53 protein-coding genes and 3 pseudogenes (2 of these 56 running past the window's edge) are annotated in these 55284 nt (G+C 71.3%); 23 read left to right on the top strand and 33 right to left on the bottom strand.

Annotated features, from left to right (window positions below):
• The 4 genes from OG562_RS11160 to OG562_RS11145 form a co-directional block, all read left to right on the top strand.
• On the top strand, positions 1-307 hold the end of the coding sequence (locus tag OG562_RS11160; RefSeq protein ID WP_266396281.1) for a transposase. 884 nt of this gene lie to the left of the window's left edge; the window shows 307 of its 1191 coding nt (coding positions 885-1191); the start codon falls outside the window, past its left edge; its stop codon occupies positions 305-307.
• A 177-nt stretch (positions 308-484) separates the two neighbouring features.
• On the top strand, positions 485-1324 hold the full coding sequence (locus OG562_RS11155) for a response regulator transcription factor (protein WP_266396279.1): 840 nt from the start codon (positions 485-487) through the stop codon (positions 1322-1324).
• 228 nt (positions 1325-1552) lie between these two features.
• Positions 1553-2260 (top strand): sigma-70 family RNA polymerase sigma factor, encoded by a 708-nt coding sequence (locus OG562_RS11150; protein WP_266396277.1) that lies wholly within the window; start codon positions 1553-1555, stop codon positions 2258-2260.
• Complete coding sequence (locus OG562_RS11145; protein WP_266396275.1) at positions 2257-3465, top strand: MFS transporter; 1209 nt, start codon at positions 2257-2259, stop codon at positions 3463-3465. Before OG562_RS11150 ends, OG562_RS11145 begins: the two co-directional genes overlap by 4 nt.
• 229 nt (positions 3466-3694) lie before the next feature.
• Here the strand turns inward: OG562_RS11145 and OG562_RS11140 are convergent, their stop codons facing one another.
• From OG562_RS11140 to OG562_RS11130, 3 genes are all read right to left on the bottom strand, one after another.
• Complete coding sequence (locus tag OG562_RS11140; RefSeq protein ID WP_266396273.1) at positions 3695-4465, bottom strand: SDR family NAD(P)-dependent oxidoreductase; 771 nt, start codon at positions 4463-4465, stop codon at positions 3695-3697.
• Between the two features lie 166 nt (positions 4466-4631).
• A complete protein-coding gene (locus OG562_RS11135; RefSeq protein WP_266396272.1) occupies positions 4632-5417 on the bottom strand; it encodes an SDR family oxidoreductase in 786 nt (261 codons plus the stop codon).
• A 239-nt stretch (positions 5418-5656) separates the two neighbouring features.
• Complete coding sequence (locus OG562_RS11130) at positions 5657-6286, bottom strand: ScbR family autoregulator-binding transcription factor (protein ID WP_266396271.1); 630 nt, start codon at positions 6284-6286, stop codon at positions 5657-5659.
• A 159-nt stretch (positions 6287-6445) separates the two neighbouring features.
• On the opposite strand from OG562_RS11130, the gene OG562_RS11125 reads away from it, so the two are divergent.
• The gene (locus tag OG562_RS11125) at positions 6446-7372 is read left to right on the top strand and encodes a ScbA/BarX family gamma-butyrolactone biosynthesis protein (RefSeq protein WP_266396269.1); all 927 of its coding nucleotides are present in this window, start codon (positions 6446-6448) and stop codon (positions 7370-7372) included.
• Positions 7373-7549: 177 nt separating this feature from the next.
• Here the strand turns inward: OG562_RS11125 and OG562_RS11120 are convergent, their stop codons facing one another.
• Both OG562_RS11120 and OG562_RS11115 read right to left on the bottom strand, forming a co-directional pair.
• Positions 7550-7918, bottom strand: a complete 369-nt coding sequence (locus tag OG562_RS11120; protein ID WP_266396267.1) for a MazG-like family protein — start codon at positions 7916-7918, stop codon at positions 7550-7552.
• 50 nt (positions 7919-7968) lie between these two features.
• Positions 7969-8514 carry a DoxX family protein gene (locus tag OG562_RS11115; protein ID WP_266396265.1) on the bottom strand — a complete coding sequence of 182 codons (546 nt, stop codon included), beginning with the start codon at positions 8512-8514 and terminating at the stop codon, positions 7969-7971.
• A 134-nt stretch (positions 8515-8648) separates the two neighbouring features.
• Between OG562_RS11115 and OG562_RS11110 the strand changes: the two genes are divergently transcribed.
• On the top strand, positions 8649-8975 hold the full coding sequence (locus OG562_RS11110; protein WP_266396262.1) for a nuclear transport factor 2 family protein: 327 nt from the start codon (positions 8649-8651) through the stop codon (positions 8973-8975).
• Positions 8976-9057: 82 nt separating this feature from the next.
• Here OG562_RS11110 and OG562_RS11105 read toward each other — a convergent pair whose 3' ends face one another.
• Together OG562_RS11105 and OG562_RS11100 are read right to left on the bottom strand one after the other, a co-directional pair.
• A complete protein-coding gene (locus OG562_RS11105; RefSeq protein WP_266396260.1) occupies positions 9058-9753 on the bottom strand; it encodes an ABC transporter ATP-binding protein in 696 nt (231 codons plus the stop codon).
• A 65-nt stretch (positions 9754-9818) separates the two neighbouring features.
• Positions 9819-11291: an ABC transporter permease gene (locus tag OG562_RS11100; protein WP_266396258.1), complete on the bottom strand. Its 1473-nt coding sequence runs from the start codon at positions 11289-11291 to the stop codon at positions 9819-9821.
• Positions 11292-11515: 224 nt separating this feature from the next.
• Between OG562_RS11100 and OG562_RS11095 the strand changes: the two genes are divergently transcribed.
• Complete coding sequence (locus OG562_RS11095; RefSeq protein WP_266396256.1) at positions 11516-12778, top strand: D-alanyl-D-alanine carboxypeptidase family protein; 1263 nt, start codon at positions 11516-11518, stop codon at positions 12776-12778.
• A gap of 251 nt (positions 12779-13029) precedes the next feature.
• On the opposite strand, the gene OG562_RS11090 is transcribed toward OG562_RS11095, so the two are convergent.
• The 4 genes from OG562_RS11090 to OG562_RS11075 form a co-directional block, all read right to left on the bottom strand.
• Complete coding sequence (locus OG562_RS11090; protein WP_266396255.1) at positions 13030-13836, bottom strand: SDR family oxidoreductase; 807 nt, start codon at positions 13834-13836, stop codon at positions 13030-13032.
• 59 nt (positions 13837-13895) lie between these two features.
• Complete coding sequence (locus OG562_RS11085; protein WP_266396253.1) at positions 13896-14918, bottom strand: small ribosomal subunit Rsm22 family protein; 1023 nt, start codon at positions 14916-14918, stop codon at positions 13896-13898.
• A 118-nt stretch (positions 14919-15036) separates the two neighbouring features.
• Entirely contained in the window at positions 15037-16203 is a 1167-nt protein-coding gene (locus OG562_RS11080; RefSeq protein WP_266396252.1) for a serine hydrolase, read from the bottom strand.
• Complete coding sequence (locus OG562_RS11075; RefSeq protein ID WP_266409180.1) at positions 16158-17414, bottom strand: multidrug effflux MFS transporter; 1257 nt, start codon at positions 17412-17414, stop codon at positions 16158-16160. Before OG562_RS11075 ends, OG562_RS11080 begins: the two co-directional genes overlap by 46 nt.
• 157 nt (positions 17415-17571) lie before the next feature.
• On the opposite strand from OG562_RS11075, the gene OG562_RS11070 reads away from it, so the two are divergent.
• From OG562_RS11070 to OG562_RS11060, 3 genes are all read left to right on the top strand, one after another.
• Positions 17572-18573, top strand: a complete 1002-nt coding sequence (locus OG562_RS11070; RefSeq protein WP_266396251.1) for a Gfo/Idh/MocA family protein — start codon at positions 17572-17574, stop codon at positions 18571-18573.
• Positions 18574-18671: 98 nt separating this feature from the next.
• Entirely contained in the window at positions 18672-19304 is a 633-nt protein-coding gene (locus OG562_RS11065; RefSeq protein WP_266396250.1) for a TetR/AcrR family transcriptional regulator, read from the top strand.
• Between the two features lie 113 nt (positions 19305-19417).
• Complete coding sequence (locus OG562_RS11060) at positions 19418-20158, top strand: bifunctional DNA primase/polymerase (RefSeq protein ID WP_266396249.1); 741 nt, start codon at positions 19418-19420, stop codon at positions 20156-20158.
• Positions 20159-20178: 20 nt separating this feature from the next.
• Here OG562_RS11060 and OG562_RS11055 read toward each other — a convergent pair whose 3' ends face one another.
• From OG562_RS11055 to OG562_RS11035, 5 genes and pseudogenes are all read right to left on the bottom strand, one after another.
• Positions 20179-21201, bottom strand: a complete 1023-nt coding sequence (locus tag OG562_RS11055) for a hypothetical protein (protein WP_266396248.1) — start codon at positions 21199-21201, stop codon at positions 20179-20181.
• Positions 21140-22033 carry an iron uptake transporter permease EfeU gene (efeU, locus tag OG562_RS11050; protein ID WP_266396246.1) on the bottom strand — a complete coding sequence of 298 codons (894 nt, stop codon included), beginning with the start codon at positions 22031-22033 and terminating at the stop codon, positions 21140-21142. Before efeU ends, OG562_RS11055 begins: the two co-directional genes overlap by 62 nt.
• 3 nt (positions 22034-22036) lie before the next feature.
• Positions 22037-23293 (bottom strand): iron uptake transporter deferrochelatase/peroxidase subunit, encoded by a 1257-nt coding sequence (gene efeB / locus OG562_RS11045; protein WP_266396244.1) that lies wholly within the window; start codon positions 23291-23293, stop codon positions 22037-22039.
• A gap of 40 nt (positions 23294-23333) precedes the next feature.
• Complete coding sequence (gene efeO / locus OG562_RS11040) at positions 23334-24473, bottom strand: iron uptake system protein EfeO (RefSeq protein WP_266396242.1); 1140 nt, start codon at positions 24471-24473, stop codon at positions 23334-23336.
• A 190-nt stretch (positions 24474-24663) separates the two neighbouring features.
• A pseudogene (locus tag OG562_RS11035) lies at positions 24664-25289 on the bottom strand (ATP-binding cassette domain-containing protein); the annotation flags it as partial.
• A gap of 34 nt (positions 25290-25323) precedes the next feature.
• On the opposite strand from OG562_RS11035, the gene OG562_RS11030 reads away from it, so the two are divergent.
• Both OG562_RS11030 and OG562_RS11025 read left to right on the top strand, forming a co-directional pair.
• Positions 25324-25968 carry a PhzF family phenazine biosynthesis protein gene (locus OG562_RS11030; protein WP_266396240.1) on the top strand — a complete coding sequence of 215 codons (645 nt, stop codon included), beginning with the start codon at positions 25324-25326 and terminating at the stop codon, positions 25966-25968.
• A 99-nt stretch (positions 25969-26067) separates the two neighbouring features.
• Positions 26068-26268 carry a hypothetical protein gene (locus OG562_RS11025; RefSeq protein ID WP_266396239.1) on the top strand — a complete coding sequence of 67 codons (201 nt, stop codon included), beginning with the start codon at positions 26068-26070 and terminating at the stop codon, positions 26266-26268.
• A 54-nt stretch (positions 26269-26322) separates the two neighbouring features.
• Here OG562_RS11025 and OG562_RS11020 read toward each other — a convergent pair whose 3' ends face one another.
• Positions 26323-26970: a heme oxygenase (biliverdin-producing) gene (locus OG562_RS11020; protein WP_266396237.1), complete on the bottom strand. Its 648-nt coding sequence runs from the start codon at positions 26968-26970 to the stop codon at positions 26323-26325.
• A 114-nt stretch (positions 26971-27084) separates the two neighbouring features.
• Positions 27085-27942, bottom strand: coding sequence for a type I methionyl aminopeptidase (gene map, locus OG562_RS11015; RefSeq protein ID WP_266396235.1), 858 nt, complete (start codon positions 27940-27942; stop codon positions 27085-27087).
• Between the two features lie 58 nt (positions 27943-28000).
• Here map and OG562_RS11010 point away from each other — a divergent pair, with 58 nt between their 5' ends.
• On the top strand, positions 28001-28234 hold the full coding sequence (locus OG562_RS11010; protein WP_266396234.1) for a hypothetical protein: 234 nt from the start codon (positions 28001-28003) through the stop codon (positions 28232-28234).
• A gap of 20 nt (positions 28235-28254) precedes the next feature.
• On the opposite strand, the gene OG562_RS11005 is transcribed toward OG562_RS11010, so the two are convergent.
• Both OG562_RS11005 and OG562_RS11000 read right to left on the bottom strand, forming a co-directional pair.
• Positions 28255-29586 carry an MFS transporter gene (locus tag OG562_RS11005; protein ID WP_266396232.1) on the bottom strand — a complete coding sequence of 444 codons (1332 nt, stop codon included), beginning with the start codon at positions 29584-29586 and terminating at the stop codon, positions 28255-28257.
• Between the two features lie 125 nt (positions 29587-29711).
• Positions 29712-30311 carry a hypothetical protein gene (locus OG562_RS11000; RefSeq protein ID WP_266396231.1) on the bottom strand — a complete coding sequence of 200 codons (600 nt, stop codon included), beginning with the start codon at positions 30309-30311 and terminating at the stop codon, positions 29712-29714.
• A gap of 103 nt (positions 30312-30414) precedes the next feature.
• Here OG562_RS11000 and npdG point away from each other — a divergent pair, with 103 nt between their 5' ends.
• Both npdG and OG562_RS10990 read left to right on the top strand, forming a co-directional pair.
• Positions 30415-31143, top strand: a complete 729-nt coding sequence (gene npdG / locus OG562_RS10995) for an NADPH-dependent F420 reductase (RefSeq protein ID WP_266396229.1) — start codon at positions 30415-30417, stop codon at positions 31141-31143.
• Between the two features lie 133 nt (positions 31144-31276).
• Positions 31277-31465, top strand: a complete 189-nt coding sequence (locus OG562_RS10990; protein WP_266396228.1) for a hypothetical protein — start codon at positions 31277-31279, stop codon at positions 31463-31465.
• Here OG562_RS10990 and OG562_RS10985 read toward each other — a convergent pair.
• Positions 31455-32255 (bottom strand): site-2 protease family protein, encoded by an 801-nt coding sequence (locus tag OG562_RS10985; RefSeq protein WP_266396226.1) that lies wholly within the window; start codon positions 32253-32255, stop codon positions 31455-31457. The genes OG562_RS10990 and OG562_RS10985 overlap by 11 nt on opposite strands.
• A gap of 136 nt (positions 32256-32391) precedes the next feature.
• Between OG562_RS10985 and OG562_RS10980 the strand changes: the two genes are divergently transcribed.
• Positions 32392-35826, top strand: a complete 3435-nt coding sequence (locus OG562_RS10980; protein WP_266396224.1) for a BTAD domain-containing putative transcriptional regulator — start codon at positions 32392-32394, stop codon at positions 35824-35826.
• 67 nt (positions 35827-35893) lie between these two features.
• Here OG562_RS10980 and OG562_RS10975 read toward each other — a convergent pair whose 3' ends face one another.
• The 3 genes from OG562_RS10975 to panB all read right to left on the bottom strand — a co-directional run bounded on the left by OG562_RS10975 (position 35894) and on the right by panB (position 38862).
• Positions 35894-36727, bottom strand: a complete 834-nt coding sequence (locus tag OG562_RS10975) for an ABC transporter permease (RefSeq protein ID WP_266396222.1) — start codon at positions 36725-36727, stop codon at positions 35894-35896.
• Positions 36724-37749, bottom strand: coding sequence for an ATP-binding cassette domain-containing protein (locus OG562_RS10970; RefSeq protein ID WP_266396220.1), 1026 nt, complete (start codon positions 37747-37749; stop codon positions 36724-36726). Before OG562_RS10970 ends, OG562_RS10975 begins: the two co-directional genes overlap by 4 nt.
• A gap of 246 nt (positions 37750-37995) precedes the next feature.
• Positions 37996-38862 carry a 3-methyl-2-oxobutanoate hydroxymethyltransferase gene (gene panB / locus OG562_RS10965; protein WP_266396218.1) on the bottom strand — a complete coding sequence of 289 codons (867 nt, stop codon included), beginning with the start codon at positions 38860-38862 and terminating at the stop codon, positions 37996-37998.
• A gap of 178 nt (positions 38863-39040) precedes the next feature.
• On the opposite strand from panB, the gene OG562_RS10960 reads away from it, so the two are divergent.
• From OG562_RS10960 to OG562_RS10945, 4 genes are all read left to right on the top strand, one after another.
• Positions 39041-40633, top strand: a complete 1593-nt coding sequence (locus OG562_RS10960; protein ID WP_266396217.1) for an MFS transporter — start codon at positions 39041-39043, stop codon at positions 40631-40633.
• Positions 40634-40775: 142 nt separating this feature from the next.
• Entirely contained in the window at positions 40776-41417 is a 642-nt protein-coding gene (locus OG562_RS10955; RefSeq protein ID WP_266396215.1) for a TetR/AcrR family transcriptional regulator, read from the top strand.
• Positions 41418-41618: 201 nt separating this feature from the next.
• Positions 41619-42680, top strand: coding sequence for an endonuclease/exonuclease/phosphatase family protein (locus OG562_RS10950; protein WP_266396214.1), 1062 nt, complete (start codon positions 41619-41621; stop codon positions 42678-42680).
• A 129-nt stretch (positions 42681-42809) separates the two neighbouring features.
• Positions 42810-44063, top strand: a complete 1254-nt coding sequence (locus OG562_RS10945; RefSeq protein ID WP_266396213.1) for an MFS transporter — start codon at positions 42810-42812, stop codon at positions 44061-44063.
• A gap of 381 nt (positions 44064-44444) precedes the next feature.
• Here OG562_RS10945 and OG562_RS10940 read toward each other — a convergent pair.
• Positions 44445-44708: pseudogene (locus tag OG562_RS10940) on the bottom strand (methyltransferase domain-containing protein); the annotation flags it as partial.
• Between the two features lie 132 nt (positions 44709-44840).
• On the opposite strand from OG562_RS10940, the pseudogene OG562_RS10935 reads away from it, so the two are divergent.
• Positions 44841-44945, top strand: a pseudogene (locus OG562_RS10935) (GntR family transcriptional regulator); the annotation flags it as partial.
• 25 nt (positions 44946-44970) lie between these two features.
• Complete coding sequence (locus OG562_RS10930) at positions 44971-45486, top strand: GNAT family N-acetyltransferase (RefSeq protein ID WP_266396212.1); 516 nt, start codon at positions 44971-44973, stop codon at positions 45484-45486.
• A 148-nt stretch (positions 45487-45634) separates the two neighbouring features.
• Here OG562_RS10930 and OG562_RS10925 read toward each other — a convergent pair whose 3' ends face one another.
• From OG562_RS10925 to OG562_RS10895, 7 genes are all read right to left on the bottom strand, one after another.
• Positions 45635-46273 carry a hypothetical protein gene (locus OG562_RS10925; protein ID WP_266396210.1) on the bottom strand — a complete coding sequence of 213 codons (639 nt, stop codon included), beginning with the start codon at positions 46271-46273 and terminating at the stop codon, positions 45635-45637.
• Positions 46266-46673, bottom strand: coding sequence for a hypothetical protein (locus OG562_RS10920; protein WP_266396208.1), 408 nt, complete (start codon positions 46671-46673; stop codon positions 46266-46268). The genes OG562_RS10925 and OG562_RS10920 overlap by 8 nt, the downstream gene beginning before the upstream one ends.
• A gap of 552 nt (positions 46674-47225) precedes the next feature.
• Positions 47226-48980 (bottom strand): NAD+ synthase, encoded by a 1755-nt coding sequence (locus OG562_RS10915; protein ID WP_266396207.1) that lies wholly within the window; start codon positions 48978-48980, stop codon positions 47226-47228.
• A 165-nt stretch (positions 48981-49145) separates the two neighbouring features.
• Positions 49146-51095 (bottom strand): protease pro-enzyme activation domain-containing protein, encoded by a 1950-nt coding sequence (locus tag OG562_RS10910; RefSeq protein ID WP_266396205.1) that lies wholly within the window; start codon positions 51093-51095, stop codon positions 49146-49148.
• Between the two features lie 141 nt (positions 51096-51236).
• On the bottom strand, positions 51237-52199 hold the full coding sequence (locus OG562_RS10905; RefSeq protein ID WP_266396204.1) for a hypothetical protein: 963 nt from the start codon (positions 52197-52199) through the stop codon (positions 51237-51239).
• 220 nt (positions 52200-52419) lie between these two features.
• A complete protein-coding gene (locus tag OG562_RS10900; RefSeq protein ID WP_266396203.1) occupies positions 52420-53040 on the bottom strand; it encodes a DUF305 domain-containing protein in 621 nt (206 codons plus the stop codon).
• Positions 53037-53702, bottom strand: coding sequence for a DUF3105 domain-containing protein (locus OG562_RS10895; RefSeq protein WP_266396201.1), 666 nt, complete (start codon positions 53700-53702; stop codon positions 53037-53039). The genes OG562_RS10900 and OG562_RS10895 overlap by 4 nt, the downstream gene beginning before the upstream one ends.
• Positions 53703-53869: 167 nt before the next feature.
• On the opposite strand from OG562_RS10895, the gene OG562_RS10890 reads away from it, so the two are divergent.
• Positions 53870-54304 carry an Rrf2 family transcriptional regulator gene (locus tag OG562_RS10890; protein ID WP_266396200.1) on the top strand — a complete coding sequence of 145 codons (435 nt, stop codon included), beginning with the start codon at positions 53870-53872 and terminating at the stop codon, positions 54302-54304.
• A gap of 70 nt (positions 54305-54374) precedes the next feature.
• Here the strand turns inward: OG562_RS10890 and OG562_RS10885 are convergent, their stop codons facing one another.
• On the bottom strand, positions 54375-55284 hold the 3' portion of the coding sequence (locus tag OG562_RS10885; RefSeq protein WP_266396198.1) for a globin domain-containing protein. Its footprint extends 311 nt past the window's final position; 910 of the gene's 1221 nt are visible here — the last part of the coding sequence; its start codon lies off the right edge, out of view — the gene reads right to left on this strand; the stop codon is at positions 54375-54377.

Raw genomic sequence — 55284 nt, 5'->3', positions numbered from 1 at the left:
CCCGGCCGAGGGGCAGTCCCCACGGGTGTGGATCAGCAACCTCGTCGACCGGCCCACGGACCAGCTGATCGACCTGGCCCGCCGCAGCCACGGCACCCGACTCGCGCTGGACCGGCTGGAGCGGGACTACGGAATGCTCGACTTCGAAGGCCGTTCCTACCCCGGCTGGCACCACCACATGACCCTGGTCTCCGCCGCCCACGCCTACGGCCTGCTGGCCGGGTCCCACGAGCGGGTGCGGGAGCGAGAGGCGCCCCGGGCACGGGAGCGGGAGCGGGTACGGGTGCCGATCCGCGAAAGCGCCTGACCGAAGCGGCCCAGGCCCCGCCCACACCCGCCGGAACTCACCCAGAGCCCACCGAAGGCCCCGCACAAGCCACACCCAAGGGTTCCGCCCCCGCCCACCCCGTCCGCGCACCCCTGCCCGGACCTCCCGTCCGGGCCCTGTTCCGTTCCGGCCCATCCGAGGGAGTCAGTGAGTCGTATGGTCCACGTCCTCGTCGTCAACGAGCACGCCGCCACAGCCGAGTCCACCGTGCACGACCTGCGCCGGCAGGGATACGACGCGCACAGCGTCGACACGGGAACCGCGGCCCTGAAGCTGCACCTGGCCGCCGATCTGGTGCTGCTGCACCTCGAACTGCCCGACATAGACGGTCTGGAGGTCTGCCGGGGCATCCGGTCGGTCAGCGACACCCCGATCATCTCCGTCACCGGCCGGGACACGGAACTGGACCGGGTCCTGGCCCTCCAGGCCGGTTCCGACGACTGCGTGGCCCGCTCCTGCGGCTCCCGCGAGATCATGGCCCGCATCCAGGCCGTGATGCGCCGAGCCCGTCCGCGTTCGGCCGGCGCGCGGACCCTGACGGTCGACGGGCTGCGGATCGACGGAGGCTCGCGCCAGGTCCGGGTGCACGGCCATCCGGTCGACGTGACGGCCAAGGAGTTCGACCTCCTCTATCTGCTGGCGTCCTGCCCGGCCACCGTGGTGTCCCGCAGAGAGATCATGACCAAGATCTGGGAGAGCGACCGGGTGGCCTCCAGCCGCACCCTGGACACCCATGTCAGCAGCCTGCGGGCGAAACTCGGCGGCGACTGGATCGTCACGGTGCGCGGCGTCGGCTACCGCATCGGCCGCGGCCGTACGACGTCCGGGACGCCGGAGCCCCCGACGTGGACGTCCGGCGGACCGCCGGCGGAGTCCATACCCGGCGGCCCGGCGTCGGACGGCGCCGGGCCGGAGCGGTCGCGCCTACTTCACCAAGTTCCCGAGGTCGCCGCGGAACCGCAGCAACCCCTGAGTAACCGAACAGTAGCTATGTAATCTCGCTGATCAGATCGCCCGATCGACGGGGGCCGACGTCCCGCGCCCGCAGGCGCACGCACGTTCTGCGCAGCCCCCACCCCGCCCTCCTTCCGCGCGCCGTCCCGCGCCCCCCGGTCGTGTCGTACGCGTACGGCGGCCGCCGCAGGCCCACCGTGCCGCGGCGCCCGGCCGTCGCCCGCCCCGCGCCCGGCGGCCGCGCAGGACGTACCGATCGCAAGGACTCTGATGACGGACATGACCACGGCGCCTGCGGCCGAGACGGACGCGCAGCGCTCCGCCCGCTTCGAGCGGGACGCCCTCGTCCTGCGAACCCCGCTGTACGCCCAGGCCATGCGGCTGACCCGGAACCCCGCGGACGCGGAGGACCTGGTGCAGGAGACGTACGCCCGGGCCTACCGCGGCTTCCACCGGTTCCACCCCGGCACCAACCTCAGGGCCTGGCTGTTCCGGATCCTCATGAACGCCTACCTCACCTCCTACCGCAAGAAGCAGACGGAACCGCGCTGCACCCCGACCTCCGACATCGAGGACTGGCAGCTGGTCAACGTCGCCTCGCACACCTCCCGCGGACTGCCGTCGGCCGAGGCGCAGTTCATGGACCTCGTCCCGGACCCGGAGGTCAGCCGGGCGCTGATGTCCATCCCGGACGGCTTCCGCGTCGTCGTCTACCTCGCCGACGTCGAGGGCCTGCCGTACGAGGAGATCGCCACCCTCGTCGGCATCCCGGCCGGCACGGTCAACTCCCGCCTGCACCGCGGCCGCAGACGCCTGCGCACCCTCCTGGAGGGCCACCGCAACCTGACCGCCCGAGCCCCGACGACGACCACGACGACCACGACGATCGCCGCCACCGCCACCGCCACCGCCACCGCCACCGCCACCGCCACCGCTTCGATCTCGACCTCGACCTCCGAAGGTGTGACAAGCCCATGACGACCCAGACGCCCACCGGTTCTCCGCCGGCCGCCGAGCCGGCCGGACGGCTTCCCCTGTCGCCGTTGCTCGCGCTGGCCACCGCCGTCTTCATCACCAGCCTGACCGAGACGTTGCCGGCCGGACTGCTGCCGTCGATGAGCACCGGTCTCGGGGTGAGCGAGTCGGCGGCGGGACAGACCGTGACCGTGTACGCCGTGGGAACCGCTCTCACCGCGATCCCGCTGACCGCGGCCACGGCCGGCTGGCGGCGCAAACGGCTGCTGCTCACTGCCGTCGTGGGGTTCGCGGTGGCCAACACCGTCACGGCGCTGTCCACCGACTACGCGCTGACCATGGTCGCGCGGTTCGTCGCAGGCGTCGCCGCCGGGCTGGCCTGGGCGCTGCTCGCCGGCTACGCCCGCCGGCTCGCCCCGCCGCACCTCCAGGGCCGGGCGATCGCGGTCGCCATGGCGGGCATCCCCCTCGCGCTCTCCCTGGGCGTGCCCGCGGGAACGTTTCTCGGCACCGCGCTGGGCTGGCGCACGGCGTTTCTGGCCATGACCGCCCTCACCGTCGTCCTGGTCGCCTGGATCGGGGCCGCCGTCCCCGACCACCCGGGCCAGAGCGGCGCCCGGATCCCGATGCTGCGCTCCCTCACCGTGCCCGGGGTGGTCCCGGTCCTCGCCGTCACCCTGGTCCTCGTCCTGGCCCACACCATCCTGTACGCCTACATCGCGAGCCTGCTGGACGACCTGGGCCAGGGCGGATCCACGGACCTGGTGCTGCTGGTGTTCGGCGCGGCCTGCCTGGTGAGCATCTGGGCGGTGGGCGCGCACATCCACCGCCGGCTGCGGAGCCTGACCGTGGCGTCCGTCCTGCTCATCGCCGCGGGCGGCGCGCTGCTCGCCGTACCGGCCGACGACCCCGCCCTCGTCTGCGCGGCGGCCGCGCTGTGGGGGCTGGGCTGGGGCGGCGTCCCCACGCTGCTGCAGACCGCCGTGGGCAACGCGGGCGGCGACCAGGCGGACGGCGCGCAGGCGATGCTCGTGACCCTGTGGAACGTGGCGATGGCCGGCGGGGGAGTGGCGGGCGGCGTCCTGCTGGACACGCTCGGCGCGGTGGCGCTGCCGCGCAGCCTGTTCGTGCTGCTGGTGCCCGTCCTGGCGACGGTCGTGGCCGCCCGCGCCCACGGCTTCCCCGTAGCCCGCGCCACGGACGCCTGAACCAGTCGTACGTCATCCCCCTGACGCCCGTCCGCCGTGACGCCCGTCCACCGCACCGGACCCCGCGGTGCCGGACCCCGCGGCGCCGGACCCCGCGGCGCCGGACTCCACAGCCCCGAGACGAGGCCGCGGAGTCCGGCGCCGTACCACCGGAATGCCAGACCGTCAGACCGTCAGGTCCTCAACCGGCCTTGACTGTCGTGCCGTTGAACCTTGGGCCGCAAGGATCTCACCGCCCGGTCCACCCCCCGTCCACCGCCATCGCCGTGCCGGTGACGAACGAGGACCGGTCGCTGCACAGCCAGACGGCCGCCTCGGCGACCTCCTTCGGCGCGGCCATCCGCCGCTGCATGGAACGGGCGACGAAGGGCTCCTCCAACTCGGGGTGTCTGTCGAGGACTTCGCTCATCAGCTCGGTCCGGGTGCTGCCGACGATCAGCGAGTTGACCCGCACCCCGCGCTGCCCGTACTCGTCCGCGGCGGCCCGGGTCAGGCCCACCACCGCGTGCTTGGCCGCGATGTAGGGGGAGGCGGTGCCGGTGGCGACGACCCCCGCGACGCTCGCGGTGTTCACGATGGAGCCGCCGCCGCTCGACTCGAGCATGGCCGGCACCTCGTACTTCAGGCAGTTCCAGACCCCCCGCAGATTGGTGTCGATGATCTGGTCGAACACGGAGTCGGCCGTCTCGTGCAGGGGCGTCCCCGCCGTGGCCCACCCCGCGTTGTTGAACGCCGAGTCCAGGTGCCCGTACGTGTCGACCGCGGTCTCGACCGCTCGCCGCACGTCCTCGGGCCGGATGACGTCCCCCGGTACGGCGGTCGCCCGCCCGCCCGCGGAGTTGATCTCCTTGGCCAGTACCTCCAGCATGTCGGCGCGGCGGGCCAGCAGCACCACCGCGGCTCCCTCGGCCGCGAACAGCCGGGCGGCGTCCGCCCCTATGCCGCTCGACGCGCCGGTGACCATGACGACCTTTCCGATCAGCATTCCTCGTGCGTTCATTCCCCGTCCTTAGGCCGCACCGCGAGTTCCCTGAGCCCCTCGCGGTGGTGAGAGAAGTGCAGGATCGTTTCTTGCTGTTTCTCGGTGCACCCGGGCAGGCAGGGCCGTTCTTCGCGCGTCGCCCCCCGGGAACTCTGTGCCGTGCCAGGGCTGTGCCGCAGCCGCGTCAGGCCAGCGACTGGCCGCCGTCCACGGTCACCACGGACCCCGTCACATAGGGATTGGCCATCACGAACACCGCGGCGGCCGCCGCCTCCTCCGCCGTCCCGAAGCGCCCCAGCGGCAGATGGCGGCCCGCGGCGGCGACGACGGCGTCCGCCTGTGCGTCGGACGCCTGCGCCGCCGCACCCAGCCGGCGGCGCAGCGGCGGGGTGTCGACGATGCCGGCCCGCACGGCGTTGACCCGGACCCGGCGGGGCGCCAACTCCACCGCCAGCGCCCGTGCGAGCCCCTCGCACGCCGCGCCCGAGGCGATCGCCGCGGCCGCCCCCGCGACGGGGCGCACGGTGTAGACGCCGGACATGAAGGTGATCGAGCCGCCCGCCGGCAGCCGCTCGGCCGCCGCCCGGGCCGTCGCGTAACCGCCCCAGAAACGTACGTCGAAGTCGCCCTGCACCCGGGAGCGGTCCGCTTCCGCCAGCGGGGCGCGGGCCGCCGCGCCGGCCGTCAGCAGGACGTGGTCCAGCGGCCCGGCCCGTTCGAAGGCCTGGGCGAGCGCGCTCTCGTCGGTCACGTCGGCCGCCAGGGTGCGCACCGGGGTCGCGTCGGCCAGCGAGTCGGCGGCCTCCTTCAGACGCGTCTCGTCCCGGGCGACGAGGAGGAGTCCGGCTCCGGCCGCGCCGAGCAGTCGGGCGGCCGCCAGGCCGATGCCCGAACTGCCGCCGACGATCAGGACGTTCTGCCCGGCGAGTGCCGTGGGCAGGGGCGAGCGGATGGGAACAGGCGTACTCACGCAGACCTCCGGGTCGTAACGACGCACTTGTCTGGACGAGCTGTTCTTCGGCGCTTGCGGCGGGTGCTGCGGGTACGGCGGGTGCTGCAGTTGTGGCGGGTGCTGCGGGTATGACGGGTATGACGGGTGCTGCGGGTGTGGCGGTTTCGGGACGGCCTGGCGCGCGGGGCCCTCCCTCGGGCCCTGTGGCACCCTTCCTCGGGTTCGGCGGGCGCCTTTCTCGGGCTCAGGCCCCGGCCTCAGCCGGCCAGAGCCGAGGCGCGCCGGACGCTCACCTTGATCTGCCCGGCGATGTCTGGCCCGGCGACGCCGGGGAGCAGCAGCTCCCACATGTTCACCGTGCGCTGCGTCAGGTCGGCCCGCCGGTAGAGCAGATCGGAGTAGAGCTGTACGCCGGTACACGCGCCGACGAGAAAACCGGCCATGTCCCTGGGCGAGACGTGCCCGAGGAGCTCGCCCCGCTCACGCGCCAACAGCAGGCACTCCTCGAAGATCTTCTCCCATGCCGTGTACGAGGAGGTGTCGCGCCAGTCGAGACCGGACTGCTCGACGGCGAGCCGGACGCCCGCGCGCAGCGTCGGGTCGGACTGCAGCTGGCGCGACCAGACGAGGGTGATGTCCACGACCTGTTGCAGGCCCTGGGAGGTCAGTCGGGGCAGGATGGTGTCCGGCTGGCTGTTCATCACCTCGCGGGCGATGGCTTCCTTGTTCGGGAAGTGGAAGTAGACCGCGCCGAGCGTGACTCCGGCCCGCTTCATGATCTCCCGCATGCTGGCCCCGTTGTATCCGCGCTCGTCGAACACCTCTGCCGCCGCACGGATGATCTCCTCTCGCGTCCTGATGGCGCGATCCTGCTTGGGCTCCGGCATCGAACTTCCGGCCTCTCTCGACAAACAAAAAGAACGCACGTTATGTTACTGTCCTCGGGCCTGCCCCGCCAGCTTCCGAGGCACTCGACGTGGCTGAAGTCACCGTTTCTGGAGAGCCTGATGACACAATCTGTCCAGCCGAGCTCTGCCTTGTCCGCCTTGTCCACTCTGTCCACCGCGGTGCACATCGTCGCGCAGGAGGACGTCCACAAGCGAGACCGAGCCGAAGTACTCCTGGTCTGCTGGGAGCGCACCGGATCGGACACCTTCACCGTCAACGCCTTATGGCCGTCGCAGCACAGCTTCTACCAGACCGCCGACGGACTCTACGACCCCCTGCTGTTCGTGGAGACCGTGCGCCAGAACGTTCCGCTGATCTCGCACATCGGCTACGACGTCCCGATCGACCACCACCTGATCTGGCAGGACTTCACCTGCGAGGTCAACCCGTCGGCCCTGCAGATCGCCGACGCCCCCGCGGTGATCGAACTGCGCGTCTCCTGCTCCCGGGTGATCCGGCGCGGCTCCCGCATGGCCGCCCTGACCATGGACGTGGTCGCCCTGCGCGACGGCGTCCTCCTGGGCACCGCCCGCGCCCGCTTCACCAGCAACCCGCCCGCGCTCTACCGCAGGCTGCGCGGCTCCTACGGCGACCTGGACCGGGCCCTCGCCGCGGCGCTGCCGCCCGCCCCGCCCGTGGACGCCGAACTGGTCGCCCGCGCCCGGGAGTCGGACGTCGTCCTGTCCGCCAGCGACTTCCCCCACCGCTGGCTGCTGCGCAGCGACACCGCCCACCCCATCCTCTTCGACCACCCCGTCGACCACGCCCCCGGCATGCTGCTGCTCGAAGCGGCCCGCCAGGCGGCGCAGGCGCTGTCCTCCTCGACCGGCCTCGCGTCCGTGCGCCTCGACGCCAAGTTCTCCCGCTACGTCGAGCTGGACACCCCCTGCTGGATCCTCGCCGAGGCCGAGCTGCCCGACCTCACGGGCCGCCCCCGAGCCGCGATCACCGCGCTCCAGGCGGGCGAGACCGCCTTCTCCTGCTCGGTGGCCTGCCAGGCGCCGGCCCTCTCCCGGGTGGCCTGAAGCGCCGCTCCCCCCACCTGCCTGGCTCTACGGTCCAGGGGTTCGACGGTCGAGGCTCCCTGCGAAATCCGACATCCGGAACCCGGAACCCGGAACCGGTGAGCCCGACCGTCGCTCCGTCCCATCGGCTCCGTTCCGTTGACTCCGTCCCGTGGGCTCCGTTCCGTCAGACGGTCTTCAGACGGCCCTCGCCGCCCCGCCCGGCCCCAGCGACCGCTCCGCCACCCGCGCCAGATGCCCCGCGAACACCGCCTGCGCATCCGGCGACAGCGTGCGCAGCGCCACCAGCGCCGTGATGACGACGTCGCACAGTTCGGCCTGGACGTCGTCCCAGGTGTGGCTGGCGCCCTTGCGCGGGTTCTGGCCGGTCGCGCCGATCACCGCCTGGGCGACCTCGCCGACCTCCTCCGACAGCTTCAGCACACGCAGCAGCAGGCCTTCGCGGCCGCCGTGCGTCTGGTTCTCGTCGAGCCAGGTCCACAGGGCGTCGACGGTGTCCCAGAGGTGGTCGGGGGCGGGCTGCGGGTGCTGGTCCTGAGCGTTCATGGCCGCAGCCTGCCAGGTCCCCCCGACAGGCGGCCGCCCCCGCGGACGAGCTACTCGTCGAACAGCGCCTGCTGCTCCCCCTCCTCCCGTCTGCGCAGCCGCTGGTTGCGCAGGCCCACGACGATCGTCGTGACCGCCGCCGTCACCCCGAGGGCCGCCGGGACCATCCAGCCCCGGTCGACCCGGTGGCCGAGCGCGTGGTCCAGGGAGAGCCGGCCGGGGCCGGCGATCGCGAGCCCCGCGGCCGTGAGGCCCAGGGACGCCGCGTGCTCGTAGCCGCCGCTCATCGCGAAGAAGCCGTTGGGCACGTGCACCGCCGCCGCGCCCGCCATCGCGCCGGCCGCGGCCGCGCCCGCCGCGGGAGTGGCCAGACCCAGCGCCAGCAGCACACCGCCGCCGGTCTCCGCGAGGCCCGCCGCCGTCGCGCTCGCCTTGCCGGGCGCATAGCCGACGGACTCCATGAACTGGCCGGTCCCCTCCAGGCCGTGCCCGCCGAACCAGCCGAACAGTTTCTGCGCGCCGTGTGCGGCCAGCACCCCGCCGGCGCCCAGCCGGAGCAGCAGCAGACCCAGATCGCGTCGGTCGTAACACGTCACGGTGACTCCCTGAGCAGACGAGAACGGCAATGGCCCCCTCCGTTGCTCCACCGTCGCACCTCTCCCACCCGACCGGCCCGTCCTGGACGCCGTTCGGGTGGCGGGCCCGGGGGAGCGGTGTGAGTCTGGCTGGCATGACGATTCAGACCGCCAAGCTCAGCGACCCGGCCGTCCGCGCCTTCGTCACCGCCGTCAACGCCCGTGACCGGGAGGCCTTCCTCGCGCTTCTCGCGCCCGGCGCGACCATGGCGGACGACGGTTCCGACCGCGACCTCGACGAGTGGATCGAACGGGAGATCTTCTCCTCCCACGGCCACCTGGACGTCGACAACGAGTCCCGGGACGGCCGCGCCCTGGTCGCCCGCTACTGCAACGACACCTGGGGCGAGATGCGCACCAGGTGGAGCTTCGTCGTCGAGGACGACGGCCGGATCTCCCGCTTCGAGACCGGCCAGGCGTAACGGCCGTACGACCGGGAACGCCGAGGGGCCGTTCACCACCGGCAGGCGGTGAACGGCCCCTCGGACGGCAGCCCCTCGTGTCTCACCAGGAGGAGCGGGCGACCGCCTGCTCGGTCAGCGTGATCTGGCCCGCCTTGATGGTGGCCAGCCGCGGAGCCCGCCGGGCGATCGACGAGTCGTGGGTGACCATGATGAAGGTCAGTCCGTACTCGTGCCACAGGCCCTCCAGCAGGCCCATGATGTCGTCGCGGGTGCCCTCGTCGAGGTTGCCGGTGGGCTCGTCGGCGAGCAGCACCTTCGGCTTCTTGACCAGCGCGCGGGCGATCGCGACGCGCTGCTGCTGGCCGCCGGACAGCTCGGACGGGGCGTGGCGCAGGCGGTCGCCGAGACCGACCGAGCTCAGCGCCTCCGCCGCCCGCTCGCGCCGCTCCGCCGGCTTCACGCCGAGCGGGACGAGGGCCGTCTCGACGTTCTCCTGCGCGGTCAGCGTCGGGATGAGGTTGAACGACTGGAAGATGATGCCGATCTTCTCGGCGCGCACCCGGGTCAGCTTGGCCTCGCTGATGCGTGCGAGGTCGATGCCGTCCAGCTCGACGCTGCCCTCGGTCGGCCGGTCCAGGCCGCCGATCATCTGCAGCAGCGTCGACTTGCCGCCGCCGGTGGGGCCCTGGATGACGAGCTGGTCGCCGTCCTCGATCGTGAGGTCGACGCCGCGCAGCGCCTCGATCGTCTCCTTGCCCCGCGTGTAGCGCTTGGTGACGCCTCTGAGGTTGTACATGGGTTCTCCGGGTTCTACGGATGCGTATGAGATGTGGCGACCGCGTACGCGGATGTGGTCACGGGTCAGGACACGCTGCGCAGGGCGTCCGCCGGGCGCATCCGGGAGGCGCGCCAGCCGCCCATCGCGCCGGCGATCAGACCGCCGGCGACCGCCAGGCCCACCGCGAGGGCGATGGTGGTGACGGAGACGGGCGCCGACAGGGCGATCTCCATCGTGTTGGACGCGGACTGCTGGCCGGGACCGCCGCCGCCGGGGCCGCCGCCCATGCCGCCGCCGGTGCTGCCGAGCTCCGCCGTCAGGGTCGGGCTGATCGCGGTCACCGCGTACGCGGCGGCCAGGCCCAGGGCGATGCCGAGGGCGCCGCCGAGCAGACCGTTGACCATGGACTCGCCGACGACCTGCCGGGTCACCCGGCGGCTCGGCCAGCCGAGCGCCTTCAGGGTGCCGAACTCACGCACGCGGCGGGAGACCGCCGAGGAGGTGAGCAGCGCGGCCACCAGGAACGCGGCGGCGAGCACCGCGATCGACAGCCACTTGCCGACGCTGGTCGCCAGGTTGGAGGCGGTGGAGAGGGAGCCGGAGACCGTCTCGGCGAGGTCGGCGGAGGTCGTCACCGTCGTACCGGAGATGTTCTTCTGGATCGTCGCCTTGACGGTGTCGATCTGCTTGGAGTCGGTCGCCTTGACGTAGATCGTGGTGACCTGGTTCTTGGCGTCGCCGAGGGTCTGCGCCTGCTTCAGCGGGAGGTAGACGTCCGTGGTGGACTCGCTGCTGTCGGGCGTCGCGATGCCGATGACCTTGTACTTGGTGCCGGAGATCTTCAGGGTCGAGCCGACCTTGTACTTGTTCTCCTTGGCGTACGACTTGGCCACGACGGCGACCTTGGCGTTGGTCTGCGCCGAGGTGAAGGTCACCCCCGAGGTGATCTTCGAGCTGGCCAGCGGGCCGAGGTCCTGGTCGGTGACGTCGACGCCGGCCACGGTGTAGGAGTTGACGTCGAAGGAGGCGCCGCCGCCCTGGACCTGGGGCGCCGCGGTGGAGCCGCTGTTGTTGCCGCCGCCGGGACCGCCCTGGCCGCTGTTGCCGCTGCTGCCGGTGGTGCTCTGGGCCTTGCCCTGGGTGAAGGAGCCGTCGACCTTGGTGACGTTCAGGGTGAGCGCGCCGACCGCGGACGACACGCCCTTCTGGTCGGCGACCTTCGTCACCAGGGAGGACTTCAGGACCTGACCGCCCTGGGTCGTCACCCGGTCCGAGCTCTGCGTCGTCGAGTCGTCGTCGTCCTGGCCCTTCGCGTCGAACTCGAATCTGGGGCCCCCGGAACTGTTGCCCGTGGGCGCGGTGCGGGCTTTGGTGACGGTCATGTCGGTGCCGAGGCCGTAGAGCGACTGCAGGACCTTGTCCTGCGCCTGCGTCATGCCGGCCGACACCGAGTTGACGGTGATGACCAGCGCGATTCCGAGCGCCAGACCCAGTGCGATGACCAGGGCGGCCTTCTTGCGCCGGCCCAGTTCACGCTTGAGATAGATGCCAAACATCCCGTTCCTCGAAGGTTCTTGGCGCCCGCTGTGGGCGCGGCCACAACCTAGGGAGAAACCTTTGAGTCGTCCTGAGTAAAGGATGTGTAAGAACTGAGAATGCGAGGGGCCGGATCAGAATTCCTTGAGACAGCTGATTCCTAGGCTGTGGAGGGCATATCCCCAGGTAGCAGGGGTTGGGTAGCGATTCGCTTTTCCACAGAATCCCCTTGTACGGTCCCGCCGTGCACGCATCTCCGCGCCTGTCCCGGCGCTCCCTGCTCGCCCTCGCCGCTCCCGCCGTCGCCGTCCCGGCGGTCGCCGCGGCCCCTGCCGCCGCCGCGACCGACGTGGTGATCGGCGGAGCGCGGCTGGCCCGCGACGGCGTCCAGGCGGCCGTGACCGCGGGTCTGCCGAAGAAGCTCACGGCCCGTGCCTGGCTGGTCGCCGACCACGACAGCGGCGAGGTCCTCGCCTCCTACCGTGCGCACCGCCGCCTCGCGCCCGCGTCCACCCTGAAGATGCTGTTCGCGGACACCCTGCTGGACAAGTTCGAGCGCACCGAGCGCCACACCGTCACCGACGCCGACCTGGCGGGCATCCCGGCCGGCTCCAGCCTCGTCGGCGTCAAGGCCGGGATCACCTACACCGTCGAGCAGCTGTGGCAGGGCGTGTTCCTTCGCTCGGGCAACGACGCCGTGCAGGTGCTCGCCCGGATGAACGGCGGGGCGGCGCGCACGGTCGCCGAGATGCAGGCGAAGGCCGCCGACCTCCAGGCCCTGGACACCCACGTCGTCAGCCCCGACGGCTACGACCACCCGGGCCAGCTCTCCTCCGCCTACGACCTCGCCCTCTTCGCCCGGCACGGTCTGAAGAACGCCGACTTCCGCGCCTACTGCGGCACGAAGGGCGCCGACTTCCCGGCCGACCGCAGCGGCCGCAGGACCTTCCGCATCGAGAACACCGACCGGCTGCTGTCGGGAACGTACGGGGTGACGCCGTACGAGGGGATGATCGGGGTCAAGAACGGTTACACCAGCAATGCCGGGAACACCTTCACCGGTGCGGCCACCCGCGCGGGGCGCACCCTCCTGGTCGCGGTGCTGCATCCCGCCAGCGGCAACAACGCCGTCTACGAGGAGACGGCCGCGCTGCTCGACTGGGGTTTTCGGGCGGGGAGTTCGGCGGGGGCGGTGGGGACGCTGGTCGACGCGTTGAGCGAGGGCGGGGCGCGCGTGTCGCCCTCGGCGGCCGCGCCGCACGCCGGGGCGCGGGCCGCGGTGACGAAGGGCGGGGGCGGGCCGAGCGGCTGGGGCGTGCTCGGCGGGGCCGGCGGTGCGGTCCTGCTGCTGGCGGCGGGCGCGTACCAGGCCCGGCGCGGACGCCGGGGCGACGCCGATCCCTCGACGGCAGAGCCTGTGACGGCCGATTCTGCCACCGCCGAGCCTGCGACCGCCGAGCCTGCGACCGCCGAGCCTGCGACGGGTGAGTCCCCGCCCCCGAGCTGATGGTGCGGCAGACGTCCCACGGGCCGGTGCGTACCTCGCGGTCCCTCGCGGTTCCTGCGAGGTCCACCCCCACCCGGCGCCGTGGGACGACTGCCCTTCCCCCCTCGGGTATGGCTTGTGGAACTCTCATGCCCCAAGTGTGAAGTTCTCGTGGAGAAGAGTTGAGCATAAGTCTGCTACCGGCCGCAATGGTGCGGACGGAGAAACTCCGCTTGTGCAGGTTGAGGAGTTGACGATCCGTGGGGATCGGCTCAGCCACGCCCCACGTACGGCATCGCCGTCGCCAGCACCGTCGCGAACTGCACGTTCGCCTCCAGCGGCAGCTCCGCCATGTGCCGTACCGTGCGCGCCACGTCGGCGACGTCCATCACCGGCTCCGGTGCGATCTCGCCGTTGGCCTGCAACGCGCCGGTCTGCATCCGCGCCGTCATGTCGGTCGCCGCGTTGCCGATGTCGATCTGCCCGACCGCGATGCCGTACGCCCGCCCGTCCAGCGACAGCGACTTGGTGAGGCCGGTCAGGGCGTGCTTGGTGGCGGTGTAGGCGGCCGAGTGCGGGCGGGGCGTGTGCGCGGAGATCGACCCGTTGTTGATGATCCGTCCGCCGCGCGGCTCCTGCTCCTTCATCAGCCGGTACGCCGCCTGCGCGCACAGGAACGCCCCGTTGAGGTTGGTGTCCACCACGTGCCGCCAGGCGTCGTAGGGCAGTTCCTCGAAGGGCACCCCGCCCGGCCCGAACGTCCCCGCGTTGTTGAACAGCAGATCCAGCCGCCCGAACCGCTCCCGCACGGCGGCGAAGAGCGCCGTCACCTCCTCCGGCCGCGAGACGTCCGTCCGTACGGCGAGACGCGCCCCCTCGGGGGCCAGCGCGGCCGTCCCCTCCAGGGTCTCGGCCCGCCTGCCCGCCAGCGCCACCGACCAGCCCGCGCGCAGCAGTTCCACGGCAACGGCCCGCCCGATGCCGGAACCGGCGCCGGTGACCACGGCGATCTTCGTCCGCTCCTCCGCCCGTGTGTCCGCGTGCACGTCCACCTGCTTGGTCGTCACCTCGTTCGTCATGGGTCCGGAGCGTACGGCCGGCTCCGACAAGCCCGCCAACCTCCGGCAGAGCGAGGCTTCTACGGCTGGGGCGGCCAGGCGTCGCCCCAGTCCGCGTCCCGGGCCGCCTTGTACAGGTCGCCGTGGCGCTTGGTCACCGTCGTCCGGCCCAGCCGCTCCCCGGCCTCCGCACCCTCCCCGGCCTCCGCACCCTCCCCGGTCTCGCACAGGTCGAGGAGGACCTGACCCTTGCGGATCTGCGGCCGCCGTACCACCCGGGAGGGGGCGGGGGAGACGGGGAAGCGGGCGGCCGCGACATAGCTGAACTTCTCGTCCTCGTAGGGCAGGGAGCCGCCCTTCACCTGGCGGTGCAGGGAGGAGCGGTTGACCCGCGCCGAGAAGTGACACCAGTCCGAGCCGGGGGCGATGGGGCAGGCGGCGCTGTGCGGGCAGGGCGCGGCGACCCGGAAGCCGGCGGCGATCAGCCGGTCGCGGGCCTCGATGATCCGGGCGTAGCCGTCCGGGGTGCCGGGCTCGACGATCACGACGGCCTGCGCGGCGGACGCGGCGGTCTCGACGAGCGCGGCGCGGTCGGCGACCGACAGCTCGTTGAGGACGTAGGAGACGGTGACGAGGTCGGTCGGGTCGAGGGTCAGCGCCGAGCCGATGCGGGCGCGCTGCCAGCGGGCCTCGCGCAGGGCCGGGTACGCGGCGGCGACCTCCCGGCCGAAGGCCAGCGCCGGCTCCGCCCAGTCCAGCACCGTCACCGGGCGCGTCCCGTCCCAGGTGGCGCCGACCGCCCAGGTCGCCGCGCCCGTCCCGCCGCCCACGTCCACATGGCTGCCCGGCGTCCACTGCGGCACGGCGTCCGCGAACGCCTCCAGCGCCGCGCGCACCGCCTCGAAGGTCGCCGGCATCCGGTACGCGGCGTACGCGGCGACGTCCGCGCGGTCGCGCAGGATGGGGGCGTCGGTCGGGGTCGCGCCCCGGTAGTTGGCGATGAGCCGCTCGACGGCCTGCGCGGCCTGCCTGGCAGGCAGCCCGTCGAGGAGGTCCGTCAGAGCACCCCGAAGGGTTTCGGACGCGGATACGGAGACGTTCACCCGCCGATTATGCGGCACCGTGAGCTGCGGTCGGCCTCACTGAGGGCTGCCGCCCCCAGGCCCCCGCTCCGGCCCTGGACGGGCCTCGCCCTCAATCGCCGGACGGGCTTGAATGCACTCACCTGACCGCCATCGACATGCGGGTCCCCGCCAGTGCCCGCGGCCCGCTGTCCGTCGTCCTCCGTCTCGGGTGCACCGTGTTCGCCAGCAGTACGACGAAAGTGTCGGTGTCGGGGTCCAGGACCAGCGAGGTGCCCGTGAACCCCGTGTGGCCCGCCGCGCCCTGTCCCGCCAGCTCGCCCATGAACCACGGCTGGTCCACGGCGAAGCCCAGCCCCGGCGGGGTCAGCAGCAGCTCCACGAAATCCGGTCCGAGGATGCGGGCGGGACCGTACGAACCGCCCGCCAGCAGAGTCCGGCAGAACACCGCCAGGTCCCGGCCCGTGGCGAACAGGCCCGCGTGACCGGCCACCCCGCCCAGCGCCCACGCGTTCTCGTCGTGCACCACGCCCCGCAGCATCCCCCGGTCCGCCTTGGCCCACGGCCTGCGCTGGTCCTCGGTGGCCGCCGCGCCCGGACAGGGCCCGAAGTCGGTCGACGTCATCCCCAGCGGCCGGGTGATCCCCTCGTGCACGAGGACGTCGAGGGTGCGCCCGGTCAGCCGCTCCAGGAGCTGCTGGAGCAGCAGCATGTTCAGGTCGGAGTAGACGTACGCGCCCGGTTCGCCGACCGGCGCCTCCGCGCGCAGCGACTCCATCCGTTCGGTGTCGTCCGCACAGTCGTACAGGGGCAGCTCGGGGCGGAGCCCGGAGGTGTGGGTGAGGAGCTGGCGGACGGTGACGTCGTGGACGGCGGCCGCGCGGAAGTCCGGCAGATACGCGCCCACCCGGGCGTCGATGCCCAGCGTGCCCCGCTCGATCTGCTGCACCGCCGCGACCGACGTGAACAGCTTGGTGAGGGACGCCAGGTCGAAGGGCGTGTCGACGGTCATCGGCACGCGTGCCCCCGGCGGCAGCTCCACGCCCTCGTCGGACGCCGGATCGTAGGCCGAATACCGCACCGCCCAGCCCGCCGCCTCCTGTACGGCGATCACCGGGCCGCGTCCGGCGACCACGACGGCGCCCGCCGCCCAGGGCCGGTCGCCGACGGTGAGGTCCACGACGTCGCGGACGAGGAGGCGCGTCTCCTCGGGGTCGAGCCCGGCCCGTTCCGGTGTGTCGACGCGCAGTCTCGGTGCGCTCAGTTCCCCGCTCCCTCCGTCCCGGCTGTGGTCCAGGGTCGGCACATTCCCATGAAGCAGGCCAGGGCCACCAGTGCGGCCGCCAGTTGGACGACGGCCATCGGGACGGCGGTGTGCTCGCCGGCGATCCCCACGAGCGGCGAGGCGACCGCGCCGATGAGGAAGGACGAGGTGCCCAGGAGCGCGGAGGCGGAGCCCGCGGAGTGGCGCACGCGCAGCAGGGCGAGGGTCTGGGCGTTGGGCAGCGTGACGCCCATCGCGGACATCAGGACGAACAGCCCGGCGGCCACCGGGACCAGCCCGACCTCGCCGAACACGCCCGCCGCCATCAGCAGCAGAGCGGCCGCGGCCAGCACGACCACCGCCAGTCCCACGCCCAGCACCCGGTCCAGCCGGACCCGGCCCACCAGCACCTTGCCGTTGAGCTGCCCGACCAGGACCAGCCCGACCGAGTTCACGCCGAACAGCAGACCGAACGTCTGCGGGGACGCCCCGTAGATCTCCTGGACGACGAACGGCGAGGCGGAGATGTACGCGAACAGCGCGGCGAAGGCGAAGCCGCCGGTGAGCAGATACCCGGTGAAGTAACGGTCGGCGAGGAGGCGGCGCATCGAGCGCAGGGCTTCGCCGACCCCGCCCGCGTGCCGCTCGCCGACGGGCAGCGTCTCCGGGAGCCGCGCCCACACCAGCCCGGCGAGCGCCAGCCCCACCACCGTCAGCAGCGCGAACACGCCCCGCCAGTCCGTCGTCCGCAGGATCTGCGCGCCGATCAGCGGCGCGATCACCGGGGCGACCCCGGAGATCAGCATGAGGGTGGAGAAGAAGCGGGCCATCGCCACACCGTCGTACAGGTCGCGCACGACGGCCCGCGCGATCACGATCCCGGCCGCGCCCGCGAGGCCCTGCAACAGCCGGAACGCCGTCAGCAGCTCGACGGTCGGGGCCAGCGCGCACAGGGCGGTCGCCACGACGTACACCGCTAGGCCGATCAGCAGCGGACGCCGACGCCCCCACCGGTCGCTCATCGGGCCCACCACCAGCTGCCCCAGCGCCATCCCGGCCAGACAGGCGGTCAGCGTGAGCTGGACGGTCGCGGCGGGCGCGTGCAGCGCGCGGGTGACCTCCGGCAGCGCCGGGAGGTACATGTCCATCGACAGCGGCGGAGTCGCGGTCAGACCGCCCAGGACGAGGGTGACGAGCAGCCCGGTCCGACGGCGGACGCGCAGCGGCGTGCTCCCGTCGACCGCGTCACCCATGTCGACCGTGTCGGACGCCCCGGACACGGCCGCCTGCGACACCTTCGGTATCGGCCCACCCTCGGCCATGTGGTCGCCCCTCCCTCTCCGACATCTGCGCCACCTATGCTCTCAGCTCGAACACACTGCTGGTACGGCACGAGGGCGGGCAGACGGCATGACCACGGACACAGTGCGCTGGGGGATTCTGGCCACCGGCGGGATCGCCGCCGCGTTCACGGCGGACCTGATCGACCTGCCGGACGCGGAGGTCGTCGCGGTCGCCTCCCGCACCGAGGCCTCGGCGAAGGCCTTCGCCGACCGGTTCGGCATACCCCGGGCCTACGGCGACTGGTCCGCGCTCGCCGCGGACGAGGACATCGACGTCGTCTACGTCGCCACCCCGCACGCCGCCCACCGCGTGGCCGCCGGCCTCTGCCTGGAGGCCGGGCGGCACGTGCTGTGCGAGAAGGCGTTCACGCTGAACGTGCGCGAGGCCGAGGAGCTCGTCGGCCTCGCCCGCGACAACGACCGCTTCCTCATGGAAGCCATGTGGATGTACTGCAACCCGGTCATCCGCCGCCTGAAGTCCCTCGTCGACGACGGCGCGATCGGCGAGGTCCGCACCGTCCAGGCCGACTTCGGCCTCGAAGGCCCCTTCCCGCCCTCGCACCGGCTGCGCGACCCCGCCCAGGGCGGCGGCGCCCTTCTCGACCTCGGCGTCTACCCCGTCTCCTTCGCCCACCTCCTGCTCGGCGAGCCCTCGGGCATCGCGGCCCAGGCCGCCCTGTCCGCCGAGGGCGTCGACCTCCAGACGGCGCTGGCCCTGTCCTGGGACTCCGGCGCGCTCGCCGCCCTGCACTGCTCCGTCGTCGGCGGCACCGGCACCACCGCCTCCGTCACCGGCTCGCGCGGCCGCATCGACGTCCCGTCCGGTTTCTTCCACCCCGACCGCTTCGTCCTGCACCGCGACGGCCGCGACCCCGAGGAGTTCGCCGCCGACCCCGCCGACGGACCCCGTAACACCTTCCGGCACGAGGCCCGCGAGGTCATGCGCGCCCTGCGGGCCGGCGAGACCGAGTCCGCGCTGGCGCCGCTCGACGGCACGCTCGCGGTCATGCGGACGCTGGACACGGTCCGGGAACGGATCGGGGTGCGCTACCCGGGCGAGGACGGCTGAGCCAGGTCGGCCGAGGGAGAACGGCCGAGCCAGGTCGGCTGAGCCAGGTCGGCTGAGCTGACGAGACGCCCCGTCTCACGCCTTGGTACCGTCGTCCCATGGTCACCCAGTCCGGAAAGCCGGCCCCCAGCGCCACCCGCCGCAGCGAGAAGTCCCGGCGCGCGATCTACGCCGCCGCCCTCGCCCTCGTCGCGGAGTCCGGCTATCCGAAGACCACGATCGAGGGCATCGCCGCCCGCGCGGGCGTCGGCAAGCAGACCATCTACCGCTGGTGGGGGTCGAAGGCCGACGTCCTGCTGGAGGCGTTCCTCGACCTCAGCGCCCAGGCGGCGCAGGAGGCGGGGGCGCCGGCCCAGGAGCCGTACGCCATCCCGGACACCGGCGACCTCGCCGCCGACATCAAGAACGTGCTGCGCGCCACCGTCGACCAGCTCACCGACCCCAGGTTCGAGGCCCCCTCCCGGGCCCTGGCCGCCGAGGGCGTGGTCAACGAGCAGGTCGGCCGCGAGTTCATGACCAAGCTCATGGAACCCAGCATCCAGCTCTACGTCGACCGGCTGCGCGCCGCCCAGCGGGCCGGCCAGGTCCGCCCCGACATCGACCCGCGCATCGCCCTGGAGTTCTTCATCTCCCCGCTGGCCCAGCGCTGGCTCCAGTACACGGGCCCGATCTCGTACGAGTACACGGACACCCTCGTCGACTACGCGCTGTACGGTCTCGCACCCCGCTGACCCCTACCGTCGCATCCGCCCCACCTGCCCCGATTAGGGACGCCGGACCCCCGATGCGAAGGATGATGGGACCATAGGGCATGCTGTCCGCACCACAGCGAGCGAGGGGACAGATGAGCGCGGAGTTCGGCGGCCGGACCGGTTTGTGGGGCAAACTGTCTCAGCGGCTGCGTGGAAGCGGCCCGTCGGAGGCCGCCGACAGCGGCGACCGTGAGGCCCTGCTGCTCGCCGCCGCCGGAGCGGGACTGCCGCTCGCGCCCGCCGCGTACCCCGCCCCCGGCTACCGCTGCTCCTGCGACCGGGTCGGCTGTCCGACCCCCGCCCGGCACCCGGTGTCCTTCGCCTGGCAGACGCAGTCCACCACCGACCGCGCCCAGGTCGAGCGCTGGGCCCGTCACCAGCCGCAGGCCAACTTCATCACCGCCACCGGCGCCGCCCACGACGTTCTCGACGTACCGCTGGAGGCGGGCCGCGAGGCGTTGGAGCGGCTGCTCGACTCCGGCGTCGAGGTCGGCCCGGTCGCCGTCAGCGACGACGGCCGCATGCTCTTCTTCACCCTCACCCGAGGCACCCCCGAGGACGAGGACGAGTGGTGGCCCTGCGAGCTGGACTGCCACCCCGAGACGATGGACGAGCACCCCGGCCTCCGCTGGCACTGCCGGGGCTCCTACGTCCTGGTCCCCCCCTCCCGCCTCCCCGGCGACGAGGGCCAGTCCGTGCATTGGCTCCGAGGCCCCGAACACCCACTCCCGGACCCCTTGACCCTCTTGGAGCCCCTGACCGACGCGTGCGCCCGCCACGCAGGCGAACACCCGGCGGACCCTGCCCAGACGGCATGGCCGTCACGCCGCTGAGCACAGGTCTTCAGAACGACCTATTCCCCCTTGGCCCCGGTCAACCCTTCAAGCCGGCTGAGCACAGTGACCTCCCCCTGGCCGGAGGCCTTCGCCGGATCAAGCGCCACCTCGTTGGCAACGAACTCCATGGTCAGCGACTGCTTGATCTCCCCGGTCGTCAACGCCGACACGCTCTTGTTGGGTGCGGGCACACTCGCCCCGGCCGCAGCCGTCTGCTTGACGAAGTGCCGAGTGGTGAAGAACACCAACGCCCCACCGTCAGCCGTCCGCAGAGCCAGCGGCGCGTAGTCCCCACCACTCAACGGCTCGTCGACATACTGAGTCGCAAGCCCGGGCTTGCTGGAGTTCTTCGCCCGAGCGGAGCGCAACGCATCCGTGTACGCGCCGTCCGCGAACGAACTCCCGCCGCTTCGCAGATACGTCGTGTAGTCCTTGCTCAAGTCCCCGGGGGCACGCGCCAGTTCGACGGAGTCGGAAGGCGCGGCCGCCGCCCAGCCGTCCTTGTCCTTGGCGAACTCCGGCACCGAACCCGCCGCCACCAGCGTCAGATACGTCGCCTGCCACGGCTCCGCCAGATCGCCCCGGGTGAACACCAGCAGCCAGCGCGCGTCACCGCCCTTGTTGGCCTTGGCGTCGGCGACGAACCAGCGGGGCCAGCCCGCCTTCTTGGGGATCGTGTACGTCACGTCCGACAGCTTCAGCGGGGTGTGGTCCGGGTTCCCGTCCGGGTTGTTGACGTGGCCGGCCTTCAACCGCGCCGCGTCGATGGCCTGGAGGGCGCCGGCGGTGTGTCCGGCGTCCAGGGCGGGATCGTAGGCCTCGTCGGCCTTGTTGTAGGCGGCCGTGAACTGCTTCAGCGCCTTCGCGGCCTCCGCCTGCGTGGCCGAGGGGAGCAGCTCGAGCTCCCCGTGGACCACCATGCATCCGCTCGACGTCAGCGAGACCGCGGCGAGCGAGAGGGCTATGAGCGCGTTGCGGTCACGCCTGCGGAGCCTTCGACTCTTGCGTTCCCCGGTCGTCAGGCTGCGTTCCCTGGTCATCAGGCGACTTCACCTTCCCCTTCCCGGAGGCGAACCCTACCGGGGCGAGGAACAGCGCGAGCGTCGGGATCAGGTAGAGCAGCCACACCGTGACCTGGAGAACCGTCGGATCGGGCTGGAAGTTGAGGACGCCCTTGAGGAGGGTGCCGTACCAACTGTCCGGCGGGATCGTGCCGCTGATGTCGAAGGCCGTGTTCGTCAGACCCGGGATCAGGTCCGCCTCCTGGAGGTCGTGGACGCCGTACGCCAGGACGCCCGCGGCCACGACGACGAGCATGCCGCCCGTCCAGGTGAAGAACTTCGCGAGGTTGATCCGCAGGGCCCCGCGGTAGAACAGCCAGCCCAGGAGGACGGCCGTCGCCAGGCCCAGCGCCACGCCGATCAGCGGGCGCGGGGTGCCGTCGCCGGCCGCGTGGACGGACGCCCACACGAACAGGGCCGTCTCCAGGCCCTCCCGGCCCACGGCGAGGAACGCGGTGGCGACCAGTGCGCCCGTGCCCATCGCGAGGGCCGCGTCCAGCCTGCCGTGCAGCTCGGACTTCAGATGCCGGGCGGTGCGCCGCATCCAGAACACCATCCACGTCACCAGGCCGACCGCGAGGATCGACAGGGAGCCGCCGAGGGCCTCCTGTGCCTGGAACGTCAGTTCCTGGGAGCCGAATTCGAGGACGCAGCCGAAGCCCATCGCGAGGAGCACCGCGATGGCGATGCCGGTCCACACCGGCCGCAGGGCGTCCCGGCGTTCGGTCTTCACCAGGTAGGCGATGAGGATGCAGACGACGAGGCTGGCCTCCAGGCCCTCGCGCAGTCCGATCAGGTAGTTGGAGAACACGGCTCACGCCTCCTTGGCGAACAGCGTGCGGCCCCACCAGTCGTCCTTGTCCCGGACGCCCGGCGGGACGGCGAAGACGGCCGAACCCACGTGCTGGATGTACTCGTTGAGCGCGTCGGTCGCCAGATGGCGCTGGATGCGGACGAAGCCCTCGTTCACGTCCCGCATGTAGGCCAGGAAGAACAGGCCCGCCTCCAGGCGGCCGAGGCCGTCGGTGCCGTCGGTGAAGGAGTAGCCGCGGCGCAGGATCGTCGCCCCGCCGTTGGAGTCCGGGTGCGCGAGCCGGACGTGCGCGTCGGGCTTCATCGCCTTCAGGAACGGCTCGTCGCGCTCCTTGGCCTTGCCGACCGGCGCGCCCTCGCCCTTGTCCCGGCCGAAGATGTCCTCCTGCTCCTGGAGGGGGGTGCGGTCCCAGGTCTCGATGTGCATCCGGATCCGCCGGGCGACGAGATAGGAGCCGCCCGTCATCCAGGCCGAGTTCTCGTCGACATCCTTGTCGCCGGCCCACACGAACTTCTTCAACCGGTCGGTCTCGGTCCCCGCGATGTTGCGGGTGCCGTCCTTGAAGCCCATCAGGTTGCGCGGGGTCTGCGCGTCGGGCGTGGTGGACGAGGTCTTGCCGAAGCCGAGCTGCGACCAGCGGACGACGACCTTGCCGAAGCCGATCCGGGCCAGGTTGCGGATCGCGTGCACGGCGACCTGCGGGTCGTCCGCGCAGGCCTGGACGCACAGATCGCCGCCGGAGCGGGCCGCGTCGAGCGCGTCGCCGGCGAACTTCGGCAGGTCGACCAGCGCCTCGGGCCGCCGGCCGGCGAGGTCGAACTTCGCGAACAGCGACGGGCCGAAGCCGACCGTGAGGGTGAGCCGGGACGGTTTGAGCCCCAGCGCCTCCCCGGTGTCGTCCGGCGGCGCCTCGGCGAGACCGCCGTACGCGCCCTCGCCGACCGCCTTCCCGGCGGTCATCCGGCGCGCGGCCTCGGTCCAGTCCTTCAGCAGCTGGACGAACTCGGCGCGGTCCCCGGTCGTCACGTCGAACGCGGCGAAGTGCAGCCGGTCCTGCACGGGCGTGGCGATGCCCGCCTGGTGCGTGCCGTGGAAGTCGACTGCGGCGCCCGTCTCGGCGGCGGTCGGGTCGACGTCGTTGCCGGTGCGGGTCATCGCGACCGCGCCGCCGGCCGCGGCCGCGCCGAGCGCGAGCCCGGCGCCTCCCCAGCCGATCAGCGCACGACGGGAGGGCGCGGGGTCTGTCGAGTCCGTCATGTCCTTGGTTCCTCGGTCCTCTGGTCCCTTGGTCACTGGGTCACTTCACGACGGCCGCGGCGAGCTTGGACAGCGGCTCCGCGAGCGCGTTGACCGCGTCCGACAGTTCCTTGCGCTGGGCCTCGGTGACCTTGTCGTAGGAGACGAAGCCGTCGGAGGTCGTGTCCGTGCGGTACTTGTCCAGCAGGGTGTTCAGCGCGGCGAACTGCTTGTCGAGCTCGGCGACCAGGGCCGCGTCGTTCTCCTTGGCGACCGGCTCGAGCAGCTCGTACGCCTTCTGCGCGCCCTCGACATTGGCCTTGAAGTCGCTGAGGTCGGTGTGCGAGTAGAGGTCCTCCTCGCCGGTGATCTTGCCGGTGGCGACCTCGTCGAGGAGCTCCTTGGCGCCGTTGGCCATGGAGGTCGGGGTGATCTCGGCCTTGCCGACCCGCTTCTGCCAGTCGGTCAGGTCGGTGACCAGCTCGTCGGCCAGGGTCTTCTGCGCGGCGCCGATCTTCTTGTCCTGCCACAGCGCCTTCTCCAGCGCGTGCCAGCCGGTCCACTTCTGGCCCTTCTCCAGGCCGTCGGCGCGGGTGTCGGTCTTGGGGTCGATGTCCCCGAACGACTCGGCGATCGGCTCGGTGCGCTCCCAGCCGACGCGGGAGGGGGCGTAGGCGTCCTTGGCGGCCTCGATGTTCCCGGCCTTGATCGCGGCGGCGAACGTCTTCACCTTCGGGATGGTCGCGTCGGCCTGCTCCTGCGCGTACGCGCGGTACGCGGCCACGGCCTTGTCCAGCCGCGGGTCGCGCGCGGCGACCTTGCCGCCGGTGACCTTGAGGTCCTGGCGGATGCCGTCGCCCTTCATGCCCGGCTTGCAGGCGATCTGGTAGGAGCCCGCCTTCACCTCGGCGGTGACCCGCTGCTTGGTGCCGGGACCGATGTTCTCGCGCTCGCTGACGATGCGGTCGTCGGGGAAGAGGATGTAGACCTCGGTGACCTTGGAGCCCTTGTTCTCGATGGCGAGCTCGACGTGCCCGGCGGAGATCTCCTTCTTGGAGGTCTCGCACTTGGCGTCGGTGGCGGTCACGTTGATCACGCGGTCGCCGTCCTTCGCGTCGCTCTTCTCGGTGCAGCCGGTGACGGCGGTCAGTGCTGTCACAGCGGTGATGGCGGTGACGGCGGACAGTCTGGCGGCTCGCATTCGGGCTCCCAGCGATGGCTGAATATTCACGTGATCGGGCTCACACAGGATTGGTGAGCCTGGCCTAACTTATCCAAGCCTTGCCTTGGTAATACCCGCCCGGTCCGTGATTCACCTCTCATGGGAGCCGTAACGACACGACCCGATCACGGTGGCCAAAAACAGTTGCCATGGAAAGGTCAAAGGAAGTTCAAAGACTCCGTCGGGGCGTCACCGGGACCGCGCCCGTCCGCGGGTGCGGAAGCACCTCCACCGGCTGGTCGTAGACCTCCGACAGCAGCCGCTCGGTGAACACCTCGGCCGGCGGGCCGTCCGCCGCGACGCGCCCGGCGCACAGAATCGCCACCCGGTGCGCATAGGCGGCGGCGAGCCCCGGATCGTGCAACACCACGACCACCGCGTCCCCCGCGTGCGCCCTTTCCCGGCACGGCCGCAGCACCAGTTCCTGATGCTTCAGGTCCAGGGCGGCGGTCGGCTCGTCCAGGAGCAGCAGGGGCGTGCGCTGGGCCAGCGCCCGGGCGAGCGCCATCCGGGCCCGCTCGCCGCCGCTCAGCGCGGAGAACGGGCGCTCGGCGAAGGCCGTCGCCTCGGTCGCGGCCATCGCGCCGGCGACCGCGAGATCGTCCTCGGCGGGGGAGGAGGCGTGCGGCGCGCGTCCCATGCGGACCGCCTCCGCCACGGTGAAGGGGAAGAGAGGGACGCGGCCTGGGGGAGCACGGCCCGGCGCAGGGCCGGCTCCGGCGCGGTCCACTCCGCGACAGGGCGACCGCACACGCGTACGACCCCCTGTGCCGCCGGCAGGTCCGCGGCGAGGGCGGGGCGGCGGCCCGGACGATGCTTCAATGCGCAAGTGACTGATTACGACGTGCTCCGCGTCTTCTGCGCGCCGAACGGCGGCTACGGCAACGAACTGGGCGTGGTTCGCGAAGGCTCGGTGCTGCCGGACCGCGAGGACCGACAGGACCTCGCGGCGAAACTCGGCTTCAGCGAGACGGTGTTCGTCGACGACCCCGAGCGCGGGATCATCGACATCTACACGCCCACCCTGCGTCTGCCCTTCGCCGGCCACCCCTGCGTGGGCACGGCCTGGCTGCTCGACGTGCCCGAGCTCGTCACCCCGGCCGGGGTCGTGGGCACCCGCCTGGACGGGGAGTTCAGCTGGATCGAGGCGCGGGCCGAGTGGGCCCCGCCGCGCACCCTTCGTCAGCATGCCAGCGCCGCCGAGGTCGACGACCTGGCCGTGCCGCCGAAGGGGGAGTGGATCTACGCCTGGGCCTGGGAGGACGAGCCCGCGGGCCGCGTCCGCGCCCGCGCCTTCCCCGGCCGCGACGACGGCGTCGACGAGGACGAGGCGACCGGCGCGGCCGCGCTGCTGCTCACCGAGCAGTTGGGCCGCGCCCTGAACATCACCCAGGGCTCCGGCTCCCAGATCCTCACCGCCCCCCAGCCGTACGGCTGGGTGGAGATCGGCGGACGGGTGTTCCTGGAGCGCTGAGCCCGCGGACAGGCGGCCGTACGGGTGGTCCAGCGTGTGCGCGCGGAGAGGAGCGGGGACCACTGGGCGTGACCGCTCAGTCACCGTGAGAGGAACACCATGCGTATCCGATCAGTCCTGGCCGCCACTGTCCTGGGTCTCGCCCTGACCGCCGTCGGCGCGACGACCGCCACCGCCGACGAGGGCCCCCGGCACCACCACTTCGGCGGGGACGACGGCATCTGCAGCCCGTACTTCGGCGCGATCGACACCTCGTCCTCCGACATCGTCTGGGGCGGCGCGCACTGTCGCCGCCTCTGACGTGACAGGGCGCCGGGCCCCTCGCTGGGAAGCGAGGAGCCCGGCGCCCCGTGTTCACGCCGAGAGCGGGAACTCCTCGCCCAGGGCGTGGAAGACCGCCGTGTTCAGGGCGAACGCCTTCTTGCACTCGCTCACGATCCGCTGCTTCTCCAGGTCGTCCGCGCGCACCGCGTCCAGCAGCTCCCGGTAACCCCGCTTGAAGGCCGCCGGGTTGCCGATCTCCTCGAAGACGTAGAAGCGGACGCCGTCGCCCTTCCTCTCGAAGCCCCAGGTCCGCTCGGCCCTGTCGCGGATGATCTGCCCGCCGGAGAGGTCGCCGAGGTAGCGCGTGTAGTGGTGCGCGATGTACCCGGCCGGCCAGCGCTCGGCGCACTCCCGCACCCGCGTCGCGTACGCCTGGGTCGCCGGCAGGGCCGACAGTCCCGTCCGCCAGTCGGGCCCGCGCAGATGCGCCAGGTCCCGCTCCAGCGCCGGCAGCCGGAACAGCTCGGGCTGGACGAAGGGTCCGGCCACCGGGTCCGAGGCGAGCCGCCCGGCGCCGGTCTCCAGCGCCTCGTACACGAACCAGAGCTGCTCGGTGTAGCGCGCGTACGCCTCGACGCCGAGCCTCCCGCCGAGGAGGTCGCTCATGAACGTCGAGGTCTCGGCCTCCACATGCTGCTCGTGGGACGCCGTGCGGATGAGTGTCGAGAACGAGTCCATGCCCAGATCCTCTAAGGTAAGGCTTACCTAAGTCAATGGGTTTGCCGACGCCTTGTCGGTAAAAGCGTACAAGAGAAAGACCCGCCCCCGGCAGGGAACGGGTCCTCCAATCCGTTACGGCAGGGTCAGGATCTCCGCGCCCGTCTCCGTCACCACCAGCGTGTGCTCGAACTGGGCCGTGCGCCTGCGGTCCTTCGTCACGACCGTCCAGCCGTCGTCCCACATGTCGTAGTCGTGCGTCCCCAGCGTCAGCATCGGCTCGATCGTGAAGGTCATCCCGGGCTGGATGACGGTCGTCGCGTGCGGGCTGTCGTAGTGCGGGATGATCAGCCCGGAGTGGAACGACGAGTTGATGCCGTGCCCGGTGAAGTCCCGGACCACGCCGTACCCGAAGCGCTTGGCGTACGACTCGATGACCCGTCCGATGATGTTGACCTGGCGGCCCGGCCGGACCGCCTTGATCGCCCGGGCCAGGGACTCCCGGGTCCGCTCCACCAGCAGCCGCGACTCCTCGTCGACGTCCCCGACCAGGTAGGTCGCGTTGTTGTCGCCGTGCACCCCGCCGATGTACGCGGTCACGTCGAGGTTGACGATGTCGCCGTCGTTCAGGACCGTCGAGTCCGGGATGCCGTGACAGATCACCTCGTTGACGCTGGTGCACAGGGACTTGGGGAAGCCGCGGTAGCCCAGCGTCGACGGGTAGGCGCCGTGGTCGCACATGTACGCGTGCGCGACCCGGTCCAGCTCGTCGGTGGTGACGCCCGGCGCGATCAGCTTCGCGGCCTCCGCCATCGCCTGCGCGGCGATCCGGCCGGCCCGGCGCATCGCCTCGATCGTCTCGGGCGTCTGCACCTCCGGTCCGGTGTACGGGGTCGGCGCCGGCTTGCCGACGTACTCGGGCCGGCGGATGTTTCCGGGCACGGAACGGGTGGGGGACAGCTCCCCTGGAACGAGCAGCGACTGGCCAGACATATCGGCGAGTCTAACGAGCGGCCATGGGGGAACATGACGGTGGCGAGAGGAGCCGGTCATGCCCCTGTTCAAGAAGCGGACCGTCGGTAAGCCGGGCGAGTGGTACTACTGCCTGGAGCACAAGAAGGTCGAGGAGGGGCCGGACTGCCCCGGCAAGGACCGCTTCGGCCCGTACCCCAGCCGCGTGGAGGCCGAGCACGCCATGGAGAGCGCCCGCGAACGCAACCTCCAGTGGGAGAACGACCCCAAGTGGCACGACGCCCCGGCGGGCGGCGCCCCGGAAGACGACTGACGGCGACTGACGACGACTGATCAGGCCTCGGTGACAGGCGTGGGCGCGGCCGCGCGTTGCGCGCGCAGTCGCGCCGCGTGCTCGTTCGTGCGGACGTCGTACCTCATCAGCCCCGGAAGGCACACGGCCAGCAGCCCCACCGCGCCCACGCACAGCACCCCGCCCGACCAGACGGACGTCCGCACCCCCAGCCAGGCCGCGAACCCGCCGGTCCGCACCTGGCCGAGCGTCGGCCCCACCGAGTAGGACAGCAGCTCGATCCCGGCGAGCCGGCCGCGCAGCTCGTCCGGGATCGTCTGGTTCCACATGGCCCCGCGGAAGATCCCGCTGATCATGTCGAACGCCCCGGCGAGGGTCAGGAACAGCAGCACCAGCCACACGTCGCCCACCAGCCCCGCGCCCGCGATGGCCAGCCCCCACATCGCGGCCGACAGCGCCACCATCCGCCCGTGCCGGTGTACCCGGGAGGTCCAGCCGCTGGTCAGGCTCACCAGCATCGACCCGGCCGGGACGCTCGCGTACATCAGCCCCAGCGACCACGGGGCGTCCAGCTCGTCCGCGAGGAACGGCAGCACGGCCAGCGGCATCGCCAGGAACATCGCCGCGAGGTCCACGGCGTACGTCCCCAGCAGCTCCTTGCGGCCCCACGCGTACCGCGCGCCCTCCGCGATCGCCTGCCACGACGGCTTGGCGGCCTCGTGCGCGGCGGGGGAGGAGGCGATGCGCACGACGAGGGCGACGGACACGAGGAAGGTGAGGGCGTCGGCGGCGTAGGCCCAGCCCAGGCCCGCGTAGGCGACGACGATCCCCGCCGCGGCCGGTCCGGCGACCCCGCCGACGGTCCAGCGCAGGGCGTTCAGCGAGGTCGCGGCCGGGAGGTGCTCATGGGCCACGATCCGCGGCCACAGCGAGTCCATCGCGGGACGCTGGACGGAGACGAGGGCGGAGGACAGGGCGGCCACGACGTACAGCGGCCAGACCGCAGGGCTCGGCACAAGGGCGTTGAGCAGCAGCACGAGGGAGAGCAGGCCCTGCCCCACCTCGGTCCACAGGATCAGCTTCCGCTTGTCCCACGCGTCCGCGAGCGCACCGCCGTACAGCCCGAACGCCACGAGCGGGACGAGTTCCACGGCGCCGATCGCGCCCACCGCCGCGGCGGACCCCGTCAGGTCCTTCAGCTGTACCGGCAGCGCGACGAACGTCAGGAAGCTGCCGAAGTTCGACACCAGCCCCGACATCCACAGCCGACGGAAGTCCCGGGAGGCCCGCCAGGGGGCGAGGTCCGGGAGGATCGCCCGCAGTCCGGAGGGTGCGGAGGGGGCAGCGGGAGGAGCGGGGGCGTCGTCGGTCACGGGAGGCCATGCTCTGCGGAGACGGAAGCCCGGGGCAACCGCTTTTCCGTCGGCAGGGAGTTTTCGGGCGGGGGTGTCGGCAGGGGGGTCCCCAGGGAGCGTCGGCCGGGAGTGTCAGGGGCGTGTCACCAAGGGGGCGGGGGCGGGGCCGTCAGGGACTCCGCCAGCCTCGACAGCCGGTCGCGGAAACGGCGGCGGCGCCGCGGAGAGGTCCGCGCGTTCTCCCCGGCCGCCGCGCTCACCAGGTGCTGCACGGTGTCCAGGTCCAGCTCGGAGCCGTCCGGCACGGCCAGCGTCTCGTGGGCGAGAGCCGTCAGCTCGCCCTCGCCGGGGCCGAGGGCGAGGATCGTCACCCCGGCCCGCCGCGCGCCCGACACCCGTTCCAGGAGCGCCGCGTCCCCCTCCGGCGAGGCCACCAGCAGTGTCTCGCCCCGCCGGGCCGCCTCGATCCGGCCCAGGCCGACCGCGAGCTGCGCCGGATCGGACGGGCGGGCGTCATGCCGTACGAGCGTCGGCGCCAGTTCCGGCGTACCCGACCACGCGGCCTCGTCCACCAGATGCGCCGCGAGATGCCAGGGCTCGTAGACGGCCGTGCCCACCAGCAGCAACCCGCCCCCGTGCGACACCACGGAGCCGCGCAGCACCTCCGCGAACCTCCGGGTGGCGCCCAGCCACTCCGTCCCGGCGAGCACCTCACGCAGCAGCGCGACCCGTACGGCGTCCATGCCGCCGCATCCTGCCGCAGCCGGCCGTCGCCCGTGCGGGGTTCGCCGCCGATTCACCCCGGACGGGGAAGGGCCGCCTCCGACGCCCACGTAAAGTCGGCCCATGACCTCTACCGACAGTGCACAGACCACCCCCGCGAGCGCCCCGGCGAAGGCCCCCGCCAAGGACCCGTGGGACCTTCCCGACGTCTCCGGGCTCGTCGTCGGCGTGCTCGGCGGGACCGGCCCGCAGGGCAAGGGCCTCGCCTACCGGCTCGCCAAGGCCGGCCAGAAGGTGATCATCGGCTCGCGCGCCGCCGACCGCGCCCAGACCGCAGCCGAGGAGCTCGGGCACGGCGTCGAGGGCGCCGACAACGCCGACACCGCGCGCCGCAGCGACATCGTGATCGTCGCCGTGCCGTGGGACGGCCACGGCAAGACGCTGGAGTCGCTGCGCGAGGAGCTGGCGGGCAAGCTCGTCGTCGACTGCGTCAACCCGCTCGGCTTCGACAAGAAGGGCGCGTACGCGCTGAAGCCGGAGGAGGGCAGCGCCGCCGAGCAGGCCGCCGCCCTGCTGCCCGACTCCCGGGTCGCCGCCGCCTTCCACCACCTCTCGGCGGTCCTGCTCCAGGACCCGGAGATCGAGGAGATCGACACCGATGTGATGGTGCTGGGCGAGGAGCGCGCCGACGTCGAGATCGTGCAGGCGCTGGCCGGCCGCATCCCCGGCATGCGGGGCGTCTTCGCCGGCCGGCTGCGCAACGCCCACCAGGTGGAGTCCCTGGTCGCCAACCTGATCTCCGTCAACCGCCGCTACAAGGCCCACGCGGGGCTGCGCGTCACCGACGTGTGAGCCGACGGACGCAGCGCCGCGGACACTGCGGACGGGGGACGGCGCGGAGGGGGACGGCGCGGACGGGGGACGGCGCGGATGGGGGACACTGGTCGACGAACGCCCGCAGTGTCCCCCGACAGGAGCCGACCCCATGCCCCGCCTCGCCCTCTACACCCTCGTCGTCTGCGTGCTGGCCGTGGCCGCCGCCGTGGTCTCCTTCGTGCAGGGCAGCTTCCTGGGGATCGTGTGGGTGCTGCTCGCGGGCCTGTCGTCCAACATGACCTGGTACTACGTGAAGCGCGAGAAGGTCCGGAAGTCCGCCGGGTCGGTCACCGGCTGACCGCGCAGTACTCGTTCGTGCCCTCCCAGAAGCGGTACAGCGACTGACCGCAGTACGTGTCGAAGTCGCCGACGTTCAGGCCGCGCAGCACCGCGTCGATCATGTCGAAGAACGCGCTGTTGACCGAGGGCACCCACAGCAGGGCGAACACGAACAGCAGGCCGAACGGCGCGAACGGCTCGACCTGCCGCTTGACGCCGTACGACAGCCAGGGCTCGATCACGCCGTAGCCGTCCAGACCGGGCACCGGCAGGAAGTTCAGGATCGCGGCCGTGACCTGGAGCAGGGCGAGGAAGGCGAGTGCGTACCGGAAGTCGTCCGGCACGCCGTCCAGCGCGTCCAGCCAGAACGGGGCCGTGCACACCGCGGCGAACAGCACGTTCGTCAGCGGGCCCGCCGCCGAGATCAGGCTGTGCTTCCAGCGGCCCTGGATCCGGCTGCGCTCGATGAACACGGCGCCACCGGGCAGACCGATCCCGCCCATGATCACGAAGACCACGGGGAGCACGATGCTGAGCAGGGCGTGCGTGTACTTGAGCGGGTTCAGGGTCAGATATCCCTTGGCGCCGACCGTGATGTCACCGCCGTGCAGGGCGGTACGCGCGTGTGCGTACTCGTGCAGACACAGGGACACGATCCAGGCCGCCGTCACGAACAGGAACACGGCCACGCCGGGCTGCTCGGCGAACCCGGTCCAGGAGGCCCAGCCCGTCACCGCCGTGACGGCCAGGATCCCGACGAACACGGGACTGACCCGCCGGTCACTGCGGCTGGTGGCGGTGGTGGTCATGGGGCCCCCTGAACTCGTACGCACACGTGGAATCGCCCGACCGTACCGGGCGTACGGGGAAAACGTCTCGCGGTGGGCCATCGGTTCCTAGTTGGGTGGGTGTTCCCCGTGACCCTCCCCTACCGCTCCGTAGAGAATGGACCCCGTGCGCTATCGCATCCTCGGCACCACTCAGGCACTCCGTCCCGACGGCGTCCCCGTCGCCGTCGGCGGGGCCCGGCTGCGCGCCCTGCTCACCGTGCTGGCGCTGCGGGCCGGACGGACCGTGCCGGCGGGGCTGTTGGTGGAGGAGGTCTGGGCCGGCGACCCGCCCGCCGACGCGCCGGGCGCGCTGCAGGCGCTGGTCGGGCGGCTGCGCCGGGCCCTGGGCGCGGACACCGTCGCCTCCGCGGAGGGCGGCTACCGGCTCGCCGCCGCGCCCGACGACGTCGATCTGCACCGTTTCGAGCGGCTGACCGGCGACGGCGTCCGCGCCCTCGCCGACGGCGACCCCGCCAAGGCGGCCGCCCTCCTCGACGACGCCCTCGCCCTCTGGCACGGGCCGCCTCTCGCCGACCTGCCCGACCGCACCGCGGAGGCGGCCCGCTGCGAGGCCCGTCACCTCGACGCGCTGCGCGTCCGCCACACCGCCGCCCTCGCCCTGGGCCACGCCGAGCAGTCGCTGCCCGAGCTCACCGCCCTGTGCGACGCCCACCCCCTGGACGAGCCCCTCCAGGCGCTGCGCCTGCGCGCCCTGCGCGACGCGGGCCGCACCGCCCAGGCCCTGGCCGCCTACGACGCCGTACGCCACCTCCTGGCCGACCGCCTCGGCTCCGACCCCGGCCCCGAACTGCGCTCCCTGCACACGGAGTTGCTCAGCACCGGTGACCTGGAGAGCCCCCCGGAGCCGCCGCGCCCCATGGGACGCGGAAGCTCCGGGAACTCCTCCCGCCCCGTGGTGCACGGAAGCCCCCTGAAGCCCGCAAGCCCCTTGGAGCCAGGAAGTCCCCTGAGGCAGGGAAGCCCCGGGGGGTCGCCCTCTGCGGCCTTCCCCGCCCCGTCGTCCCCGCCCCCCGGCAACCTCCGCGCCCGGCTCACCTCCTTCGTCGGACGGGAAGGCGACATCGAGGCCATACGGGGGGATCTCGCGGGGGCGCGGCTGGTGACGTTGCTCGGGCCGGGCGGGGCCGGGAAGACGCGGTTGTCGCAGGAGGCGGCCGAGGCCGTGCGGGAGGCGGTGCCGGACGGGGTGTGGCTGGCCGAGCTCGCGCCGGTCGCCGACCCGGACGCCGTGCCGCAGGCCGTCCTCACCGCCGTGGGCGCCCGCGAGACCGTGCTGTACGGCGCCGGCGCCGAGGAGCTGCGGGCGGCGAGCGAACGGCACGACGACCCCGTGGAGCGGCTCGTCGAGCACTGCGCCCGGCGCCGCCTGCTGATCATCCTCGACAACTGCGAACACGTCGTCGAGGCCGCCGCCCGCCTCGCCGAGGAACTGCTGGCCCGCTGCCCGGAGATCACGGTGCTGGCCACCAGCCGTGAACCCCTCGGCGTACCGGGGGAGTTGCTGCGCCCGCTGGAGCCGCTGCCGGAGCCGGTCGCGCTGCGCCTGCTGGCCGACCGGGGAGCGGCCGCCCGCCCCGGCTTCCGGATCGACGCCGACGCCGAGACGGCGGCGGCCTGCGCCGAGATCTGCCGCCGCCTCGACGGCCTGCCCCTCGCCATCGAGCTCGCCGCCGCCCGCCTACGGATGTTGACGCCCCGTCAGATAGCCGACCGGCTCGACGACCGCTTCCGGCTGCTGACGTCCGGCAGCCGGACCGTCCTGCCCCGTCAGCAGACGCTGCGCGCGGTCGTCGACTGGTCCTGGGACCTGCTCGACAGGGACGAACGCGCCGTCCTGGCCCGCCTGTCGGTCTTCGCCCGCGGCTGCGACCTCACGGCCGTCGAGACGGTGTGCGGCCCGGCCGTCCACGACGTGCTCGGCCGTCTCGCCTCCCTCGTCGACAAGTCCCTCGTCGTCGCCGCCCCGGCCCCCGGCGGCGAGATGCGCTACCGGCTCCTGGAGACCGTCGCCGAGTACGCGGGCGAGCGGCTGGACGAGTCCGGACGACGCGCCGACGCCGAGCGCGCGCATCTGACGTACTACCGCGAACTCGCCCGCACCACCGAGCCGTTGCTGCGCGGCTCCGAGCAGCGGGCCGCCGTCGACCTGCTCCAGCTGGAGTACGAGAACCTGCGCACCGCGCTGCGCCGCGCCGTCGCCGCCCGCGACGAGCAGGAGGCGCTCAGCCTCGCCCTCTCCCTCGTCTGGTACTGGACGATGCGCGACCTGCGCATCGAGGCCCGCACCTGGTGCCGCGAGGTCATGTCCCTGGGCCCCGACCCCTTCGCCGAACCCCTGCGCCCGGCCGCCCCCGTGTGGAAGCCCTGCACCGACACCCCGCCGCCGCTCACCGGCGAGACCCTCGTCGAGGCCCGGCGCGGTGTCCACCTCGCCCATCTCGCCTGCATGGAAACCGAGTTGGACGCCTGGCAGACCCCGGCCGCCCAGCACAGGCTGCGTCTGATCGCCCAGGCCTACGAGCCGGGCCTCCCGCAGACCTGCCGCGTCCCCGGCCTGCTCTGGTTCTACGCCGTGATGCTGACCGGCGACATGGGCCGCTTCCGCGAGATCGTCGACGCCAACGTAGCCACCTGCCGCGACACCCCCGGCTACGAGTGGGAGCTCGCCAACTGCCTCCAACTGCGCGCCAATCTCCTCGCCAACCGCTCCGACTGGGCCGGCGACGCCCTCGAGGACGCCGAGGAGGCCCTGGAGATCTTCCGCCGCCGCGGCGACGCCTGGGGCACCACCGAGGCCCTGTCCGCGCGCGCCGAGGCCCATGAACACCTCGGCTCCTACCGTGCGGCCGCCGCCGACTACGACACGGCCATCGAGCTCACCGAACAGCTCGGCGCCCACGCCCAGTCGGCGGTCCTGCACGCCCGGCTGGGCAACGTGCTGCTGGAGGGGGGCGACGCCGAGCGCGGCGAGCGCATCCTGCGCGAGGTGATCGAGACCCAGGAGGGGACCCTCAACGAGGCCATGCCCGCCGCCCGGCTCTACCTGGTCGGCTGGCTCGGCCTGACCGGCCGCCACACCGAGGCACGCGAGCAACTGCGGCTGCTGCGCGAGCAGTTCAGCATCGCGCACTTCGTCATCTTCGACGCCATCATCCTGGGCGCGGAGGCCTGCCTGGACACGGTCGAAGGCCACTGGGCCCAGGCCCTGACCACCGTCCGTCAGGCCCTGACGCAGGCCGGCAACCCGCTGTCCATGGCCATCGCCCCGCACATGCGCTCCTTCTACCTGACCATCGCCGCGGCCGCCGTCGCGGGCGTCGACGGCGGCGCCCGCGCCACCGCCGCCGCCCGCTGTCTGGGCGCCGCCGAAGCCCTGCTGCCGCCCCGCCACGTCTTCGTGCGCCTGGAGCGCGAGATGCACGCCCTGGCCCGGAAACGCACCCGCGCCGCCCTCGACGACGAGGCGTACGAGCGGGCGTACGCCGAGGGCGGCGGCCTCTCCTACGAGGAGGCCACCGCCCTGGTGTGACACCGACGCCGGGGCGTCGGCGCTGCATGATCGTCGGCGCTGCATGATGGCCGGCGCTTCGTGATCGTCAGCTCTTCGTGCGGAACTTGTGGATCGCGACCGGCGCCATCACCGCGGTGATCGCCACCGACCAGCCCAGCGTCACCCACAGGTCGTGCGCGACCGGGCCGCCCACCATCAGACCGCGCGCCGCGTCGGCCAGCGTGGACAACGGGTTGTAGTCGGTGAAGGTCTGCAGCCAGCCCGGCATCGACTGCGGCGGCGCGAAGATCGACGAGCCGAACTGCAGCGGGAACAGCACCAGGAAGCCCATCGCCTGCACGGACTGCGCGTTCTTCAGGATCACGCCCAGGGTGAGGAACACCCACATGATCGACGAGGCGAACACCGTGGCCAGGCCCACGGCCGCGAGCAGACCGGGCCAGCTGGTGATGTCGAACCCGACCAGGACGGCGACGATCATCAGCACGGTGGTCGCGAACAGCATCCGCGCCAGCTCCACCGTGATCTTCGCGAACAGCACCGAGCCGCGCCCGATCGGCAGGGACCGGAAGCGGTCCATGACGCCGGAGTTGAAGTCCTGGCTGAATCCGGTGCCGACGCCCTGGGACAGCGTCATGCTCATCATCGCGATCATGCCGGGGATCACGTACTGCACATACCCGTCCTGTCCGCCGCCCAGGGCCTGCCCGATCGAGCCGCCGAAGACGTACACGAACAGCAGGGTGAAGACGATCGGCATCAGCAGGGCGTCGAACATCGACTCGGGGTCCTGCCGGATCCACAGCAGGTTGCGGCGGATCAGCGCCCCCGTATGGCGCAGATGGCCGCGCAGGGGGATACGGGCGTCGGCGTCGGCCGTCGCGGTGGCGTCCGTCGCGGTGACGGTGGCGGCGCTCATACGGCGACCTCCTCGCGGGTCTCGGCGGGCTCGGTGTTCTGCGGAGCACTGGCAGGATGGCCGGTGAGGGACAGGAACACCTCGTCCAGGCTGGGAAGTTCGGTGCTGATGGCGGATACGGTGATACCGCGCGCGATCACCGCGCCGACCACGGCGGTCAGCTGCTCGTCGCTGAGGATCGGCACCAGCAGGGCGCCGCCGTCGGTGTCCACGGTGGTGCCGGCGAGCCCGGTGATGCCCAGCTCGTCGATCATCCGGGCGAGCGGCCGCACCTGGAGCGGATCGACCGGCCGTACGCGCAGCGTCCGCCCGCCGACCTTCGCCTTCAGTTCCTCGATACGGCCGTTGGCGATGACCTTGCCCCGGTCGACGACGGTCAGCTCGGAGGCGAGCTGCTCGGCCTCCTCCATGTACTGGGTGGTCAGCAGCACGGTCACCCCGTCCCCGACCATGGCCTTGACCTCGCTCCACACCTCGTTGCGGGTGCGCGGGTCGAGCCCGGTGGTCGGCTCGTCGAGGAACAGCACCTGCGGCCGCCCGATCATCGACGCGGCCAGGTCCAGCCGCCGCCGCATCCCGCCGGAGTACGTGCTCGCCGGCCGCTTGGCGGCCTCGGTCAGCGAGAACCGCTCCAGCAGCTCGTCGGCGCGGGCCCGGGCGTCCTTGCGGGGCAGGTCGAGCAGCCGCCCGATCATGTAGAGGTTCTCCCAGCCGGGGAGCTTCTCGTCCACGGAGGCGTACTGCCCGGTGAGTCCGATCACTCGCCGCAACTGCCTCGGCTGCCGTACCACGTCGTAGCCGGCGACGGTCGCCCCGCCGGCGTCGGGGGCGAGCAGGGTGGACAGGATCCGCACGAGGGTGGTCTTGCCGGCGCCGTTCGGGCCGAGCACGCCCATCACGGTGCCCTCGCGCACATCCAGGTCGACCCCGTCCAGCGCCTTGGTCTCGCCGTAGTGCTTGACCAACCCCCGCACGGTCACGGCGCTTCCCGCGTCGTTGGGGTCCTTGTCGATTCGCGTCATGGAAAGAACCGTGCCAGCGCCCACCGACAAACCGCCTACAGACGACCGACAGGACGAGAAGGCTGCCGACATATCGCCGACATTCCGCCGACAGGCCGCGGAGGGGCCGGTGGCAGACCGCTGGAAAGGCGGCAGCCCGCCGACGGGGGAAGATCGGCGGGCTGCCTTGGTGCCGAGATGGCTCGGTGGTGGAGCAGTGCTCCAGCGCAGGCTGTGCTCGGTGCACGTGCTCAGTGGACGCTGTGCTCAGTGCACGCTGTGCTCTTCCTGCGGGAACGTTCCGCCCACGACGTCCTCCGCGAACGCCTTCGCCGCGTCGCCCATGACCGCACGCAGGTTCGCGTACTGCTTGACGAACTTCGGCATCCGTCCGCCGGTCAGCCCGAGCATGTCGGTCCACACCAGCACCTGCGCGTCCGTCTCCGGCCCGGCGCCGATGCCGATGGTCGGGATGTGCAGGACACGGGTGACCTCGGCCGCCAGCTCCGCCGGAACCAGCTCCAGGACCACCGCGAACGCGCCCGAGTCCTGGACGGCCTTGGCGTCCCGCAGCAGCTGCTGGGCCGCCTCCTCGCCCCGGCCCTGGACGCGGTAGCCCATGGCGTTCACGGACTGCGGGGTCAGGCCGATATGCGCCATGACCGGGATCCCGGACTCCACCAGCAGCTCGATCTGCCGGTGCGAGCGCTCGCCGCCCTCCAGCTTCACGGCGCCGACGCCGGCCTCCTTCACCAGGCGGGTCGCCGAGCGCAGCGCCTGCACGGGCCCTTCCTGGTACGAGCCGAACGGCAGGTCGCCGACGACCAGGGCGCGCTGGGTGCCCCGGACCACGGCCGCCGACAGCATGGTCATCTCGTCGAGGGTGACGGGCACGGTCGTCTCGTACCCCAGATGGCAGTTGCCCGCCGAGTCGCCCACCAGGATCACCGGGATGCCGGCCTCGTCGAAGACGGACGCGGTCATCGCGTCGTAGGCGGTCAGCATGGGCCACTTCTCGCCGCGTTCCTTGGCGAGGCCGAGGTCGCGAACGGTGATACGGCGTGTGCCCTTCCCTCCGTACAGCGCTTTGCTGCCGTCGGAGGGCTTCGTCTGGGCAGCCGAAAGCTGCGTCATTGCAACGGCTCCTTCGTCATCTCGAGGCGCCCTTACGGCGTCCCCGGACCACCTCCATGGTGGCACCTCGTGCCAGGCGGGGCCAGACCGCCCCCTGTGGGTAAGGCCTCAGTAAAGGATTCCGAAAACGATCCGATACGAGACGGTCTCGTATCGGAATGGTCCTACCCTCGACGACATGACTACTCCTGCCGTCCCCGTGGCTCCCCGGATACCGGAAGAGGTGCACCGGCGCCGCTGGGCGATCCTCGGCGTGCTGATGCTGAGCCTGCTGATCGTGGTGCTGGACAACTCGATCCTGAACGTCGCGATCAAGACGATCTCGACCCCCGCCCCGACCGGCCTCGGCGCCACGCAGAGCGAGCTGGAGTGGGCGATCAACTCCTACACGCTCGTCTTCGCGGGCCTGCTGTTCTCCGCGGGCCTCCTCGGCGACCGCATCGGCCGCAAGAAGGTCCTGCTCGGCGGTCTCGCCGTCTTCGGCATCGGCTCCGCGCTCGCCGCCGAGTCCGGCTCGCCCGCCCAGCTGATCGCCTTCCGCGCGCTGATGGCCCTCGGCGCCGCCTTCGTCATGCCGGCCACCCTCGCCGTCCTGATGAACGTCTTCGAGCGCGACGAGCAGCCCAAGGCCATCGGCATCTGGGCGGGCGGCGTCGGCCTGGCCATCGCCATAGGCCCGATCACCGGCGGACTCCTGCTCGACCACTTCTGGTGGGGCTCGGTCTTCCTCATCAACGTGCCGATCGTGCTGATCGCGTTCGCGCTGATGCTGTGGCTGGTGCCCGACTCCCGCGACCCGAACCCGGGCCGGATCGACCCCGTCGGCGTCGTCCTGTCCGTCGTCGGCCTGGTCCTGCTCGTCTACGGCATCATCAAGGGCGGCGAGCTGGCCGACTTCACCGACCCGACCGTCCTGGCGACCATCGCGGCCGGCCTGGTCGTCCTCGCCGCGTTCGTCGTGTTCGAGGCGCGCAGCGACCATCCGTCGATAGACGTCACCTACTTCAAGAACAAGGTGTTCTCGGCCGCCATGGCCGTCATCACGCTGGTCTTCTTCGCGCTGATGGGCGTCACGTTCTTCTCGGTGTTCTACACCCAGAGCGTGCGCGGCTACTCGCCGCTGCAGTCCGGCCTGCTCCTGCTGCCGCTGGCCGCCGCCCAGCTGATCTTCGCGCCCCGCGCCCGGCTGGTCGTCGACCGCTTCGGAGTCAGGGCCACGACCACGGCGGCCATGCTCGTCCTGACGGCGACCCTGACCGCGTTCGCCACGCTGGACGCCGACACGCCGATCTGGATCCTGGAGGTCGTCTTCTTCTTCATGGGCGCCGGAATGGCCCACGTCATGACCCCGACCAGCGTCGTCATCATGCAGGCCCTGCCCCGCGAGAAGGCCGGTTCGGCCTCCGCGCTGAGCAACACCTTCCGTCAGCTCGGCGGCGCGCTCGGCATCGCCGTCCTCGGCTCCGTGCTGTCCGCGTCGTACCGCAGCGGCATCGAGGGCCACCTCGGCACGCTGCCGGCGGCCCTGCGCGACACGGCGGGCGAGTCCATCGAGGCGACGCTCGGGGTCGCGTCGAAGCTCGGCGCCCAGGGCCGGAGCCTGGTCACTCCGGCCGACGACGCGTTCCTGCACGCCATGCACGTCGCCGCGCTGTGCGGCGCCGGGGTCGCGCTCGTCGGCGCGGTCGTGGTGGCCGCGTTCCTGCCGGGCCGGCCGAAGCCCGCCCAGGAGACCACCGAGGAAGGGGAGTTGGTGCGCACGGAGTCGTGACACGGTCGTAGGGGCGGCGGCAGCCCGGAAGCCGCCGCCGCCCCTGACAGGAGTCCCCTGACAGGAGTCCCCCGACAGGGTGCCCCCGACCGGGTCCTGACGCCCCTTGAGCGACAATCTCCGCAGTGCGACGAAAGGATCGATGGACGTGGGCCTCGCCGACCGTGAGAGCGTCGTGGAACAGCCCGTCAGGGGCCGGCCGCGGAGTGAGGCCGTGGAGCGGGCCATCATCGAGGGCACCATGAAGCTGCTGGAGGAAGGCGTCCCGCTCGCCGAGATCTCCATCGAGCGCATCGCCCGGACCGCGGGCGTCGGCAAGGCCACGATCTACCGCCGCTGGAGCGGCAAGGAGGAGCTCTTCGTCGACGTCCTGCGCGCCGCCGAGCCCGAGGACCCCGAACTCCCCGGCACCTCCATGCGCGACGACCTGATCGTGCTGCTGGAGTCGCTGCGCCGGCGCGGACTGGCCAACCGCTCCTCGGCGATCCTGCACAACGTCCACGCCCAGATGAAGAGCAGCCCCAAGATCTGGGCGGCGTACCACAACACGGTCATAGCGCCCCGGCGCAGGCTGGGCACCGAGGTCCTGCGCCGCGGACAGGAGAACGGCGAACTCCGCGCCGATCTCGACGTGGAGCTGGTGAACGACCTCTTCGTCGGCCCCATGCTGGTCCGCGCCGTGCTGCGCCCCGACGCCGATCTCGCCGACGATCTCGCGGAGTGCATAGTCGACACGCTGCTCGCCGGGCTACGCCCCGTCAGTTCGCCCACCGCGCAGCCGTGATCCGCTCCCACCGCACCGCCGTAATGTGAGCGTTCCGTCACAGACCCGTCCCCGTGCGCCGGGACCGGAACCCCTGACGCCGCCTTGTTCGTCATGGTGCCCGTACGGCCGTCACGGGACGGCGAGAACAAAGCCGATCATCCCCTAGGGTCATACACCGGGGGGACGTACGGTGTGCACGGCAGGCAGTGAGGCGACGGTATGGCGCAGCAGGCGTACATGACGGAGACGGACGGCAACGGCGGCTCGGGACCCGAGCGTCGGGGAGCCCGGCTTCGGCGCCTGATCGGACGTCTGCTCGGCCGTCTGTCCGCGGGGTGGCGCGACGATCCGCGCATCTGGCGGCGGGGTCTGGTCCTCGCCGGCATCGCGCTGGCCCTGTCCCTGGTGATGCTGCTGCACTCGCGCATCCCGAACCGGTTCGGCAACCTAGGCAGCCTCACGGAGACGTTCCTGCCCTGGATCGCCGTGTTCGTCCCGGTGCTGTTCGTGCTCGCGCTGGTGCGCAAGTCCGCCACCGCGCTGATCGCCGTGATCCTGCCGGCCGTGGTCTGGCTGAACCTCTTCGGCGGGCTGCTCACCGACAAGACCGGCAGCGGCGGCGACCTCACCGTCGCCACCCACAACGTCAACGCCGACAACCCCGACCCCTCCGGCACCGCCCGCGACGTGGCCGCGTCCGGCGCGGACGTGGTGGCCCTGGAGGAGCTCACCACCTCGGCGGTGCCGGTGTACGAGAAGGCGCTGGCGGCGACGTACGCGTACCACTCGGTGCAGGGCACCGTCGGGCTGTGGAGCAAGTACCCGCTGAGCGGGGTGAAGTCCGTCGACATCAAGCTGGGCTGGACACGCGCCATGCGGGCCACCGTCGCGACGCCGGAGGGGAAGGTCGCCTTCTACGTCGCCCATCTCCCGTCGGTCCGGGTGAAGCTGCAGGCCGGGTTCACCGCCCGGCAGCGCGACAAGAGCGCGGACGCGCTGGGCGAGGCGATCGCCGACGAGACGCTGACCCGGGTGGTGCTGCTCGGCGACCTCAACGGCACGATGAACGACCGCTCGCTGAACGCCGTCACCTCCCAGATGCGGTCCACGCAGGGCGCGGCGGGCAGCGGCTTCGGGTTCAGCTGGCCGGCGTCGTTCCCCATGGCGCGGATCGACCAGATCATGGTGAAGGGCGTGGAGCCGGTCACCTCCTGGACCCTGCCGCAGACGGGCAGCGACCATCTGCCGGTGGCGGCGCGCGTGAAGGTCACCACACCTTAATCGGCAGGTCATGTGCCGGAATCGCGTGGGAATACTGAGCCGGGGAGACTTTGTTCCGTCCCTGAACATACGAAACGTATGCTTGACGGACCCCCTCCCCGCTCGACTTTCCGAAAGGCGACGCCCTCCATGCCCCTGGCCCTGCTCGCTCTCGCCGTGGGTGCCTTCGGCCTCGGCACCACCGAGTTCGTGATGATGGGCCTGCTGCCCGACGTCGCGGACGACCTCCACCTCTCCCTCCCCACCGCCGGACACCTGGTCTCCGCGTACGCGCTCGGCGTCGTCATCGGCGCGCCGCTGCTCGCCGCGGTCACGACCCGAATGTCCCGCCGCACCGTCCTGATGTCCCTGATGGGCCTGTTCGTGGCCGGCAACGCGCTGTCCGCCCTCGCCCCCGGCTATGACTCCCTCCTGGCCGCCCGCTTCCTCAGCGGCCTCCCGCACGGCGCCTTCTTCGGCATGGGCGCGGTCGTCGCCACCAGCCTGGTCGCGCCGGAGCGCAAGGCGCGCTCGGTGTCGCTGATGTTCCTGGGCCTGACGGTCGCCAACATCGCGGGCGTCCCGGTCGCCACCCTCATGGGCCAGCATCTCGGCTGGCGGGCGACCTTCCTGGGCGTCAGCGCCATCGGCGTGGCCGCGATCGTCTCCCTCGCCCTGCTGATCCCCCGCGACCACACGCACCCGACCCCCGCGACGGGCCTGCGCGGCGAACTGGCCGCCCTGCGCTCGCTCCCGGTCTGGCTGGCCCTGGGCACCACGATCGCGGGCTTCGGCGCGCTGTTCTCCGCGTACAGCTACATCACGCCGATGCTGACCGACTCCGCCGGCTACGCCGACTCGAGCGTCACGCTGCTGCTGGCCCTGTTCGGCGTGGGCGCGACGATAGGGAACCTCCTGGGCGGCCGGCTCGCCGACCACGCCATGCGGGGCACCCTCTTCGCCGGCCTGACCTCACTGGCGGCCGTACTGGCCCTGTTCCCGCTGCTCATGCAGTCGACGTGGAGCGCGGCCCTGGCGGTCGTCCTGCTGGGCGTGGCCGCGTTCGTCGCCGGCTCCCCCCTCCAGATGATGGTCATGGAGAAGGCCGCCGCAGGCCCGTCCCTGGCCTCCTCCGCCAACCAGGCCGCCTTCAACCTCGCCAACGCCGGCGGCGCCTGGATCGGCGGCCTCGCCCTGGCAGCCGGCTTCGGCGTGACGTCACCGGCGGTGGCGGGGGCGGGGCTGGCCGTGCTGGGCCTGGGGGTCGCGGGGGTGGCGTACGCCGTGGACGTACGCCGCGCTCCCAGCGCGGGCCGCGAGCGCGTGGTCGCCGTGAGCACGCCTGGGCGCGCTGGGTCGGAGGCGGAGGCGGAGGCGGAGGCGGAGGCGGAGGCGCTTCGCTGACGGTGGCGGGGTGGCGGTGCTTCGGCGCTGCGGCGCATACGGCACGTTGAACGCCGCCTGGTCAGACCGGCAGGCTCCGCGAGGGCCCCTCGGTGTCTTCGGCCCAGACGCGCTGGGTGCCGTTGCTGTCCAGTCGTCCAGCAGACCGGGGTCCAAGCAGGTAGGACGAGTCCTGCCCTGACGCTGGAAGTAGGTGGGGCGGGGCGGGCGTTCGTGAGGGCGGGCGAGCATGTCACCGACCTGGTCCTGGGCGAACGTACCGGTGGCGCTGCCGTCGTCCTGGACGGTGAGGCGGATGAGGCCGGAGGAGAGCATCCATCCGCTGACGGCCGTGGTGATGGTTCCGCCGGATCGGACCTGGTGGAGCCAGGCGGGAGGGATGTGCCTGACGGCCCAGGTGGCGACGATCGCGTCGAATTCGGCTGCCTCCCTGTGCCCAGCCAGACCGTCTCCGGTGATCAGAGTCGGGGAGTGCCCGCCGGCGTGGACATGGCCGGCCGCGGTGGCGGCGAGTTGCGGGTCGTACTCGACGGAGTACACGTTTCTGTCGCCGAGGCGGTGACACAGGATGGCGGTGGAGTAGCCGGTTCCGGTGCCGATTTCGAGGACCTTGTCCCCCTCGCGGATGGCTGCGAGATCGAGCATGCGCACGACCAGGGAGGGGAGAGTGCTGGGGAGGTGGGACGACCGCTGAGAGGGTTTGACGCTCGGCGGCGTGGACACCGTCGACCCGAGTTACCCAGGTCTCCTGGTAGACGAGGCGCATCCATGCGTCTGGTCCTGCACACGAGTCTGGATCAGGAGGGCGCGCCGTTCGAAGTGTCACGCTACGTGCACCGCGCCGACCTGACCGGGCTGCTCTACGAACTGTCTGTCGAGTGATCGCCGAGCGCCCGAGGAGCCCAGCATGCAGAGCACCGTCATCATCCGCCCCTTCGACGACGGGGATCTCCCCGGTGCCGCGGCGGCTCTGACCGACGTGCACATCACTGACGGCTACCCGGTCGAGGGGGTGGCCCGTCCGGAGAACTGGCTGCGGTCCGACGACGTACTGGCCGCCTGGGTCGCGGAGGCCGAACGAAGGATCGTCGGCCATGTGGCGGTGATGCGGCCGAGTGGCGAGGGGGCTGCACCTCTGGGGGCCGAACAGAACGCGGAGGGTGAGCAGCGCATCGGGGTACTGGCCCGACTCTTCGTCGTCAGAGACGCACGCCGGCGCGCCGTGGGCGAGCGGTTGGTCCGGACGGCCATGGGCTATGGGCTGAGTCATGACCGCCGCCTGGTCCTGGACGTGATGGTCAAGGACCAGGCGGCCATACGTCTTTACGAGCGCCTCGGCTGGCTCAGGACAGGGCGGACGACGCACCACTACGGGGCAGGGCGAAGCATCGAGGCGATCTGCTTCGCCGCCCCCGGCACCTGACCGGTCCGGCCACCTGGACGTGTTGCGGGCCGTCGGGGCCTACCGGCTCGGTCTGTACCCAGCGATCGCGATCAGTCGGGAGAGGCTGTCGATCCGCCAGTCCGCCGCCGCCACGACACGTCGTTGGCCGGATTTTGGCCTGGAAAGCTCAAGCGGCAAGCCAATCACTTATCACGGGTAGATCGCGAAGCCACGATACGAACGATGTGCCAGATTCATTGAGAGACGGTACGGCAAAAAATACCATGCAAGCACACAAAGAAAGGCACACCAAGAGGCATGTCACTACGCTCACTAGATACCAGGTCCCACCAGGCTGTATTTTCGAATTCTCCCATATGTCTTCGGCCATGCTCAGCGAAAGCGGTATCGACGCTCCCAGCGCTCCCATCGCGAGGAGAGCGGTGATTAAAAGGAGATTCCAAGAGACATGTCCGTGAGACGTGGTCCAGAAGCCCCGCAAAATCCACCCGCATAGCATGATCGCCAGGAAATAAAGCCAGTCTTTTGCGGATCGATTCAGCTTTGGGAAAGACAGGGTCTGCGTCACATACTGATCGCGCCCCGCCATGTAAATCCGCGACTGATCGTGCGCCTCCCCGTTCATGTTGAGAGATTTCTCGTTTACCGCTGCATCTTGCCACTGTTCTGGAGGGGAGGGATCGTAGCTGAGATTAGCGTCATTTGCGGGTGGCGGCTCAATCGTCCAATCGCCCTGTACCCTCCAGTCGTCCGCTGCGCTATAGGGTCGCCATCCAGTGCCGTCATCGTTGGGGTTATCAGTCATGATCGGTAATCGTCACATCGCGGCCGGCCATATAGATTCGGCCGTTTCCATGAACATGCCCAACCTGTCGGACTTGAGTTTCGGGTTGTCCGGGGTTTCCTGAAAGAGCAGCCGCCAGTAATTCACTGACGGCTGGATCACGTTGAAGCAACTGCAGTATTTGATTGCGCCAACGATTTACTAGTTCGCCCTCAGCTTCATGTCGCAGGTTCTCAGGCAGAAGCGAGAGTGCAAGCTGTGCCGCACCTAGCTGTTCATTTATGCTATCTGCAAATGCAGGGTGGAATCGTTGCCACACCCCAACGACACGGGTGCGCGTTTCTTGCCAAGCGTCCGTGGCCATCGCCGCGATCACCGCGCTACTGAAAGTGCCAGCCCAGGCCAAAGCTTCTGTGTTCATGGAACCCTCGACGTTCATTCGGCAGCACTGCCCCTGACCGAAATGCTATGCGTTCCACTCAGGTAAGACATATAAGCAAGATGGACTCCTGAGCGTAGTTCACTTGACGCAGGCTGTACTACGTCCGGCCAGACCAAGCCAGCTCTGCTGGATCTATTTGAGCAGGTCAGGTAATACTCGCAACTTGTCGGCGTAGTCGTCGACGCCCTTTTACTCGGGCAAGCACAAGAAGCGCGGGATGAACGCGGGAGCGCGCTGACCATGGGCGGACGGCAGAGTCACCTACGACAAGACGGCGGATGAAGGCGCATGAGGTGGTTCGACCAGACAAGTTGCAGCCAACTACGGCCCAGCAGGAGGGGGCCCTTGGAGGCCAGGGCCTGTCGACCGTTCGAAGTCAACGCCCGCCGCCGACGGTTCGCCGACATCCGGGTCATCCTGAACCGCCGGGCCACCTCCCGCTCCAGTGGGCGCCCCGCCGAGGTCCGGGATGGAGCCCCGGAGGGGTGGCCTCTTTGCCTACCGAATCGGGTGGGTGGGCGAGGGGTGGGGTCAGATCGACTCGCGCCACGCGTTGGTGATCGGTAGGCGGCGGTCCTTGCCGAAGCCCTTTGCCGAGATCTTCGTGCCCGGCGGGTACTGGCGCCGCTTGTACTCTGCGGTGTCCACCATGCGCAGGGTCTTGACGACCAGCTCACGGTCGTAGCCCGCCGCGACGATCGCGTCGGCGCCCTGGTCGCGGTCGACGTACAGCTCGAGGATCGCGTCCAGGACGGGGTAGTCGGGGAGGGAGTCCGTGTCGACCTGGCCGGGTCGGAGTTCCGCGCTCGGCGGCTTGGTGATCGAGTTCTCGGGGATCGGCGGGGTCTGGCCGCGTTCGGCCGCCGCGCGGTTGCGCCATTCCGCCAGCCGGAAGATCGACGTCTTGTACACGTCCTTGATGGGGCCGTACGCGCCCACCGAGTCGCCGTAGAGGGTCGAGTAGCCGACCGCCAGCTCCGACTTGTTGCCGGGGGCGAGGACGATGTGGCCCTCCTGGTTGGAGATCGCCATCAGGAGCGTGCCGCGCAGGCGGGACTGGAGGTTCTCCTCCGCCAGGCCGGTCAGCTCCGTCGAGGACATGTACGCGTCGAACATCGGCTCGATCGCCACCGTACGGAAGTTCAGCCCCGTACGCCGGGCCAGCTCCGCCGCGTCGCCCTTGGAGTGGTCGGAGGAGTACTTCGACGGCATCGACACGCCGTACACGTTCTGCGCGCCCACCGCGTCGCACGCGATCGCCGCGACGATCGCCGAGTCGATGCCGCCCGACAGGCCGATCAGGACCGATGTGAACCCGTTCTTCGCGACATACGCCCGCAGGCCGACCACCAGCGCCGAGTAGATCTCCTCGTCGTCGTCCAGCCGGTCGGCGTACCCGCCGCTCAGCTCGGGCTCGTACGCGGGCAGCGGCTCCTCGGACAGCACCACGCGGTCGATGCGCAGCCCGTCGTCGACGACGCCGGTCGGCGCGTCGGCCGAGGCCGCCGGCAGGTCGAGGTCCAGGACCACGCACCCCTCGGAGAACTGCGGCGCCCGCGCGACGACCTCGCCGTCCCGGTCCACGACGATGGAGTCGCCGTCGAAGACCAGCTCGTCCTGGCCGCCCATCATCGCGAGGTAGGCGATGGTGCAGCCCGCTTCCTGGGCGCGCTTGCGGACCAGCTCCAGGCGGGTGTCGTCCTTGTCGCGCTCGTAGGGGGAGGCGTTGATGGAGAGCAGCAGACCGGCCTCGGCGGAGCGCGCCGCGGGCACCCGGCCGCCGTCCTGCCAGAGGTCCTCGCAGATCGCGAGCGCCACGTCCACGCCGTGCACCCGGACCACCGGCAGGGTGTCGCCTGGCACGAAGTAGCGGAACTCGTCGAAGACGCCGTAGTTGGGGAGGTGGTGCTTGGCGTAGGACAGGACCACCTCGCCGCCGTGCAGGACCGCCGCCGCGTTGCGCGGGGAGCCGGCCGGGCGGCCGAACTTCGGTTGGTCGTTCTCGGACCGGTCGAGGTATCCGACGACCACCGGCAGCTCCCCGAAGCCCTCCTCGGCCAGGCGCGCGGCGAGCGTGCGCAGGGCCGTGCGGGAGGCCTCGACGAAGGACGACCGAAGGGCCAGGTCCTCGACGGGATACCCGGTCAGCGCCATCTCCGGGAACGCTACGAGGTGCGCTCCCTGCTCGGCGGAGTGCCGGGTCCAGCGGAGGATCGTTTCGGTGTTGCCGGCGATGTCGCCGACGCGCGAGTCGATCTGGTTCAGGGCGAGACGAAGTTGAGGCACGCCCTCAGTGTAATCGTCAGAGAGACGCGATGGGGGTGGCGTGAAGTGTCGTCCACCTCACGCCACCCGCCGTCATGCCGATGTGCCGGTCTCCCGATGTGCCGGTCTCCCGATGTGCCGATGTGCCGGTGCTCCGGCGCTCCGGTGTTTCAGTGCCGGCAGTGTTCAGTGCTTGCGGTACGACTCGATGTAACCGCTTGCGGGCGTGCCCACGCCGGTGACGTCGTCGTAGCCCTTCACCGCGGACAGCGAGCTGTCCTTGCCGAGGCTGCGTACGGAGGTCAGCAGGCCGTCGGCCGCGTCGTAACCGTTCGCGAAGTCGACGCGCGCGACCGCCAGACCGGAGCCGGTCGGGTTGTCCGTGACGTCGTGGTAGACCCGCGAGCCGAACTTCGAGTAGGTCGCGTAGATCGACGGGTTGGCGAAGCCGATCGCCTTGCCGCCGCGCGCCTCCTGGGCCAGGGCCTGCACCGCCGCGATCACCGGCGCGGCCAGCGAGGTGCCGCCGATGCGGTACTCGCTGTACTGCGCGGACCCGTCCGGGAAGGTCTGGGTCTGGCCGACCTTGAAGCCGGTGTTCGGGTCGGCGATCGCCGAGATGTCCGGGACGACGCGGTTGCCGGCCGCGCTGTTGGCCGTGGCCAGCGCGTTCGGGACGACGCCCTTCTGGTAGAACGGCTCGGCGACGGTCTTGCTGGTGCCGCCGCCCGCACCGGAGGTGAACGCGCCGGGGAAGTCGGTCCAGCTCTTGCCGTCGGTCGCCAGCGCGGCCTTCTCCGTGCCCCAGCCGGTCTCGAACAGGTACTTGTCGCCCTTGCCGACCGCCAGCGAGGTGCCGCCGACCGCCGTCACCCATGCCGAGTTGGCCGGGGTGTCGACCTGCTTCGTGCCGGTGTTGGCGACCTCGTCGCCGTTGTCGCCGGAGGAGAAGTAGAAGCCGATTCCCTCGACCGCGCCGAACTGGAAGACCTGGTCGTAGGCGGCCGCGAGGTCCGGCGTCTGGTTGGCCTCGATGTCGCCCCAGGAGTTGGAGACGATGTCGGCCAGGTGGTTGTCGACGACCTTGCTGAGCGAGTCGAGCAGATCGTCGTCGTAGCAGGACGCGGCGCCCACGTAGGTGACGTTCGCGGCCGGCGCCACCGCGTGCACGGCCTCGACGTCGAGGGTCTCCTCGCCGTACCAGCCAGCCGCCGAGCACTCCTCGGTCTTGGTGTACGTCGAAGGCAGCACCTGGGTGAGCTGACTGGTCTTCCAGTCCGCGTCCCCGTGCTTCTTCGCGTAGGTGGCCGCGTCGAAGGCGATGGTCGGCGAGGCGTACGCGTCGGTGATGGCGATGCGCACGCCCTTGCCGGTGTAGCCGCCCGCGCCGTACGCGGACCGCAGCTGCTTGCCGGTGTAGCCCTGCACGGCGTACGGGATCTTCGTGCCGTAGGCGCTGGGCAGGCTGCTGGCGACGTTCGAGCCGAAGTACGACGAGAACGGCCCGGAGTTCTTGAACACCGCGTCCGGCGGCGGCAGTTCGTCCTTGGAGGCGGCCTTGTGCGGGGCGTTGTCCAGGCCGGTGACGGTCAGGACCGCGCCGTCCAGGGCCGCGGGCGCCGAGGCCGTCTTCGAGGGCGCGCGGTAAGTCTTCGCGCCCTTGGTGTAGTTGTGCAGCTGGGTGCCGAACGCCTTCTCGGCGGCGGCCACGTCACCGGTGACGGAGACGTAGTGCTGCGTGGTGCCCGTGACCTTCAGACCGGCCGCCTTCAGCCACGACTTGACCGCGGCCACCTGCGCCTTGGTCGCGCCGAAGCGGGCCTGCGACTGCTTCGCGGAGAGGTACTTGCCGTACACGGGCGAGCTCGGGTCGGCGACGGCCTTCGCGTACGCGGCGAGGCCGGCGGCGTCCCGGCCGGCGAGGTAGACCCGGGCGGACACCTGCGCGCTGTCCGCGGTCGCACCCTTGTCGGCCTTGGTCGTGGCCCACGCCGGCTTGGTCCCGGCCAGCGTGTCACGGGCCGGACCGTCCGCGGCCTGCGCCGCGGGTATGCCGAGCGCCAGCGCGCCGGCGATCATGGGCAGTGTCGCTGCCATGCTCACCCCGGCGCGCAGCGCGGCACGATTGGATCTCATAGGACCCCCTGTATGTGGTTCGACGCGAGTAGATCACTCGCCTCGGCCACTCTGGCCCTGAACCGTTCATGCCAGGGGAATGCGAAACCCAAGAAGCCGCCAAGTAACCGCTGTCGGGGGAGATTTGGGGATTAACGGCGGTTAGGTGTCGAGACCGTTCTGCTTGAGACGGTTGTGCATCTCGTCGTACGCACGCGCGGAGTGCGGATTGCCCGAGTCGTGCATGCGCAGGAGGTAGGTGTAGAGCGCCGCGATGCACAGGTCCCGCTGCCGGTAGGGCGCGTCGTCGACCAGCTTCAGGTCCGGCGAGATCTCCCGGATCTCGCCGTCGGCGGTCGTGTAGAGGGGATGCCAGACCAGGCTGATCTGCCGCCCGGCCCGCTCGTCCATGCTCTGCAACACCCTCAACTGCGGTATCTCCTGGTCCTGTAGGACGCTGTCGGGGTCGTGGGCCCGGATGAAGACGTGCACGGGACCGGTGGCGCGCTGGACGAACGCCACCGACAGCAGATTCCACAGCGGCCCGATCAGCGAGAAGTTCGGGTGCAGCCTGAGGGAGTTGATCACCCGCCCCAGGTTGGAGTGCTCCAGCGTCGTGTGGCCCTTGGCGCTCGCGTAGTCGTTGACGTCCAGCCCGCCCGACCACAGGCCCATGGTCGGAGTGTCGATCCGCAGATGGTCGCCGACCATGTCGATGACCGCGCGGTACCAGTCGTTCCCGGCCCGCTGGGCGCGCCGCTCGGATCGTCCCGACGGTGCGCCGCCCGCCGCGCTGAGAGCGTTCTCCACCTGTTCCTGCTGGCGCATGCCGCCGATGAGCAGCTGCCACACCGCCTCGACGGTGTCCCCGTCGAAACCCGCCTGCCGCATGAGGAGTTGGAACTGCGGCCATTCAGGATGCTCGACGGGCCGCTCGGCGTAGTGGGCGGCACCGGCCCATGCCTGGCCGTCCTGCCTGACGGAGGCGTCCTGCTGGACGGCGGGAGCCCGTTGGACGGAGGCGGCCCGTTGTGCGGGGGCGGCCTGTTGCACGGAGGCGGCCCGTCGGGCGGAGACGGCCCGTGCCACGGCGGTGTTTCCGGCCGCGCGCTGTAACGCCAGCAACCCCGCGTCCGGCCCCGCCGGAGCCGGACGCCGTAAGAGCGGACGGCCGTCGGCCTTCTCGGCCCGATCTCCCTGCGCACGCAATCGCTGTCCCCTTGTGCTCTCCACGGCCGGCCCTACGTTCGTCCCCGTTGCGTCGGCCCTACGTTCGTCCCCGTCGCGTCGGCCCTACGTTCGTCCCTGCCGCGTTTCCTATCCGGTCACGGAGTTTCCCGCGGGGTTACGGCCGTGCCTGCGCGCCCCGCTCCTTCAACATGTCCGCCATGAGCTTGATCTCCGACTCCTGCGCGTCGACCATGCCCTGGGCGAGCCGCTTCTCCACCCCGACCGTGCACTTGGCGACACAGCCCTCGGCCATGTGGATGCCGCCCTTGTGGTGGTCGGTCATGAGTTGGAGGAAGAAGACCTCGGCCTGCTTGCCGTTCAGGGTCCCCAGCTTCTTCATCTCGGCGTTGGTGGCCATGCCCGGCATCAGCGCGCCGTCCTCGCCGGAGGCCATGTCGCCCATGTCCATCCACGTCATGGGCGGATCGGCCGACACCTTCGGCAGCCCCCACAGATCGAGCCAGCCCAACAGCATCCCGCGCTGGTTGGCCTGCGTCTGCGCGATGTCGTAGGCGAGCCGCCGTACGTCCTCGTCGTCCGTCCGGTCGCGCACGACGTACGCCATCTCGACGGCCTGCTGGTGGTGCACGGCCATGTCCCGGGCGAACCCGGCGTCGGCGGACTCGACGGCGGGGGCGTCGACGCCCGAACCGCCGTCCTCGGCCACGGAGTACGTGATCGCCCCGGCCGCGACGAGCACCCCGGCCACGGCGACCGCGACTCCCGCGTACCTCACTGCGACAGACCGCCCGTGCACGCGGCGCCCGGCTCCGGCGTCTGCTCGCCCTGCACGAACTTCGCGAAGAACTTGTCCACGCTCGGGTCGCTCGCGCTCGTCACCGTGCGCTGCTTCCCCCACGCGGTGAGCATGATCGGGTCCGCCTGCGCGTCGTCCGGGCTCATGAGCGTGTACGGGGTCTTCTTCACCTTCGCCGCGAGAGCCTCGACGTCGGCCTTGGCGGCCTTGCTGTTGTACGTCACCCAGACCGCGCCGTGCTCCAGCGAGTGCACGGCGTTCATGTTGTTGAGGGCCTTGGTGTAGACGTCCCCGTTGCAGTTCATCCAGACCTGGTTGTGGTTGCCCCCGACGGGAGGCTCGACCGGGTACTTCACGGTCTTGGCGACGTGCGTACGCCCCAGCGTGCCCTTCCAGGTCTTGACCCCGTCCGACCCGGTGACGAAGTGCCCCGAGGCCTTGGAGTCGGCGGTGGTGGAAGAGTCGTCGCCGGACTGCGACCTCACGACGAACACGCCGCCGGCGACGAGAGCGGCCACGGCGACGACGCTGCCGGTGATCGTGAGAAACCGGTTACGCCGTTCTCGGGCCTGCTCGGCCTTCCGCATCTCCTCTATGCGCGCCTTGCGCGCCGCGCTGCTGGTCTTGTTGGCGGAACCCATGTGGCCTGTCCTTCTGGGGGAAAGGGGCGGACGGTCGGGGCGTGCGGTCAGCTGATCGTAATAGGGGAGGAGAGGATTCTCGTAGGCAGGCCACAGCGAAGAGAAGCGAGGAAAAGGGAAGCGGAGATAATTTGAAGCGGAGATGCGCATTATCTACGCTTGTCCGCATGCGGCTGTTGCGCTCCACCGACCTGGCCCTGCGCGTGCTCATGCGACTCGCGGTCGCCTGCGACTCCACACCCACGACCCGCGAGGTCGCGGCGGACATGGACGTGCCGTACACGCACGCGGCCAAGGTCGTCGCCGAACTCCAGCACCTCGGCCTCCTGGCGGCCCGCCGCGGCCGGGGCGGCGGTCTGACGCTCACCGAGAAGGGCCGTACGGCATCCGTAGGCGCCGTCGTCCGCGCCTTCGAGGGCGACGGAGACGTCGTCGACTGCGAGGGCGCCACCCCCTGCCCCCTGAACTCCGCCTGCCGCCTGCGGGGCGCCCTGCGCCGCGCCCAGGAGGCGTTCTTCGCCTCTCTGGACCCGCTCACGGTCGCAGAGCTCGTGACGGAGCCGACGGGCCCACTCCTGCTGGGCATCTCCGGGCGCGCCTGACGCGTGGGCGCGCCCGACGCACGCCTGGCGCATGGGCGTGCCCGGCGGCGGAGTCGCGTCGCGACGCGCGTCACCCCCGGGCCAGCCAGAGGTCCGGTCCGAACACCTCGTAGTGGACGTCCGCCGGAGCCACTCCCTTCTCGATCAGCTGTGTCCGCACCGCGCGCATGAACGGCAGCGGGCCGCACAGGTACGCGCGCGTGCCTGCCGGTACGTATACGTCGGTGAGGTCGACCAGGCCGGTGCGGGCGCCCGCCGGGGCCTTCCGCTCGTACCAGAGGTGGACGGACGCGTCCGGGAGCTTGGCCGCGTAGGTCTCGTGGTCGGTGCGCAGGGCGTGGTCGGCGGGGGAGCGGTCGGCGTGGATCACGGTGACCGGAGCGCGGTGGCCGGTGGCCGCGAGGTGGGCCAGCATCGCGACCAGGGGGGTCACGCCGATGCCGGCCGAGGCGAGCAGGAGGGGCGTGTCCCCGGCGTCGTCGAGGACCAGGTCGCCGTACGGCTCGGAGAGCTCCAGGCTGTCGCCCTCGTTCACGCGCGCGTGAAGGTGGTCGGAGACCTCGCCCTCCGGGGTCCTGCCGTCGCCCGGAACGCGCTTGACGCTGATCTGACGGACCGTCGAACCGGGTGCGCCGGAGAGGCTGTACTGGCGTATCTGGCGGGCGCCGTCGGGGAGTTGGACGCGGACGGACACGTACTGGCCCGCGCGGAAGTCCCGTACCGGGCCGTCGTCGAGGGGGCGCATCCGGAGGGTGACGACGTCGGCTGTCTCGGCGACGCGCTCGACGACCTCCCACGCCCGCCAGGTCCGACCGGCTCCGCCCCGCCCCCCTTGGGGCCGCTCGTCGTACAGCCGCTTCTCGAGCGCGATCAGGGCGTTCGCCATCAGCCAGTAGACCTCGGTCCAGGCGGCCGCGACCTCGGGGGTGACCGCCTCGCCGAGGACCTCGGCGATGGCGGCGAAGAGGTGCTCGTGGACG

The organism is Streptomyces sp. NBC_01275 (genome assembly GCF_026340655.1).
Classification (GTDB): Bacteria; Actinomycetota; Actinomycetes; order Streptomycetales; family Streptomycetaceae; genus Streptomyces.
Note: the sequence above shows the minus strand (reverse complement) of the source record. Positions and strands in the feature narration are given on the sequence as shown.

What these genes read in the sequence shown, in the direction of transcription:
- npdG (WP_266396229.1), top strand. Translation starts at nt 30,415, where the DNA reads ATGACCTCTACCGACAGTGCACAGACCACCCCCGCGAGCGCCCCGGCG.
- OG562_RS10975 (WP_266396222.1), bottom strand. Translation starts at nt 36,727, where the DNA reads ATGAGCGCCGCCACCGTCACCGCGACGGACGCCACCGCGACGGCCGAC.
- OG562_RS11065 (WP_266396250.1), top strand. Translation starts at nt 18,672, where the DNA reads ATGGTCACCCAGTCCGGAAAGCCGGCCCCCAGCGCCACCCGCCGCAGC.
- map (WP_266396235.1), bottom strand. Translation starts at nt 27,942, where the DNA reads ATGTCTGGCCAGTCGCTGCTCGTTCCAGGGGAGCTGTCCCCCACCCGT.
- OG562_RS10930 (WP_266396212.1), top strand. Translation starts at nt 44,971, where the DNA reads ATGCAGAGCACCGTCATCATCCGCCCCTTCGACGACGGGGATCTCCCC.
- OG562_RS11010 (WP_266396234.1), top strand. Translation starts at nt 28,001, where the DNA reads ATGCCCCTGTTCAAGAAGCGGACCGTCGGTAAGCCGGGCGAGTGGTAC.
- OG562_RS11130 (WP_266396271.1), bottom strand. Translation starts at nt 6,286, where the DNA reads ATGCCGGAGCCCAAGCAGGATCGCGCCATCAGGACGCGAGAGGAGATC.
- OG562_RS11025 (WP_266396239.1), top strand. Translation starts at nt 26,068, where the DNA reads ATGCGTATCCGATCAGTCCTGGCCGCCACTGTCCTGGGTCTCGCCCTG.
- OG562_RS11105 (WP_266396260.1), bottom strand. Translation starts at nt 9,753, where the DNA reads ATGTACAACCTCAGAGGCGTCACCAAGCGCTACACGCGGGGCAAGGAG.
- panB (WP_266396218.1), bottom strand. Translation starts at nt 38,862, where the DNA reads ATGACGCAGCTTTCGGCTGCCCAGACGAAGCCCTCCGACGGCAGCAAA.
- OG562_RS11020 (WP_266396237.1), bottom strand. Translation starts at nt 26,970, where the DNA reads ATGGACTCGTTCTCGACACTCATCCGCACGGCGTCCCACGAGCAGCAT.
- OG562_RS10920 (WP_266396208.1), bottom strand. Translation starts at nt 46,673, where the DNA reads ATGAACACAGAAGCTTTGGCCTGGGCTGGCACTTTCAGTAGCGCGGTG.
- OG562_RS11100 (WP_266396258.1), bottom strand. Translation starts at nt 11,291, where the DNA reads ATGTTTGGCATCTATCTCAAGCGTGAACTGGGCCGGCGCAAGAAGGCC.
- OG562_RS10895 (WP_266396201.1), bottom strand. Translation starts at nt 53,702, where the DNA reads ATGGGTTCCGCCAACAAGACCAGCAGCGCGGCGCGCAAGGCGCGCATA.
- OG562_RS10980 (WP_266396224.1), top strand. Translation starts at nt 32,392, where the DNA reads ATGGACCCCGTGCGCTATCGCATCCTCGGCACCACTCAGGCACTCCGT.
- OG562_RS11145 (WP_266396275.1), top strand. Translation starts at nt 2,257, where the DNA reads ATGACGACCCAGACGCCCACCGGTTCTCCGCCGGCCGCCGAGCCGGCC.
- OG562_RS11055 (WP_266396248.1), bottom strand. Translation starts at nt 21,201, where the DNA reads ATGACCAGGGAACGCAGCCTGACGACCGGGGAACGCAAGAGTCGAAGG.
- OG562_RS11110 (WP_266396262.1), top strand. Translation starts at nt 8,649, where the DNA reads ATGACGATTCAGACCGCCAAGCTCAGCGACCCGGCCGTCCGCGCCTTC.
- efeO (WP_266396242.1), bottom strand. Translation starts at nt 24,473, where the DNA reads ATGCGAGCCGCCAGACTGTCCGCCGTCACCGCCATCACCGCTGTGACA.
- OG562_RS10925 (WP_266396210.1), bottom strand. Translation starts at nt 46,273, where the DNA reads ATGACTGATAACCCCAACGATGACGGCACTGGATGGCGACCCTATAGC.
- OG562_RS10990 (WP_266396228.1), top strand. Translation starts at nt 31,277, where the DNA reads ATGCCCCGCCTCGCCCTCTACACCCTCGTCGTCTGCGTGCTGGCCGTG.
- OG562_RS10950 (WP_266396214.1), top strand. Translation starts at nt 41,619, where the DNA reads ATGGCGCAGCAGGCGTACATGACGGAGACGGACGGCAACGGCGGCTCG.
- OG562_RS11000 (WP_266396231.1), bottom strand. Translation starts at nt 30,311, where the DNA reads ATGGACGCCGTACGGGTCGCGCTGCTGCGTGAGGTGCTCGCCGGGACG.
- OG562_RS11060 (WP_266396249.1), top strand. Translation starts at nt 19,418, where the DNA reads ATGAGCGCGGAGTTCGGCGGCCGGACCGGTTTGTGGGGCAAACTGTCT.
- OG562_RS10960 (WP_266396217.1), top strand. Translation starts at nt 39,041, where the DNA reads ATGACTACTCCTGCCGTCCCCGTGGCTCCCCGGATACCGGAAGAGGTG.
- OG562_RS11140 (WP_266396273.1), bottom strand. Translation starts at nt 4,465, where the DNA reads ATGAACGCACGAGGAATGCTGATCGGAAAGGTCGTCATGGTCACCGGC.
- efeB (WP_266396244.1), bottom strand. Translation starts at nt 23,293, where the DNA reads ATGACGGACTCGACAGACCCCGCGCCCTCCCGTCGTGCGCTGATCGGC.
- OG562_RS11155 (WP_266396279.1), top strand. Translation starts at nt 485, where the DNA reads ATGGTCCACGTCCTCGTCGTCAACGAGCACGCCGCCACAGCCGAGTCC.
- OG562_RS10985 (WP_266396226.1), bottom strand. Translation starts at nt 32,255, where the DNA reads ATGACCACCACCGCCACCAGCCGCAGTGACCGGCGGGTCAGTCCCGTG.
- OG562_RS11150 (WP_266396277.1), top strand. Translation starts at nt 1,553, where the DNA reads ATGACGGACATGACCACGGCGCCTGCGGCCGAGACGGACGCGCAGCGC.
- OG562_RS10955 (WP_266396215.1), top strand. Translation starts at nt 40,776, where the DNA reads ATGGACGTGGGCCTCGCCGACCGTGAGAGCGTCGTGGAACAGCCCGTC.
- OG562_RS10970 (WP_266396220.1), bottom strand. Translation starts at nt 37,749, where the DNA reads ATGACGCGAATCGACAAGGACCCCAACGACGCGGGAAGCGCCGTGACC.
- OG562_RS11070 (WP_266396251.1), top strand. Translation starts at nt 17,572, where the DNA reads ATGACCACGGACACAGTGCGCTGGGGGATTCTGGCCACCGGCGGGATC.
- OG562_RS11075 (WP_266409180.1), bottom strand. Translation starts at nt 17,414, where the DNA reads ATGGGTGACGCGGTCGACGGGAGCACGCCGCTGCGCGTCCGCCGTCGG.
- OG562_RS10890 (WP_266396200.1), top strand. Translation starts at nt 53,870, where the DNA reads ATGCGGCTGTTGCGCTCCACCGACCTGGCCCTGCGCGTGCTCATGCGA.
- OG562_RS11090 (WP_266396255.1), bottom strand. Translation starts at nt 13,836, where the DNA reads ATGACGAACGAGGTGACGACCAAGCAGGTGGACGTGCACGCGGACACA.
- OG562_RS10945 (WP_266396213.1), top strand. Translation starts at nt 42,810, where the DNA reads ATGCCCCTGGCCCTGCTCGCTCTCGCCGTGGGTGCCTTCGGCCTCGGC.
- OG562_RS10910 (WP_266396205.1), bottom strand. Translation starts at nt 51,095, where the DNA reads ATGAGATCCAATCGTGCCGCGCTGCGCGCCGGGGTGAGCATGGCAGCG.
- OG562_RS11120 (WP_266396267.1), bottom strand. Translation starts at nt 7,918, where the DNA reads ATGAACGCTCAGGACCAGCACCCGCAGCCCGCCCCCGACCACCTCTGG.